At 34.5% G+C, this 57,671-nt stretch carries 50 protein-coding genes and 1 tRNA gene (2 of these 51 running past the window's edge); 15 read left to right on the top strand and 36 right to left on the bottom strand.

Annotated elements, in window-relative coordinates:
• The 7 genes from ACFWM3_RS08620 to ACFWM3_RS08590 all read right to left on the bottom strand — a co-directional run.
• A protein-coding gene (locus ACFWM3_RS08620; RefSeq protein WP_390311055.1) for a class I adenylate-forming enzyme family protein crosses the window boundary here: on the bottom strand, positions 1 to 318 show its 5' end (the start). It extends 1,215 nt beyond the left edge of the window; only the first 318 of its 1,533 coding nucleotides appear in the window; the start codon lies at positions 316 to 318; its stop codon lies beyond the left edge, outside the window.
• Between the two features lie 198 nt (positions 319 to 516).
• Positions 517 to 2,118 carry a long-chain-fatty-acid--CoA ligase gene (locus ACFWM3_RS08615; protein WP_390311054.1) on the bottom strand — a complete coding sequence of 534 codons (1,602 nt, stop codon included), beginning with the start codon at positions 2,116 to 2,118 and terminating at the stop codon, positions 517 to 519.
• Positions 2,119 to 2,264: 146 nt separating this feature from the next.
• Entirely contained in the window at positions 2,265 to 3,053 is a 789-nt protein-coding gene (locus ACFWM3_RS08610; protein WP_390311053.1) for an enoyl-CoA hydratase/isomerase family protein, read from the bottom strand.
• Positions 3,054 to 3,106: 53 nt separating this feature from the next.
• Positions 3,107 to 4,303, bottom strand: a complete 1,197-nt coding sequence (locus tag ACFWM3_RS08605; RefSeq protein ID WP_390311052.1) for an acyl-CoA dehydrogenase family protein — start codon at positions 4,301 to 4,303, stop codon at positions 3,107 to 3,109.
• Between the two features lie 101 nt (positions 4,304 to 4,404).
• Positions 4,405 to 5,583, bottom strand: a complete 1,179-nt coding sequence (locus ACFWM3_RS08600) for a lipid-transfer protein (protein ID WP_390311051.1) — start codon at positions 5,581 to 5,583, stop codon at positions 4,405 to 4,407.
• Between the two features lie 89 nt (positions 5,584 to 5,672).
• Positions 5,673 to 6,854 carry a CaiB/BaiF CoA transferase family protein gene (locus ACFWM3_RS08595; protein WP_390311050.1) on the bottom strand — a complete coding sequence of 394 codons (1,182 nt, stop codon included), beginning with the start codon at positions 6,852 to 6,854 and terminating at the stop codon, positions 5,673 to 5,675.
• Between the two features lie 72 nt (positions 6,855 to 6,926).
• Positions 6,927 to 7,697, bottom strand: coding sequence for a 3-hydroxyacyl-CoA dehydrogenase (locus ACFWM3_RS08590; RefSeq protein ID WP_390311049.1), 771 nt, complete (start codon positions 7,695 to 7,697; stop codon positions 6,927 to 6,929).
• A gap of 336 nt (positions 7,698 to 8,033) precedes the next feature.
• Here ACFWM3_RS08590 and ACFWM3_RS08585 point away from each other — a divergent pair, with 336 nt between their 5' ends.
• The 3 genes from ACFWM3_RS08585 to ACFWM3_RS08575 all read left to right on the top strand — a co-directional run bounded on the left by ACFWM3_RS08585 (position 8,034) and on the right by ACFWM3_RS08575 (position 12,400).
• Positions 8,034 to 8,984, top strand: a complete 951-nt coding sequence (locus tag ACFWM3_RS08585) for a LysR family transcriptional regulator (protein ID WP_390311048.1) — start codon at positions 8,034 to 8,036, stop codon at positions 8,982 to 8,984.
• A 118-nt stretch (positions 8,985 to 9,102) separates the two neighbouring features.
• Positions 9,103 to 10,551: a spore germination protein gene (locus tag ACFWM3_RS08580; RefSeq protein ID WP_390311047.1), complete on the top strand. Its 1,449-nt coding sequence runs from the start codon at positions 9,103 to 9,105 to the stop codon at positions 10,549 to 10,551.
• A 406-nt stretch (positions 10,552 to 10,957) separates the two neighbouring features.
• Positions 10,958 to 12,400 (top strand): DUF1254 domain-containing protein, encoded by a 1,443-nt coding sequence (locus ACFWM3_RS08575; protein WP_390311046.1) that lies wholly within the window; start codon positions 10,958 to 10,960, stop codon positions 12,398 to 12,400.
• Positions 12,401 to 13,022: 622 nt separating this feature from the next.
• Here the strand turns inward: ACFWM3_RS08575 and galT are convergent.
• The 13 genes from galT to ACFWM3_RS08510 all read right to left on the bottom strand — a co-directional run bounded on the left by galT (position 13,023) and on the right by ACFWM3_RS08510 (position 31,811).
• A complete protein-coding gene (galT, locus tag ACFWM3_RS08570; protein ID WP_390311045.1) occupies positions 13,023 to 14,528 on the bottom strand; it encodes a UDP-glucose--hexose-1-phosphate uridylyltransferase in 1,506 nt (501 codons plus the stop codon).
• Positions 14,525 to 15,529 (bottom strand): UDP-glucose 4-epimerase GalE, encoded by a 1,005-nt coding sequence (gene galE, locus ACFWM3_RS08565; RefSeq protein WP_390311044.1) that lies wholly within the window; start codon positions 15,527 to 15,529, stop codon positions 14,525 to 14,527. The genes galT and galE overlap by 4 nt, the downstream gene beginning before the upstream one ends.
• 427 nt (positions 15,530 to 15,956) lie before the next feature.
• Positions 15,957 to 20,345, bottom strand: a complete 4,389-nt coding sequence (locus tag ACFWM3_RS08560) for an endo-alpha-N-acetylgalactosaminidase family protein (protein ID WP_390311043.1) — start codon at positions 20,343 to 20,345, stop codon at positions 15,957 to 15,959.
• Between the two features lie 399 nt (positions 20,346 to 20,744).
• Positions 20,745 to 21,731, bottom strand: coding sequence for a tagatose-bisphosphate aldolase (gene lacD / locus ACFWM3_RS08555; RefSeq protein WP_390311042.1), 987 nt, complete (start codon positions 21,729 to 21,731; stop codon positions 20,745 to 20,747).
• A gap of 15 nt (positions 21,732 to 21,746) precedes the next feature.
• On the bottom strand, positions 21,747 to 22,682 hold the full coding sequence (gene lacC / locus ACFWM3_RS08550) for a tagatose-6-phosphate kinase (protein ID WP_390311088.1): 936 nt from the start codon (positions 22,680 to 22,682) through the stop codon (positions 21,747 to 21,749).
• A gap of 26 nt (positions 22,683 to 22,708) precedes the next feature.
• Complete coding sequence (nagA, locus tag ACFWM3_RS08545) at positions 22,709 to 23,857, bottom strand: N-acetylglucosamine-6-phosphate deacetylase (protein ID WP_390311041.1); 1,149 nt, start codon at positions 23,855 to 23,857, stop codon at positions 22,709 to 22,711.
• A 20-nt stretch (positions 23,858 to 23,877) separates the two neighbouring features.
• Positions 23,878 to 25,044 carry an SIS domain-containing protein gene (locus ACFWM3_RS08540; RefSeq protein ID WP_390311040.1) on the bottom strand — a complete coding sequence of 389 codons (1,167 nt, stop codon included), beginning with the start codon at positions 25,042 to 25,044 and terminating at the stop codon, positions 23,878 to 23,880.
• A 35-nt stretch (positions 25,045 to 25,079) separates the two neighbouring features.
• The gene (locus tag ACFWM3_RS08535) at positions 25,080 to 26,003 is read right to left on the bottom strand and encodes an ROK family protein (RefSeq protein ID WP_390311039.1); all 924 of its coding nucleotides are present in this window, start codon (positions 26,001 to 26,003) and stop codon (positions 25,080 to 25,082) included.
• A 98-nt stretch (positions 26,004 to 26,101) separates the two neighbouring features.
• Complete coding sequence (locus ACFWM3_RS08530; protein ID WP_390311038.1) at positions 26,102 to 26,269, bottom strand: DUF6903 family protein; 168 nt, start codon at positions 26,267 to 26,269, stop codon at positions 26,102 to 26,104.
• Positions 26,259 to 28,430, bottom strand: coding sequence for a 1,3-beta-galactosyl-N-acetylhexosamine phosphorylase (gene gnpA / locus ACFWM3_RS08525; protein WP_390311037.1), 2,172 nt, complete (start codon positions 28,428 to 28,430; stop codon positions 26,259 to 26,261). Before gnpA ends, ACFWM3_RS08530 begins: the two co-directional genes overlap by 11 nt.
• Before the next feature lie 12 nt (positions 28,431 to 28,442).
• Entirely contained in the window at positions 28,443 to 29,432 is a 990-nt protein-coding gene (locus tag ACFWM3_RS08520; RefSeq protein WP_390311087.1) for a carbohydrate ABC transporter permease, read from the bottom strand.
• Positions 29,433 to 29,501: 69 nt separating this feature from the next.
• Positions 29,502 to 30,392, bottom strand: coding sequence for a carbohydrate ABC transporter permease (locus ACFWM3_RS08515; protein ID WP_390311036.1), 891 nt, complete (start codon positions 30,390 to 30,392; stop codon positions 29,502 to 29,504).
• Between the two features lie 72 nt (positions 30,393 to 30,464).
• Positions 30,465 to 31,811 (bottom strand): carbohydrate ABC transporter substrate-binding protein, encoded by a 1,347-nt coding sequence (locus ACFWM3_RS08510; protein WP_390311035.1) that lies wholly within the window; start codon positions 31,809 to 31,811, stop codon positions 30,465 to 30,467.
• Between the two features lie 167 nt (positions 31,812 to 31,978).
• Between ACFWM3_RS08510 and ACFWM3_RS08505 the strand changes: the two genes are divergently transcribed.
• The gene (locus tag ACFWM3_RS08505; RefSeq protein ID WP_390311034.1) at positions 31,979 to 32,860 is read left to right on the top strand and encodes a helix-turn-helix domain-containing protein; all 882 of its coding nucleotides are present in this window, start codon (positions 31,979 to 31,981) and stop codon (positions 32,858 to 32,860) included.
• Positions 32,861 to 33,184: 324 nt separating this feature from the next.
• On the opposite strand, the gene ACFWM3_RS08500 is transcribed toward ACFWM3_RS08505, so the two are convergent.
• The 6 genes from ACFWM3_RS08500 to ACFWM3_RS08475 all read right to left on the bottom strand — a co-directional run bounded on the left by ACFWM3_RS08500 (position 33,185) and on the right by ACFWM3_RS08475 (position 38,266).
• Positions 33,185 to 33,257, bottom strand: a tRNA-Val gene (locus ACFWM3_RS08500).
• A 133-nt stretch (positions 33,258 to 33,390) separates the two neighbouring features.
• Positions 33,391 to 33,585: a hypothetical protein gene (locus ACFWM3_RS08495; RefSeq protein WP_056473683.1), complete on the bottom strand. Its 195-nt coding sequence runs from the start codon at positions 33,583 to 33,585 to the stop codon at positions 33,391 to 33,393.
• Positions 33,586 to 33,866: 281 nt separating this feature from the next.
• Positions 33,867 to 35,087: a DUF6944 family repetitive protein gene (locus ACFWM3_RS08490; protein WP_390311033.1), complete on the bottom strand. Its 1,221-nt coding sequence runs from the start codon at positions 35,085 to 35,087 to the stop codon at positions 33,867 to 33,869.
• A 99-nt stretch (positions 35,088 to 35,186) separates the two neighbouring features.
• The gene (locus ACFWM3_RS08485) at positions 35,187 to 35,843 is read right to left on the bottom strand and encodes a potassium channel family protein (RefSeq protein ID WP_387360714.1); all 657 of its coding nucleotides are present in this window, start codon (positions 35,841 to 35,843) and stop codon (positions 35,187 to 35,189) included.
• Between the two features lie 14 nt (positions 35,844 to 35,857).
• On the bottom strand, positions 35,858 to 37,174 hold the full coding sequence (locus tag ACFWM3_RS08480; RefSeq protein WP_390311032.1) for a TrkH family potassium uptake protein: 1,317 nt from the start codon (positions 37,172 to 37,174) through the stop codon (positions 35,858 to 35,860).
• Positions 37,175 to 37,351: 177 nt separating this feature from the next.
• The gene (locus ACFWM3_RS08475; RefSeq protein WP_390311031.1) at positions 37,352 to 38,266 is read right to left on the bottom strand and encodes a DMT family transporter; all 915 of its coding nucleotides are present in this window, start codon (positions 38,264 to 38,266) and stop codon (positions 37,352 to 37,354) included.
• A 117-nt stretch (positions 38,267 to 38,383) separates the two neighbouring features.
• Here ACFWM3_RS08475 and ACFWM3_RS08470 point away from each other — a divergent pair, with 117 nt between their 5' ends.
• From ACFWM3_RS08470 to ACFWM3_RS08455, 4 genes are all read left to right on the top strand, one after another.
• Positions 38,384 to 39,112 carry an alpha/beta hydrolase gene (locus ACFWM3_RS08470; RefSeq protein ID WP_056473676.1) on the top strand — a complete coding sequence of 243 codons (729 nt, stop codon included), beginning with the start codon at positions 38,384 to 38,386 and terminating at the stop codon, positions 39,110 to 39,112.
• Between the two features lie 113 nt (positions 39,113 to 39,225).
• Positions 39,226 to 39,741, top strand: coding sequence for a YjcG family protein (locus tag ACFWM3_RS08465; protein ID WP_056473673.1), 516 nt, complete (start codon positions 39,226 to 39,228; stop codon positions 39,739 to 39,741).
• A complete protein-coding gene (locus tag ACFWM3_RS08460; RefSeq protein WP_056473672.1) occupies positions 39,738 to 40,169 on the top strand; it encodes a GNAT family N-acetyltransferase in 432 nt (143 codons plus the stop codon). The genes ACFWM3_RS08465 and ACFWM3_RS08460 overlap by 4 nt, the downstream gene beginning before the upstream one ends.
• 210 nt (positions 40,170 to 40,379) lie before the next feature.
• Positions 40,380 to 42,674, top strand: coding sequence for an ATP-dependent helicase (locus ACFWM3_RS08455; protein WP_390311030.1), 2,295 nt, complete (start codon positions 40,380 to 40,382; stop codon positions 42,672 to 42,674).
• Between the two features lie 69 nt (positions 42,675 to 42,743).
• Here ACFWM3_RS08455 and ACFWM3_RS08450 read toward each other — a convergent pair whose 3' ends face one another.
• Together ACFWM3_RS08450 and ACFWM3_RS08445 are read right to left on the bottom strand one after the other, a co-directional pair.
• A complete protein-coding gene (locus ACFWM3_RS08450; RefSeq protein WP_390311029.1) occupies positions 42,744 to 42,935 on the bottom strand; it encodes a cytochrome C oxidase subunit III in 192 nt (63 codons plus the stop codon).
• Between the two features lie 68 nt (positions 42,936 to 43,003).
• Complete coding sequence (locus ACFWM3_RS08445; protein ID WP_056474236.1) at positions 43,004 to 43,354, bottom strand: DUF1360 domain-containing protein; 351 nt, start codon at positions 43,352 to 43,354, stop codon at positions 43,004 to 43,006.
• A gap of 293 nt (positions 43,355 to 43,647) precedes the next feature.
• Between ACFWM3_RS08445 and ACFWM3_RS08440 the strand changes: the two genes are divergently transcribed.
• Positions 43,648 to 44,193 (top strand): CotY/CotZ family spore coat protein, encoded by a 546-nt coding sequence (locus tag ACFWM3_RS08440; protein ID WP_390311028.1) that lies wholly within the window; start codon positions 43,648 to 43,650, stop codon positions 44,191 to 44,193.
• A gap of 61 nt (positions 44,194 to 44,254) precedes the next feature.
• Here the strand turns inward: ACFWM3_RS08440 and ACFWM3_RS08435 are convergent, their stop codons facing one another.
• The gene (locus ACFWM3_RS08435; RefSeq protein WP_390311027.1) at positions 44,255 to 44,773 is read right to left on the bottom strand and encodes a CotO family spore coat protein; all 519 of its coding nucleotides are present in this window, start codon (positions 44,771 to 44,773) and stop codon (positions 44,255 to 44,257) included.
• Positions 44,774 to 45,015: 242 nt separating this feature from the next.
• Here ACFWM3_RS08435 and ACFWM3_RS08430 point away from each other — a divergent pair, with 242 nt between their 5' ends.
• Together ACFWM3_RS08430 and ACFWM3_RS08425 are read left to right on the top strand one after the other, a co-directional pair.
• Positions 45,016 to 45,489 (top strand): spore coat protein, encoded by a 474-nt coding sequence (locus ACFWM3_RS08430; RefSeq protein ID WP_390311026.1) that lies wholly within the window; start codon positions 45,016 to 45,018, stop codon positions 45,487 to 45,489.
• A 379-nt stretch (positions 45,490 to 45,868) separates the two neighbouring features.
• Positions 45,869 to 46,534, top strand: a complete 666-nt coding sequence (locus ACFWM3_RS08425; RefSeq protein ID WP_056473661.1) for a hypothetical protein — start codon at positions 45,869 to 45,871, stop codon at positions 46,532 to 46,534.
• Positions 46,535 to 47,078: 544 nt separating this feature from the next.
• On the opposite strand, the gene fabI is transcribed toward ACFWM3_RS08425, so the two are convergent.
• Positions 47,079 to 47,849, bottom strand: a complete 771-nt coding sequence (gene fabI / locus ACFWM3_RS08420) for an enoyl-ACP reductase FabI (protein ID WP_390311025.1) — start codon at positions 47,847 to 47,849, stop codon at positions 47,079 to 47,081.
• Positions 47,850 to 48,228: 379 nt separating this feature from the next.
• Between fabI and ACFWM3_RS08415 the strand changes: the two genes are divergently transcribed.
• Together ACFWM3_RS08415 and prpE are read left to right on the top strand one after the other, a co-directional pair.
• Positions 48,229 to 49,389 (top strand): FtsW/RodA/SpoVE family cell cycle protein, encoded by a 1,161-nt coding sequence (locus ACFWM3_RS08415; protein ID WP_056473658.1) that lies wholly within the window; start codon positions 48,229 to 48,231, stop codon positions 49,387 to 49,389.
• Between the two features lie 165 nt (positions 49,390 to 49,554).
• Entirely contained in the window at positions 49,555 to 50,313 is a 759-nt protein-coding gene (prpE, locus tag ACFWM3_RS08410) for a bis(5'-nucleosyl)-tetraphosphatase PrpE (protein WP_390311024.1), read from the top strand.
• 228 nt (positions 50,314 to 50,541) lie between these two features.
• Here the strand turns inward: prpE and ACFWM3_RS08405 are convergent, their stop codons facing one another.
• The 4 genes from ACFWM3_RS08405 to ACFWM3_RS08390 are packed head-to-tail and all read right to left on the bottom strand — an operon-like array spanning position 50,542 to position 53,270.
• On the bottom strand, positions 50,542 to 51,429 hold the full coding sequence (locus ACFWM3_RS08405; protein ID WP_390311023.1) for an RluA family pseudouridine synthase: 888 nt from the start codon (positions 51,427 to 51,429) through the stop codon (positions 50,542 to 50,544).
• Positions 51,430 to 51,443: 14 nt separating this feature from the next.
• Positions 51,444 to 52,235 carry an NAD kinase gene (locus ACFWM3_RS08400; protein ID WP_390311022.1) on the bottom strand — a complete coding sequence of 264 codons (792 nt, stop codon included), beginning with the start codon at positions 52,233 to 52,235 and terminating at the stop codon, positions 51,444 to 51,446.
• A 15-nt stretch (positions 52,236 to 52,250) separates the two neighbouring features.
• On the bottom strand, positions 52,251 to 52,874 hold the full coding sequence (yjbM, locus tag ACFWM3_RS08395; RefSeq protein ID WP_056473653.1) for a GTP diphosphokinase: 624 nt from the start codon (positions 52,872 to 52,874) through the stop codon (positions 52,251 to 52,253).
• Between the two features lie 15 nt (positions 52,875 to 52,889).
• The gene (locus ACFWM3_RS08390) at positions 52,890 to 53,270 is read right to left on the bottom strand and encodes a UPF0738 family protein (protein ID WP_390311021.1); all 381 of its coding nucleotides are present in this window, start codon (positions 53,268 to 53,270) and stop codon (positions 52,890 to 52,892) included.
• 135 nt (positions 53,271 to 53,405) lie between these two features.
• Between ACFWM3_RS08390 and ACFWM3_RS08385 the strand changes: the two genes are divergently transcribed.
• Both ACFWM3_RS08385 and ACFWM3_RS08380 read left to right on the top strand, forming a co-directional pair.
• Complete coding sequence (locus ACFWM3_RS08385) at positions 53,406 to 53,996, top strand: CYTH domain-containing protein (protein ID WP_390311020.1); 591 nt, start codon at positions 53,406 to 53,408, stop codon at positions 53,994 to 53,996.
• A 390-nt stretch (positions 53,997 to 54,386) separates the two neighbouring features.
• Positions 54,387 to 55,259 carry a DsbA family protein gene (locus tag ACFWM3_RS08380; RefSeq protein WP_390311019.1) on the top strand — a complete coding sequence of 291 codons (873 nt, stop codon included), beginning with the start codon at positions 54,387 to 54,389 and terminating at the stop codon, positions 55,257 to 55,259.
• Between the two features lie 276 nt (positions 55,260 to 55,535).
• On the opposite strand, the gene pepF is transcribed toward ACFWM3_RS08380, so the two are convergent.
• Together pepF and ACFWM3_RS08370 are read right to left on the bottom strand one after the other, a co-directional pair.
• Positions 55,536 to 57,356 carry an oligoendopeptidase F gene (pepF, locus tag ACFWM3_RS08375; protein WP_056473646.1) on the bottom strand — a complete coding sequence of 607 codons (1,821 nt, stop codon included), beginning with the start codon at positions 57,354 to 57,356 and terminating at the stop codon, positions 55,536 to 55,538.
• A gap of 53 nt (positions 57,357 to 57,409) precedes the next feature.
• Positions 57,410 to 57,671 carry the final stretch of a competence protein CoiA gene (locus tag ACFWM3_RS08370; RefSeq protein ID WP_390311018.1) on the bottom strand. Its footprint extends 944 nt past the window's final position, so only the last 262 of its 1,206 coding nucleotides appear in the window; its start codon lies off the right edge, out of view; its stop codon occupies positions 57,410 to 57,412.

Here is a 57,671-nt window from a genome sequence, read left to right as displayed (position 1 = left end):
ATCGTCAAAGAATACGATTGAAGAATCCGAATCATTTAATATATAAGTGATTTCTCTTGTAGTAAGTCGGAAATTGACGGGAACGGCAACAGCGCCAACCTTCATAATGGCATAGTATACGAACATAAACATGTCTGAATTTTTCATCATTAGGGCAATCTTGTCACCTTTTTTCACACCTTCAACTATCAAACCATTTGCTATTCGATTTACTTCTCGATTAAAACGATCATAGGAATAGCTTTTATTCCTAAAATAAATTGCAATCTTTTCAGGAATACTGCGTGCATGTCTTTCTATTGTCGATCCAACATTCATACTTTTATATTCCTCCTTAAAAATCACGTTACGATTAGGTAATTACTTTAAAATTAATTGAATAGTTAATAGTTTGAATAGTTAATAGTTAAATGGAAGGAATCTTTGTAAAAATAGCTCGAAGTAAGTTTCACTCCGAACTATTTTGAATTTCCAGACTTAAAACGATGTTACTTTACTAATAGATGCCTAAAATTATTAAAGACCCAACAATTCCGATTTTTGAAGATCTTCATTCTTTAATTGCAGGCGCAATATTTTTCCTACAGGAGTTTTCGGAAGTGATTCTTTAAATTCAATAATGCGTGGGACTTTATAATTCGTTAACCTCTCTTTACACCACTCTCGAATTTCTTCTGATGTAAGTGTATATCCTTTTTTTAGAACAATCGCCAATTTGACTGTTTCGATTCGATAAGGATCAGGGATACCGTAAACACAAGCCTCCAACACTGCAGAATGTTTATAAATGACTTCTTCCACTTCAGCTGGATATACATTAAAGCCACCAGTAATAATCATTTCCTTCTTTCTACCGACGATATAGAAATATCCTTCATTATCCATCGTTGCCATATCTCCTGTGTGTAGCCAGCCATTACGGAGAGCATTATCTGATTCTTCTTGATTCTTCCAATATCCTTTCATGATTTGTGGACCTTTTACAATTAACTCTCCAGGTTCACCAGCTTGCATCTCCTTTGTACCTGTTGCGATATCAACAATTTTCACGTCCGTATTTGGCAATGGAATACCGATGCTACCTACTTTTCTTTTTCCATTTACTGGATTACGGGTAACCCCTATTGTTGCTTCTGATAAACCATACCCTTCAATGATTGGTACACCTGTTTTCTCTTCAAATCTATTCAATATTTCAACTGGAACAGGAGCAGCACCACAAACACATAATTTAAAGCATGATAAGTCATTTTCCAATAATTCAGGATGATTGAGCAACGCTATATACATCGTAGGAGAACCCATAAAAATCGTAGGTCGATATGTACGAATCAACGTTAAAATATAGTCTAAATCAAACTTTTTAACCATTACAAAGCTTGCACCTATAAAAACCGATTGAACTAATGTGAAAAGCCCAAGCCCATGATATAGTGGAGCAATACCCATTTGGGAATGTCCCTCTTCATTTAAAATAGGCTTGCTACATTCACTTCCTTGATAAAGCGCTGCTGCCATATTGGAATGTGTAATCATTACCCCTTTTGGAAATCCAGTCGTTCCACCTGTATATAGGATAATTGCTACATCATTTGGTTGCAGATCCATACTAGGTAGTTCAGTCGTCTCATTATCAATCCAAAGGTGTATATTATTCTCTTCTTTGACCACTTCATCTGCAGTAATAAACTTTACTTTGTCAAACATTCCAATTTTGTCCAGTTTTTCTTTTACTTCTCGAAAAGCAATCAAACCTACAGCTTCCGAATTATTTAATAGATGTTTCAATTCTTCTGGTTTAAAATATGGATTGATTTGAACAACTACACCACCTAAACGTTGTACCGCGAAAAAAGCAATTGCATATTCAAGGCAATTTGATAACATGATCGCAATCCGGTCTCCTTTGCGAAAACCTCTTTTATATAGACCGTACGCCACACGTTCACAAGCTTCTTTCAATTGTAAATAGGTGATTTTTCGATCACCATCAATAATGCCAATTTTAGAAGGGTTTTCTTTCGCTGCTAGATCAAGAACTTCTAATATTGTTAGTGATGGAATGTCAATTTTATAAGAAACTTCTTCAGGATAATTTGCTAGCCAAGGTTTATTCAAGTTCCCCTCTCCACTTCTTTGAATTTAATGATTCTTAGTTCTTTTAAAACTTTTACTAATCAATTTTCTATTCAATTTCTACTAAATCGGAGTTTTACAAGTGACTAACTGTATTAACTAGAATAATTTTTATATAGTTTAGGCTATTATTGGTTGCTAATCGATTTTGAAAAATTTGGTCGTCTTTTCTCTAAAAATGCTTGTACTCCTTCTTTTACATCATCCTTAAGGAAGAGCTCTTGAAACAATTCTGCCTCTCTTTCAAGTGCTAAATGAATAGATAATTCTAGCCCTTCATCGACTGCTTTTTTAATATTTCTTAAAGCAGCAGGAGAGTTATTGCATATTTTAGCTGCTAGTTTCATAGCTGCTTCTATTCCTTCTCCGGATGGAACTACCTTATTAACTAAGCCAATTCGAAGCGCATCCTCAGCAGAAATATGATCACCTGTAAATAATAGTTCCTTTGCCTTTGCTTCTCCTACAAGTCTAGGTAGCCTTTGTGTTCCACCAGCACCAGGTAATAGCCCTAACTTAACTTCTGGAACACCAATGAGAGCATGTTCTTCGGCGATTCTAAGATCACAGGTTAATGCAAGTTCACACCCTCCACCAAGTGCAAACCCATTAATAACAGCAATCGTTGGTTTAGGAGAAAAGTCAATACAATTAAAGAACTCATGATTATCCATAAATTCCGGCATTAGGCTTGGATTACCAATTTTTTCTGGTAATTCTCTTATGTCTGCACCTGCCATAAAAGCCCTTTGACCAGCACCTGTTAAGATGACCACCAACACATTGTCATCTGAATTAAGCTCATTGAATGTCTTACTTAATTCACCTTTTACTGCTGTACTAAATGTATTCATAGGCGGATTATCAATTGTAACAACAGCTACCTGTCCTTTTCTTTCAACTGTAACTAAACTCATTCATTTCACCTCATTAAACGATTATTTTTCAAAAATACCAATTTAATCGAATACTATAATCCTAGGTTTTTTGCGATAATATTTTTCATAATTTCATTCGTACCTGCATAAATCGGCATAACTGCAACATCTCTATATTGACGAGCTATATCATATTCTTCCATATACCCATAACCACCATGAAGCTGTAAACAACGAGCAGACATCTTTCTAGCTTTATCTGTCATCCACCATTTCGCCATTGAAGCTTGGGTTGTTATATCTTCTCCATTCATATGCCTTACTGCCAGATCGTCAATGAATGCTCCTGCGATCGATAATTCAGTTGCCATTTCAGCAATTTCAAATTGTGTATTTTGGAAAGAGCTAATAGGTACACCAAACGCATGTCTTTCTTTAACATATCTAATCGTAGACTCTAACATTTCTTGTCCAAGTGCGAATGCAGAGCTTGCACAAATAATTCTCTCTTGTTGCAATTTATCCATTAAAATATAGAAACCTTCTCCTTCTTTTCCAAGGAGATTAGAAACTGGAACTCGAGCATCCTCAAAAATTAGTTCAACTGTATCTTGTGAATGTCCACCCATTTTTTTCAACTTACGTCCACAAATAAATCCAGGCGTATCTTTTTCAACCATAATGATACTAATACCCTTGCGTGCTGGAACTGCTTTAGGGTCTGTTTTCACAACTACGAAAATTAAATCTGCATTCAAACCATTTGTAATAAAAGTTTTTTGTCCTTTAATGACATAGTAGTCTCCATCTCGTACAGCTGTTGTATTAACACTTGCTAAGTCTGAGCCCGTACCTGGTTCAGTCATTGCAACCGCTGTAAAAATATCTCCAGTCACACATCCATTCAAATATTTTAGCTTTTGTACTTCTGTACCATATTTTTCGATATATGGTACTGTAATTGAACTATGAAGACTTGCCCCACCGATGCCTCCACCAATGCGAGAAGTTTCTTCTGCAAGAACTAAATTAAATCCAAAATCTAATCCTAATCCGCCGTAAGCTGGATCCACCTGAGGACTAAGAAATCCATGCTCGCCCATTTTTTTGTAAAGTTCCCTAGGCGTGTAACCATTTTCTTCCCATTCATGAAGATACGGTTTTACTTCTTTTTCAATGAATTTTTGTAATGATGTACGGTACATCTCATGTTCATCAGTAGAATATGCTCTTTTTGTAGAAAACAAATCAAAAGTAGGTGCTTTTGTTGTAGAACTTGTTTTAGACATCATTATTCCTCCAATTTTTAAATGGTTATTAGATTATGAAATACATAGTTTTATACTTTGAGAAAACCTGAAACTAAGTATCGATTACAATCTTGTTTTTATTAGTTGATCTTGTACATTGAAACGACAACAGCTCCACCTAGACCTAAGTTATGTTGTAATGCAACTCTTGCATTTTCAACTTGTCTTTTTTCTGCTTGACCGCGTAATTGCCAAACAAGTTCTGTGCATTGTGCTAATCCAGTAGCTCCAAGTGGATGACCTTTTGACATTAAACCACCTGAAGGGTTAACAACATATTTACCACCATACGTATTATCGCCATTGTTAATAAAAGTCTCTGCTTCTCCTTCACCACATAAACCAAGTCCTTCGTATGTAATAACTTCGTTTGGTGTAAAGCAGTCATGTAATTCAACAACATCCACATCCTCAGGCCCAATCCCTGCTTTTTCGTATAATTCTTTTGCGGCTCTTTGAGTCATTTCAGCACCAACTACATTTAATACATTTTCATATGTTGCCTCTGTATCTGTTGCCAAAACTTGTGAAACAATCTCTACCGCATTCTTAATTCCATGTTTTTTGGCAAATTCTTCAGTACAAACAATTGCAGCCGCAGCACCACATGACGGTGGGCATGCCATGAATCTCGTTAAATAAGGTGGACAAATAACTTGTGAGTTTAAAACTTCCTCTACAGTTAAAGGCTTATCGAAAATTGAATAATGGTTATTAATTGCATGATTACGAGTTTTTACAGCAACTTTTGCAAAAATATCAGGATTTGCACCATATTTTTCAATATAAGCAGTAGCTGCCTCTCCAAAAAACTTAATTGCCCCATTTGGTACATTGCTATTTGTTAGCTCATCTAATCGATCATTAAATGTTTTCAGAGGAGAAGTTCGATCATTCCATACCTCTGATAATGCACCTGGTTGCATCTCTTCAAATCCAAATGCAAGTGCACAGTCAATCGCACCAGACTCCACAGCTTGTCGTGCTAGATATAGTGCAGTCGAACCTGAAGAACAGTTATTATTTACGTTAATTACCGGAATTCCTGTCATCCCAACTTTATAAAGTGCTGCTTGGCCACAAGTACTATCCCCATATACATAGCCTGCAAACGCCTGTTTAATTTCTCTATAATCAATACCTGCATCTTGAATTGCACTTCGAATTGCTTTAGAGGCCATTATTTCATAAGGTTCATTTTTTCCTGGCTTCATGAACTTGACCATTCCAACACCGATAATTTTCGCTTTTTTGCTCATGTTTACTCCATTCCCCTTTCATTTAAGTGCCTTTCCCAAATAAGGAAACGCTTTCATTTACTTTTAATAAACCATTGAACAATTTTAATTTACCTAATTACTCTTTTATTTCTTAACTCTTTAATTTTTTCTGTTGAATACCCATGTTCTGCTAAAATACAATTTGTATGTTGGCCAGATTTTGGTGCTAGTTCCCGAATAGTTCCAGGCGTTTCTGACATCTTAATAGGTGGTGAGATAAGCTTTACTTCACCTAGCTCTGGATCATTGAATGATTGAAACAATTCTCTTTCAATAATTTGTGGATCACTTTCTAAATCTTCAAATGAATTCAAAGGTGAAACGCATGCTTCAACATTTGAAAATACTTCGACCCATTCCTTTTGAGTCTTGGTTGAGATAATTGCTTGAATCTCAAGTTTCATTTGATCCTGAATTTGAATAGGAGCATACTGTTTTTGTATCAAATCTTCTCTTTCAATCACTCTACAAAATTCTTTCCAAAACTTAGGTTCAACCGCTCCAACGGAAAGAAAACGCCCATCTTTTGTTTCATACACTTCGTAAAATGCATTTTTACCAGATAGTTGAAGTTCACCGCGTTTTGTTGGTATATTTGCGGTTAAATAATCTGGCAAATTAAGTTGTAGCCATGAAAGAGCACCATCCATCATTGAGATGTCAATAAATTGGCCTTTCCCAGATCGTTCTCTCTCAAAAAGAGCCATTAAAATCCCAACAGTAGCTAATAACGCACCGCCTCCAAGATCAGCAATTGGCACGGGTGGAACAGTCGGTTTTCTATTTCGTTCACCAAAAAGTTCAAGTAATCCCGCGTAACTAATATAATTCAGATCATGACCTGGCTGCTTAGCATATGGACCAGTTTGACCATACCCTGTTACTGCACAATAAATAAGTGATGGGTTAATTTTCTTTAATTCTTCATAACCAACTCCTAGCTTATCCATTACCCCTGGTCGAAATGATTCAACAACAACGTCTGATTTTTCAACTAATTTCAAAAATATAGCCTTACCTTGTTCACTTTTTAAATCTAAACAAATACTTTTTTTGTTACGATTAAGTGAATGAAAAAACGCGCTATCCTCACCTACTTTAGGTTCACCCGCTCTTGCATAATCACCTAAATTCGTATCTTCTATTTTTATTACTTCAGCCCCATGGTCAGCTAAAAGCATCGTGCAATATGGACCAGGTAATAAACGCGTTAAGTCTAATACTCGTAGAGAATTTAATGCTGAAGACATTCTATTTCCTCCAACTTTGCAAATTATTGATACTACAACATGAGACGTTTATCTATCTAACTACTAAAAAATTTATTTAGGTTGCATACGGATAGCACCGTCTAGACGTATTACTTCACCATTTAACATAGGGTTTTCAATGATAGACTGAGTTAATTTTGCAAATTCACTTGGTTGACCTAGTCGTTTTGGGAATGGAACCATTTCTCCCAGTGCAATTCTTACATGTTCAGGAGCTGTTTCAAGAAGTGGTGTATCAAACAATCCAGGAGCAATTGTCATCACACGAATTCCGTGATTAGCTAAATCTCGTGCAATTGGTAGAGTCATTCCAGCGATCGCGGCTTTAGAAGCACTATATGCTGCCTGGCCCATTTGACCTTCAAAAGCTGCAACCGAAGCTGTATTGATAATAACGCCTCTTTCTCCATCCTTATTTATTTCGTTTTGTGCCATTTTTTCAGCAGCTAAACGAATTACATTAAACGTACCAATTAAATTAACCTGAATAACCTTTGTAAAAGCTGCTAATGGAAACGGACCATATTTACTTATTGTTTTAATTGCATTACCTATTCCTGCGCAGTTTACCAAAGCGTTAACTTTACCAAATTGTTCAACAGCTTTATTTAAAGCCTCTTGTACTTCTGACTCATCCGTTACATTTGTCTTAACAAAAAGTACATTTTCTTCTCCAAGTGATTGAACAAGCTTATTACCTAACTCTTCATTAAGATCAATGATGACAGCTTTCCCACCATTTTCGATTATATTTTTTACAGTAGCCTCTCCAAGTCCAGATGCTCCACCAGTAACAACCACAACACTGTTCTTTAAATCCATTTTTCATCTCTCCTTCACTAATCATCAATGTAAAAATGTTTATAGGATAAAGCACTAATAAAAGTGTACTTACCTACTAATTAAATGGTAAATTTTAATTTAGATACTATTCAAAAATCGTATTCTATTAAATAATAGAAAGTGATTGGTAGAATAAACGAATTCACTCAATCAGTCTCTCGATTAATTATCAGAATACTTTTAATTATCGTAACTTTAAGTTATTCTATAGTAAATTAATGGTTTTGAATGGTACTTTAAGCTAGAGTTAATTAACGAAAATATCCGGTATTTATAATAGACATTTCTACATAAATTTCTACTAGAGGTGAAACCATGCGGATCGAACAATTACAATATATTGTCGAAATAGCAAAAACTGGCTCAATCACAAATACTTCTGAACAACTACACCTATCAGCCCCAGGTATAAGTCAATCAATTAAAGGATTAGAAGAGGAACTTGGTGTAAAAGTATTTGATCGTTCAAGAACTGGATTACTTCCAACTGAAATAGGAAAAGAAATTATTACATTGGCTCAAGAAGTATTAAACAAAATGGAGGAAATGAAAGAAGTTGCCAATCATCATATAGCCTCTATAGAAGGTAATCTATCTATTGCAGTAATTAATACACTATGTAGAAGCATTGTTCCACAGACGCTTGCTAGCTTTAAAAATAAGTATCCTGGAATAAATGTGAAAATAAATGAATTTTCTGCGAACAGTCTCGCAAAGAAAAGCGTTTTAAATGGAGATGCAGATATTGGCTTACTAGCTCTTCCCCCGAAATTTAATGAAGAAAATAAACTATTAATGACCAAACATGTTTTAGATAGCCCGTTGCAAGTTTGTTTTAGTAATAATTCCGAGCTTGCAAAACGAACAACCGTCAATATTAAAGACATTGTCCATTTACCAATCGCTGCATATAGCAATAATTCAGAGACAATTGATTACTTTAATTCATTTTCAAAGTTTGGAAAACTTAATATTTTGTTTCAATCAAATAGTCCTGAGACAAGAAATTATTTTATATCACAGGGCCTAGCAATTGGTTTTGACTGTGCTTTAGCTACTAGATTTGATTATAGTGTTAAAAATGGTAATATTTTAGCGGTCCCTTTAAGTGGACTTGAGTCGGACGTTTCAAAGCTTTCCTTTTATTGTATTCACTTAAAAAGCCAGCACCTCTCTTTTGCTGCAAAAGAGTTTTTAAAAGAGGTCCAAAATCAATCAAACAATCTTGAAGAAGATTCAATCAATAAAAGCCTGATCAAAAAATAATTTTTGATCAGGCTTTTATTTTATTTTTTGAGGTTATCAATCCAATTAGTTTGTTTATTTTTTTGTGGTTAGGTAATAACTGTTTTTATACTTTTTATGGGGAATTAGGAGAGATTATATGGACCAACTTCAGTCATCCACTTTATCTATTAGCTTACATAAAAATATCAAGCTGATTAAAGATAGTTTTCATCAAACATCTGATCTAAAAATCCGATCATTTACAATGAATGATGAAGTTTTAAGAAACGCTGCGATACTGTATATTGACGGAATTACAGACACGAAAAACTTGCAAGAATATATACTAACTCCTCTGTTGAATATTCATCACATAGATAGTATTGAAGCCGTTGTTACACGTAATATATCTATTATCGATGTAAACGTTGTGACTGACTGTGATGAAATCAAAGTAGGTCTATCGAAGGGTAAAGCTCTTGTTTTAATGGATGGCTTTTCGGAAGGAATTTTAGCGGATTCAGCCGATTGGAAAATGCGATCACTTACTGAACCCGATACTCAACGATCATCTCTTGGACCGCTAGTCGGATTTAACGAACAACTAACCGTAAATGTGAATCTTCTTCGGAATATCATACAAACTCCTGATTTTACTGTAGAAACTTTTACAATTGGAAAAAAGTCGAAAACGAATGTTTCAATTATGTATATCGATGAATTTGTTGATCAGAATGTTCTTGAAGAAACCCGTAAAAAAATAAGTTCAATTAATGTTACCTATCTACTAGAAGCCCGTGTAATAGAAGATGCGCTTGAAGAAAAGAAAGTTCTATTTCCTCTTGTATTTACATCTGAGAGACCTGATGTTACAGTTTCTGCTTTATATGAGGGGCGAGTAGCAATCATGGTTAACGGTGTACCGTACGCGTTAATTGTTCCTACTTTATTTATTCATTATTTTCAGCAACCAGATGATTATCACACAAAAGCCAATCGATTTATGATCAGATTTTTTAGACTTTTCACATGGCTAATATCTACTTGTTTGACTGGACTCTATGTTACAGTCGTTCGTTATCATCACGATTGGTTTCCTAGTCATTTTAGTAAAGATCTTTTAACACAATCTGACACATTACTACCCATTCTTTTAGAAATTATGTTCCTCCACTTTCTATTTGATTTACTTTCAGAAACTACTTTTAGAGTACCTAAATCAACGGTCCTTCTCATATCCTTAATTGGTGCAATTGTAGTCGGTCAAACATCTGTTGAAGCCAAAATCGTTCATTCTTTAAGTTTAATTATTGTAGGAGTTACCTTTTTGGCTAGTATGGCGATTACAGCAGGAGGGTTATGGGGTACTATGCGTGTACTTCGGATTTTCTTGCTTTTGCTCGCATACTTTTGGGGACTAACTGGTATGGGAATTGGATTAGTCATAATAATTGTCTATATGGCGTCGCTTAAATCGGTTGGAGTACCATATTTGGCTCCATTTATTCCATTCCGATTTAACGAGATGAAAGATGTATTATTTAGAGGTAATTTACAGAGATTAATCAATAGTAAACATACCTATCCTAAAAAATATAAGAAATAACTACATATTAAGAGTAAAGAAAAAAGAGCTTGTTAAGAGCTCTTTTCTATTTTTAATTATCCCATCATTAACTCTCGCATACTCTTTATAACAGCACCCTACAAAATATTGTTATACAACAAAAAAATCTCTTGATATACACATAGCAGGAGTTGAAATAGAAAAGAAAAGCTCAAACCTTTGATATAAAAGAGTTTGAGCTTTTTCATTCATTTGATTCTAGACTACTGTGCCATTTTAAAAAAATCTTTAGACTAGTTGAATTAGTTGTTACAACATGAATTTTAAAGCTTCATATCAATAAATTAACGAATACTTAAAGTACCATCCAAATTTATTAATCATCTAATAGTTTAAATATTGCTAATATTATAATTATTATCAGTTACACATTGGAGGTATTATGATGAGAAAAAATTTTTTATCACCAATAGCAATTGGATTAATGACATCAATGGCAATCGTCACAAGTAGTGGAGTATTTGCTGATACGTCAACACAGAAGCAAAATTATAGCAGTTCATCACAAATTACTGCACAGGCAGCACTACCCCAACTGCCATTTCGTTCAAATTTAGCATACAGTACAGGGGTGAGCGCTTATATTTATGGTTATACACTTGTAGAAATGGCAAGAACTATGCAAAAATTTGAGCAAACAAATGAACTAAACACATTTAAACATGATCGAAATTTAGCAGATGATAAGTTTAGAGATTTTGTTAAGCCAAACAATGACACATTATATTCACAATCTTGGTTGGATTTATCAAAAGGGCCACAAGTATTAAGTTTCCCTAAGATTAATAGATATTTTACATTCCAGTTTATGGATGCGTATTCTAACTCATTTAAATACATTGGTGGCTCAAACAAAAAAGAGTATAAAGGCGGAAAATATATTATTGTTGGACCAGACTGGAAGGGTAAGTTTCCAAAAGGTGTCAATGTAATTAAATCACCTACAAATATGACTTGGGTCTTAGGAAGAACATTAGTAGATGGCGAGAAAGATTTGACTGAAGTACATAAAATTCAAGATTCATACAAATTAGCACCGTTAAATAGAAACCAAGCAAAGGGTTCAATTAATATACCAACAATTCAAACAAATGACTATGATGATCCAATTAAGTTTTTTAACCTAATGGCACAATTAATGAAATTAAATCCTGCCCCTCAAAGGGATGAAGCATTATTAAGCCAGCTTGAATTTATTGACCTAGATCCTGTGACTGGATTATTTACTGGAACAGCAGATCCTGTTGTTTTAGATGGATTAACTAGCGCTGTAAAAGACGGAAAGGAAGCTATTCAAAAGTCACTTCTTGTCCTTCAAAAGCCAAATAACGGTAATTGGACAGTAAACTATGACCGTGTAGGTACTTATGGTGTCTACTATTTAAACAGAGCCATGATTGCTATGAATGCTCTTGGAGCGAATATTCCTAAAGAAGCAGTATATGCGATAACACGAAAAGATAGTGATGGAAATACATTAAGTGGACAAAGTAAATATGTTATTCACTTCGATAAAAATAATTTACCACCTGTCAATGATTTCTGGTCAATCTGTATTTACGATTCTACGAATTACTTTATAGCAAATCCGATTAACCGTTTCTCTATTGGTGACCGAACAGAAGGATTAAAATATAATATTGATGGTTCATTAGATATTTATGTTCAAAGCACAGCACCTGTAGGGCATGAATCAAACTGGTTACCTTCACCTTCATCAACAACAAATACTGGCTTTGCATTATTGTTAAGAATGTACACTCCTAAAGAATCTGTACAAAATAATTCGTATATAATTCCATCCGTAAAAATATCATCTGAACAATAGTTTATTAAAAAAAGGAACTTTACATAGAGGTACACAATGCAGCTGGCAAAAGACATTTCGAATAAGTTATTCGGGTGACTTTTGTCATTTTTATATTCTTTATCCGAGGTTTTCAAAATTAGACATTCTCCCTGTGCCCTTAGATAACTATTTTCTTCCTCAATAGAGCTAAATCTAGTCTTAGGACGAACGATAAATGGATCTGTAGTTTTACTCGATTTTCCTCTTTGCTCGTCAAATAACTCTACATTTCCTACGAATAACTCTCCTGTAAGAATTGTATCTTGATGTGAATGCTAAAATTAGCTGCCCTGTTGCTATCTTTTGCACCTATTTCGGTAAAAAGTGAACTTTCTAGTTTTTTAATGAAATTTTATTAATTAATTGAATGTCGCGCTTGATTTTGTCAAAGCTCAAATCCAAAGCACTATCTACAACCTCTTTACTTTATACTTACAGGATAGAGATATAAAGCTTAAAAAAACCGGTAACGTCATAATGAAGCGTCACCGATTCTTGTTATCAATTAAAACATCTAGGAGCATTTATAATTTTCAGATGTAATGTCATTCCTACCAGTTGCTGTACCTGTTCTAGTTATGGTGCTGATTTCTCCATACTCCTATCCTTCTGTCCATTTGGAATTTAAAGTCAGAATAAATCGTTTAAACGCACCTACGCCTTCTTCGTTCCGTTTAAAAACACCAGCATTTTCAAGCATTTGTAAAAATTTCTGTCCAACTTCTTCTCTTACAATATGCTGTACATTTTGTTTATTTACCCGATTGTCATACTGGGCTTTTAATTGTTTTGCCCACGGTATATGATATGATCGAATATCACTTGACATATTAAGCAAGAACTTTTCTACTTCCTGAAGTTCTGTTTTTAAGCGAGCAGGTAGTACAGCTAATCCCATTACCTCTATCAATCCCATATTTTCTTTCTTAATATGATGTACATTCTCATGAGGGTGGAATATACCCAATGGATGCTCTTCACTTGTACGATTATTTCGCAATACAAGATCCATTTCAAATATCCCATTCCGATGGCGTACAATCGGCGTAATTGTATTATGTGGGGTTCCATTTGTAAAAGCACATATATTAACAGAAGAATCACTATATCCCTTCCACTTCTCTAATACGTATTCACCTGCATTTACTAATCTTTCTATGTCCCCACTTTTTAAGCGAATAACTGACATTGGCCATTTAATAATAGAACATTGGATTTCTGGAAAGTCAGTTAGTTCAAAAATAAAGTCGTTTTGTGCTTTTGCCATAGCAAATTCAAAGTTTCCGCCTTGATAATGGTCATGAGTTAAAATAGATCCTCCAACAATTGGCAAATCTGCATTGGAACCAAGGAAATAATGTGGAAATCTTTCTACAAATTTTAATAAACGCAAAAATGTTTGGCGGTCTATTTTCATATCTCGGTGTTCTGCGGACAATACAATACAGTGTTCATTGTAGTATATATACGGTGAATACTGTAGAAACCATTTTTCATCTGTAAGATTCAAATGGATCATACGGTGGTTCGAGCGTGCAGGATGTCCAATTCTACCAGCATATCCCTCATTCTCAATACAGAGTAGACATTTTGGATAATTCGTACTTTTCAACGCTTTTTCTCTCGCAATTTGTTTTGGATCTTTTTCGGGCTTCGATAAGTTAATTGTTATATCGATGGCACCATATTCCGTATTTACTATATAATTTATGTTTTTTGTAATTTGCCTCATTTGGATATAGTTACTGTTCTTACTTAATTTATAGAAGTAATCTGTCGCATTCTTTGGATTTTGTTCATATTTTTCATAAAATAACGCATTAACAGTCGAAGGCCTGGTGATAAAGACATCCATAATTTTGCTTGCTAAAATCTCCTTTTCATCCAGTACGTTCTCAATAACTTCATGTGTACAAGCATATTCAATTAATTCTTCCAATAATTCTGGAATTTCTTTCTTAAAAAACTCTGACTCTTCCACTACAAAGTCATCTAAGCGAAGCAAGGAAAGAATTTTATTCCTTACATATACTACATCTTCTTGTTCAACCAATCGAGCTCCAATAGCACAATCAATTAACTGTTGGATAGATTGATAAATCGTCATCGTTTTACTCCTCGGCCCTCATAGCCGTGTGGATTGTTGCAATGCCAGTTCCATGCATCTTTTATAATTTTATGTATAGATGTACGGGTTGGCTGCCATCCTAATGTACGCTTTGCTTTCTCCGAAGAAGCTATTAACATGCTTGGGTCGCCTGCTCGTCTTTCACCAATCTTTACGGGAAGCGATTGATTGGTAACTTCCCTGGCCGTATCTACGATTTCTATTACCGAGAAGCCTTGGTTACTCCCGAGGTTGAAAATCTCACTGTTTCCCCCATCCATTAAATAACGAAGTGCTAAAATATGCGCATCAATTAAATCCTCTACATGGATATAATCACGAATACAAGTGCCGTCTGGCGTATCGTAATCGTCACCAAAAATCGTAATTTGTTCTCTATGCCCTAAAGCTGTTTGAAGTACAATCGGAATTAAATGTGTTTCAGGGGAATGATCCTCACCGATATCGCCGTTTTCTCTTGCCCCTGCAACGTTGAAGTAGCGGAGAGAGACATATTTAATTCCATAAGCAACATCGCACCATTTCATCATTTTCTCCATTACCAATTTCGTTTCTCCGTACGTGCTAGTCACATTATTTTGCATATTTTCTGTTATCGGAACTTGACCTGGCTCACCGTATGTAGCCGCAGTGGAGGAAAATACTATTTGCTTGACCTGAAATTCATTCATTATTTCTAATAAAACCTGCGTACCATACACGTTATTATCAAAGTATTCAATCGGCTTCGTCATAGATTCGCCTACCAAGGAATTTGCGGCAAAATGCATCACAGCATCAATATTCTCCTCTCGGAACACATCTCGTAAAAACCATTTATTCCGAATATCACCTTTATAAAATTTTGCTTTTGGATGAACAGCTTGTTCGTGACCCGTTTGCAAATTATCTACAACTACTACTTCATATTTCTTATCAATTAGTTGATAAACCGCATGAGATCCGATGTAGCCGGCACCACCTAACACTAAAATGCTCATTATATTACCTCCCCCGTAAATTATCTTGCTCTATCTTCACTAAATTTGGCTGATTCACTTTCTCTTCTGAATCCACTAATGCATAGAATTGGATAGCTCTCTTCTTTTATTAGTGTTCGTAATAAAGATTTTATTGCCGTACACACCTAAGTGGGGCGTTCGTTTTTAAGTCTTTTGTTAAAGTATACGAATGTAAAAATACATCCACAATAAACATCTTGTCGTGTTTTTTAGATATCTTGCTTTTCACTTGTAAAAACTCACTAATAAACTACAAAGAGAAAGTGATTTTCTAGGAGGGATTTCCTACGATTCGATAAACACAATAAAGCCTACCTCCTTAGAGATAGGCCTTAATTCATGTTAATGTTATGACACTAAATACCAAACAGCCTTCATTTTTAATGTAGTTCTACACTTCTAGCACTCAATGCGTCATTCCCCCTGGAGCCAACCTTTCAATACGTAGATTATCTAAAATAAACGTACCTGCTCCAGTATCGTCATTTATATTAGTTCCATCACTGAAAATTCCAACAAAAGTTTGACCGTTCTCGGAACCTGTTACAGTAAACTCAGCTGTTTTTGTGTCAGTAGATGAAGTAAGAGTTTTATTAACATTCAATTCCTTCGCATCAGCAATGTCTCCAACATCAATTTCTTGATCCCCTGCAATAAAACGATAGGAATTGGCCGTAGTTTGATAGTCAAAGGATACTTTATAGGTTACCCCTGGTTCAAAGTGGAAGTGCTGCGGAATAGTGCGATACACTAAGCCTTTGTTTCCAGTATTTACTTTAACGGACCAATTTCCTTTAATGACATCATCTACTAATTTTTTACCCGCCCATCCTTTTTGTGTATACGGAGCATGCAATTCAGATAAATGAATTCTATTGTCTTCTACACCTTCCGTATTACCTATTACAAATGGGTAAATTCCTTGGACAACCGATTCAAAATCTTGTTCAAATACATTTGTTGATACTTCATTTTTTAAGGATTTTTGTACGACTCGGATATCATCAAACTTGGTAGTTCCTATTCCGCCTTCACGGCTAAGAATTAATTTAGCCTTTTTAGATGTAGCCGTAAAGCTTACTTGCATTCTTTGCATTTTACTATCGTATCCATCATTAGAAGCATGTGAGTCTGCTTTTACATAGTTCCTTTGCAGGCTTCGTAGCGTGTAATTGCTTACATCTTTTACTCCGCCCGTTACTTTAATCCCGGCTTTTACATCACTATTGTTTTCCACATAGACCTCGGCTACATAATCTTTACCCGGTTCCAAATCAGTAAGGGTACGAGAAACTGTTGTTTCTTTTGACGGACTATCAATATTCAAGTAGTAATCTCCACTGCTTAAATTGCTGTCGCTTCCAGTTTGATTCGTTCTACCAACGCTTACAGCTTTGTTATCACCATGAACAGTTGTATGTGCATTTACTGTTCCTGAATTGAATCCAGTGTCATATACATGAGAACCTTTGCTCCAGTCATGGATTTGTAAACCATTATCTTTTTGTGGTACAACAACATAAGGAGTTGCTGCATCTGCTTTTAAAGTTACTTTATTATTTACGACCTTGACTTCCTTCATATCTTTTCTACCGCTATCTGTCAATTTGTATACATAAACTCTAGATACACCATTATATTCATCTGGAAGTGTCCAAGTAGTTGTACCGCCTTCCAAATTCCAGTGGTACAGTTTTTCAGAATCTGGAGTCGGATTTTTAAAGTCTTGCTCAACCCAAGGAATTAAATAAGCATGTTCATCAAGGATGATATTTCCATTAAGTGTAATAGTCCGTTCTCTTGAGTTGTCTTTTCTAGTTACAACGACAACATCGCCGTTGCTTGGATCTTTCAATTTAATTTCTTTTTCCAGGTTGGTCTTTTGCTTATCGCCATCTACATTTGTCCAATCGTTGACATAATACTTTTGTAAAAATTTAGTTGGTAGATTTGTATCAAATGTCATCCGGATAAAATTGTCAAAGTTCTTATCAGACTGCCATCCCTCAAAACCAGCTAATTCAAATCCACCTAACAACGGATGATCCGCCGTTCCACCTTTTTCAGGCCAATTCAACACCCAAGAATCTTTTTGATGATTACTAATAAAACGAAGGACCTCAGAGTTGATTCCTTTATTGGCTGGTCCACCATAGTCCTTATCCGTAGCCCAATGCTGCCATGTAGAATAATTGGCTATAGACGTACCAAACTCCGTTGCTACTCTCCAGCCTCGATCATGAAATTGCTCTGCAATTCGATCAGATTCCCATTGATCTTGATACCAAACGTCCAAGTATACGAAGTCAAGATTTGGTGCAACTTCTTTTAATTCGTCAAGCCTTTTCGCACGCGTTCCTGAGTACAAGTCCTTTAATTTATTGATAGTATAAGATTGATCTAACCAACCCCAACCTCTTGAATTAGGACCATCAATAAAATCTTCATTGAAAGCTTTAGCTTCAGGATATGTTTCCTGAGCATTGATATGGACACCAAAATCAGAATTGTACTTATGCCCTTCACTAATTAGTGTTTTTAAATCGTCAGCTCCGCCAATTCGTTCGCCGACATTGCCATAATCCGGGTGCGCACTGTCATGACCTTCATTTCCATATCCTTTTAATAGGACAGACTGCCCCAATCCATCTGTAGCGAGAGCCACCTTCTTAACATTATCCAATGTTTTTAAGAATGGCTGTTGTGCTTGTGAGCCAAAATTCATAGCAATTCGTTGGCCTACCAGATTGTTTACATCGTTCGAACCGGGAATGTCCTGCATGATCTCACGGTAAGCAATCGCACCGTCCTGCCAGTCAATTTCATTATCCTGATTTAAATCGTCCGCAATTACAATTTTCACGGTAGGTTTTTTTATTTGTGGTTTCGGCATAAATTCTCTTTGATAATAAAGCAAACTAGAACCGATACCGATAGCTTTCGTACCATCTTTATTTTGATAACGACTTGCAACTAGATTACGGTAGCCATTGACTTCTGAACTGGACCATACACCTGCACTCAATTTGTCAGTGGACAGGAAAGCAGTATAATATTTTTCTGAAGTTCCAATGCCTCCTAAAGTTGAATCGACAGGAACATCGACATCCCCAGGTTTGGTCACATCACCGCTAAGGTTTGTTAATTTGGCTTTAGCATTTGTTTGAGCTGAATTAACTGAGATAAAATTCAGATCGGCCAATTCAACCGTTTCAATTTTTGCACTGCCCGCATTGGTGATTTCTTCAAAGGTATAGATCACTTTATTTTTTTTGACTTTTAAAGAAACTTTAAATACAGCATCAAGTTTTTCAAATTCATCTTTTACCTTTAAGGTATATAGTGCCTCACTTTCGCTTAGCTTTTCAAAGCTTACTTCAGGATAGTACAGAGTGCCGTTCACTTTTAATCCGTAAACAGGAGTTTTTTGTCCATCCATTACCTTGTCTGCAACCCGGTATTCGATGACACGCGGGAAAACTTGGTCAATCACGACATCCATATAGTCTGAGGTTAGGTGATCCTTTACTGGTGGTGTATTTGGTGCTTTTGGAGGAACATTTTCTTTGATTTTGATGTTTGAAATCGTAATGTCAGTAGCACCACGGCTTTTTTCAAATCCAAGTAAACCTGCTTGATCAACACCGCCTGACAATGTAAAGGTATTTACCTTTTTATCATTAATGTATAAAGTAGCTGAATCATCCGTAAATTTTATACTTAGATGATAGGTTTTATTAGCTTCTAATGGCATATCTGAGGTCATCGACGACCAACTGTTAGCAGGGCCAAAGATTTCTCCAAAATAAAGATTGTTCTGATCTCCCGTTCCCACATACGTATAGGCAGATGGATTCTGAACACGATAGATGAGGCCAAAACGGTTCATGGCGCTAGTTCCTGGCGTAATATCAGCTTCAAAAATACCATTCTTAATTGGTTTCATTTTATTGTAGACAATTCGATTCTTTTGGGTAGATGTAACATGAAAAGTTGCTGAACCATCGTCATTATATGTAACTTTTCCGTCTCCTGAGATAATTTTAAAGTCGCCATCTTCTAGTTGGTTATCCGAAATGTCGACAAGTTCTTGATCTCCGGGCTCTGTTCCTCCGTTATCTGGATCTGTACCTCCATCCCCAGGAGCATCTCCTAGTTCAATGAGTACTTGGCTGTTTTTGCCGCCAAATGCCCCTAGTTTAACCGCTTCCTTACCTGAAAGAAGATTATTCACTTCATTTGATAAAGTAACCGATCCAAATAAATCTTTTCCATCTAATGTAACCTTCAAAGCGGTTCCGTTATAATCAATTTTAATGGAATGTGCGGTCCCAACCTCTGGAAGTGGTATATTAGGTCTAGTTTTTAACCAATCACCTTTTCCCTGATATTTGTATTCATAGAACCATCCGAGTGAGTCATAGCCTACAAAAACAAAGTTATTATAATCAATATAATGAGGATAGAAACCAAATCTAGTATCTTCTCCCTTTGTTTCTGGAATAAAGTTATATTCCATCACTCCTGATTCTTTAGCGACTTTATTTTGCTCTTGAAAAATTGCAGCACTTGTTCCATTATCGTTTCCAGAACCTGCTCCAAGTCTTGCATAGGATTTCTCATTTTGTTCTACTAGTTCATTGATTTCGTTTCCTCCAGATGAAAATGTTACCCATGGATTAGACACATTTGCTTCTACACGTATTGTCGGAATCATGTTCACTAAAAATGTTGGTAAAATCAGCATAAGTGCAAGAATGGTATTAAAAGTTTTCTTGAAATGCTTACGTTCCAATTCGTTTCCCCCTTTGAAATCAAAATTTTGGATAAAGTCGATACCAACACCTAATATACAAAAACTTCAATGGCACCGTCTTCACTTAATGTTAAGGATATTTTTTTTGAAGCGCTTACACAATAAAGATATTGTTTCATTTTTTAGGTATATTGTCTTTTTTTAGAATTTTATAATAATTAAATAAATTCAATAAGTCAGGGCAATTATTACTTAACAATTCCTTCAGATATAAAGTCACCATGCAAAGCTATAGTTACTGTAGATTTGAAAAATAAAGATTGATCAAAAACACCTTACAATTCCAAATTTTACGATAAATAAAAAGAATCCATTTTGGAAAAAGATTGATCAAAATGGATTCTTTTCTAGCAAATTTAAATTTATTAGTATTGATATTTATTCCACTTTAGCGAACCATGAGTTGGCTGTCTCTTTCAACACGAAACTCAGTTCTTCAGTATTCCTTTTACCAGTTTCTTTTAACCAATCACGGCCTGCTTGTTCCCCGTTTATAGCAAAAGGTGCCACACCGTCTTTCCAGGTTGCCCGACCACATAACACTCCGTTAAAGGTAGAACCGGAGTCTTTTGCAAATTTTAATGTTTCTTGGAATAGTTTTGCGCTTACTCCCGCACTCAGGAAAATAAATGGAAGATGAGTTGCTTTACTTTGTTCTTTGAAAAAGAAAGCTGCTTCTTCTTTACTGAAAACGAATTCGCCTTCCGAATACACATCCACAAAATTCATATCTACCGGAACTTCTACTTTTAAAACATCTACTTTGTATTGGGGTTTCGAGAACTCCTTCATAGCCTCAATTACTTTATGGGGTTTTACTTTTGCGTACGCTTTACTTTTTACATCATCATTTTTAGCATCGTAAGTAACAATCTCCAAGAAAAATGGAAGGTCTTCAGCTGCACACTCGGATCCGACACGTTCCATATAGACATGTTTATATTTATTAATCTTTTCATCTTCATCACAATCATAGTAGAGTAAGAATTTAATAGCATCGGCACCTACTTCCTTTAATCGTTTCACTGACCATTCCGTTAATAAATCAGGCAAACGACCTACTTCAGACGCATCGTAGCCAGTTTTTTCATACGCTACTATTAATCCGGAGTCTTTATTGCGGGCCTTTGCCGCTGGTAGACCATATTCCGGGTCCAAAAGAATCGCTGTTGAATATGGTGTTAATTCCTCAGAAACCAATTCTTTGAAACGGATAATGCCCTCATCTCCAACATGACTTGTACCGCCAGACGTAATCATTTTTTTCAATGAACCTCGTTGATCAATGGCCAACGCGCCAATTATTCCATTTTCATCTGATAAACGTTTTAGAGCTTCCAATTTATTTTTTGTTAGTTCTAACATCATTAATCTCCTCTATCAATCTATTCTTTCAACTTTAACGAAATCAAAGTATTGTCTAAACTTATTCACATTAATATAACCCGTTCTAGCCTCCATTGTATTTAACATTCCTGTAGTCATCGCCGTTTTAATGACATTCTCGACCGACTGATTTTGATGTAGAGCCACAGCGAACCCTGCAACTGTCGCATCACCAGAACCAACAGGATTGACCACTTCTATTTTGGGAATCGTAACTCTGTAATAGTCCTCGCCATGCTGAACAAAGGCACCTTCTCCACCCATGGACACGATGATCCACTTGATTCCAGTAAATAGTTCATGGTTTAATGCTTGCTTTAAATCCATGATTCCTGCTTCCATTTTAATGCCCAGCAACTGAGATAATTCCGTTATATTTGGTTTGATGGCAAATGGTTTTTCTTCATACAACAAAGCTTGTTTAAAAGATTCCCCTGAAGAATCCATAATCACCGGAATTCCATTTTTGTGACAGATTTCTAACATTTGATGATAAAAGTTAGTCGGTAATCCTTTTGGTAAACTGCCCGAAATTGTCACAAGTGTAGCTTTTGTAAGCAGACATTCAAATTTCTCTAAAAAAAATATCCCTTCTTCTTTGGACAATGTCGGCCCAGATTCTAAAATCTCTGTTTGCATCCCTTCATGAAGAACGGCAATACAATTTCTTGATTCTTTTTTGATTTTTAAAAAGTCATTTGGAATATTGCATTTATTTAATTCTTGAATAATGAATTCGCCAATCATACCACCAAGCACGCCTGTCGCTAGGACAACTTCTTCCATTTGAGCGACCACACGCGCAACATTCAATCCTTTTCCACCAGCAGTTTTACGAACTGTTTCCACACGGTTAACAGCATCCAACTTTAGTTCATGAATCGGATAGGAAATATCGACTGATGGATTCATGGTGACAGATAAAATCATTGGTAATCCCTCTTTCAAAAAATTATTTAAACTTGAAAACGACATATACCGTCAAGAAAAGTTGCAGTTAAATCCATCGTAGGTGTCAGCACAATAAAGTCTGCGGCATAACCCTTGGCAATCTTCCCACATTCGCTATCAAGCTGAATACTTTTAGCAGGTGCCGTACTCGCCATATAAATTGCTTCCTCAGGTGTGGCAATCCCCCACTTAACGACATTTTTGACAGCATCTTTTAACTGCAAGATACTACCTGCTAAACTTCCGCTTTCTAAACGGGCCATCCCATCTTTTACTTTCACTGGAAATTCTCCTAGCTGATAAGTTCCTTCAGGCATACCTCCGGCCATCATACAATCGGACACCATAACGATTTTTTCTCTACCGCGGACTTGCATTAAAATATTTGCGGCAACGGGATGAACATGATGTCCATCACATATGATTTCAGCAAAAGCATCCTTTAGATTCATAGCCGCTCCGACCATCCCCGGTTCACGATGGTGCAGCGGACTCATTCCATTGAAAGTATGAACAAAAATCGAAGCCCCTTTTTCAATCGCTAGTTTTGCTTCTTCATAAGTTGCGTTACTGTGTGCCAATGCCACTACAATATTTTCCCTCACAGCATATTCAATAAATTCCACCGCACCATTTCTTTCAGGTGCAATCGCAATTTTTTTAATAGAATCATTTGATAATTTCTGCCAAACTTTCAACATATCAACTGATGGGTCACAAAAATATTTCGTGTTTTGCGCCCCTTTATGCTTTTCAGTAAAAAACGGCCCTTCTAAAAAGATCCCTTTAATTTTTGCGCCTTGCACTTTCGTGTAATTGGCACCAATCATTTCAACGACGTTATTCAACAATTTTGTTGAGGAAGTCAAAGTTGTTGGTAAAAAGGATGTAACTCCACAAGAAAGGAGCCCTACCGAAATTTGATTTAGTCCTTCAAAATTACTGTCCATTATGTCGTGATTTCTAAATCCATGAATATGCGTATCTACTAGACCAGGAGCAATCCAATGTCCTGCATAATCAATGATTTCTGCTGATTTTTCTGGCCTACTTTCTGAGAATTTACCGAATTTTCCGTCTTTTATTCCCAAAAAACCTGGCCCTGCAACCTTCCCCTCAAGAAAAAACTTATCTGCAAAAATAAAAATAGACATACATTTTTCCCCTACGCTAGTTACTCATATTCATAGATGGTAACACCTTTAACGACACGATTCACCGTTCCTGTCGGTGAAGGTGTATCCGGTGTATTGCCTACTTTCACGGAAGCTAGCAGTGAGACTGTTTGCCCAATCATGACAAAAGGTAATGCTAAGTAAGCATCTGGTACGGATTGAGCCTCGCTGCCGAACACAAACCTGGTCCCAGTATAATTTGTTTCACCATCAACATCGATGGCACAGATATAGCTGGCAATGTTGTCCTGCTGCATTTCTTTTAACATATCTAAATCATATTGACGTGTATAAGGATGGTTGGAAACAAACACGAAAACTAATGATTTTTCGTTCACAAATGATTTTGGACCATGTCTGAATCCCAGCGGTGAATCAAATGATGTAACAACTTTTCCAGCTGTCAACTCTAATATTTTTAATTGTGCTTCTCTCGCTAAGCCTTCTAAACTACCCGAGCCTATATAAATAATTCGGTCAAAATCAAAGTCGATCATCTCTTTGATGATGTCTTCCCTTTGAATGACACTTTCACCCATTTGACGAATTGTTTTCACTATCTTCAATTTTTCTTCAGTCGATAAAGAATCAAAAACGAGTAAAGCCGTTAACGCCATGCAAGTATAGCTTCCTGTCATTGCAAATCCTTGATCATTTGATTTTTCAGGCATCAAGAGCAATAAATTATTTTCATTCCCTACTGCCCGTTTGGCTAATTTACCATCTTTAGCACAAGTAATCGTTATCTGATACAAATCGGTTACTATTTGCTCAGCTAATTGTACGGCAGCAATACTTTCCGGGCTGTTCCCGCTTCTAGCAAATGAAACAAATAAGGTTGGTAAATCCTTTTTTAAAAATTGGTAAGGATTTGAAACCAAAGTGGTTGTAGGAATACTCAGCATTTCCCACTGTTGTTCATCAACCTTTTCTATTAGATAAGGGGTGACTGTATCACCGACATATGCAGACGTTCCAGCTCCTGTAAAAATGACACGAACCCGGCTATGTTTCTTTAATAATTTTTGAAAAAACTTTTCAATTTCCTTACTTTTCTCCATATACAATTCAAAGGTTTCAGCCCATAAATCAGGCTGCTGTTTTATTTCCGCCGTTGTTATCGATGCACCTAACGAAACTAATTTTTCTTCATTTAATGTAAACATATAATCTCTCCTCTACCTATTTACAATCATTTCGATCATGAATGTGTGTCGGCAATGCTTTCATACATACCTTCAAATATTCGTAATCCAGCACCAACAACTCCATTATTCTGCGCCAATTTACTGATGCTCATCTCCTCTAAAAGATGTTGTTGCTCAAGAAGCTGATAGTTTTTTAGCTTTACTTTAATCAACTGCAGTAGAAAAGGATTTTTCACAATGACACTGCCACCGAAAACTATTTTGTGCGGATCCAATAAGCAGGAAATCGTATAAATCCCTTGAGCTAAATAGTCGGTTATCTCGTTAATGATAGCCTGATATTCCTGTACCCCGTTTATATAACCAGCAAATACATCCTCAGTTGAAATAGTATCTACCTGTAATTCTCTTTCGGCTATTCTCTGGATTCCTGGCCCGGCAGCGATTTTTTCCAATCGATCATTAGTCCCTTTCCAGCGTGCTGGAATCAACCCCAGTTCCCCGGCAAATCCAGCCCCCCTGAAAAATGAACCTTTATGAATGATAGAACAGGAGATTCCCGTACTTATAGTCACGTAGACAAAGGTCTCATCCCTTTTCACCTGCGATGCTTTCCATTCGGCAAACGCTGCCATATAGACATCATTGTCAATGGTAATCCTCTCGATGCCAAATTGCTCCTGTAAACGGACTGTAATGGGAAACTGTTTCCACGGTAAATTGTTTTGAAAAACAGCGACACCCTTCTCATAATCAACTTTTCCTGGTACGCCAACACCAATACCCTCGATATCAGCGATTGTAATCCTTGATTTTCGAAGAACTTGTTCCACAGCTTCTACGACTCTATCAAACATTAATTCCCGATCTGATGGGTCACTTTTTACTTCAGTACGTTCAAGCAGTTCGCCGGTATCCGATATGATTCCCGCTGCAATCTTCGTACCTCCAATATCAATACCGATTGCCCTTTTCATGTGTTCGCACTCCTAAGTATGTATTTGAACCTTTATGTCATTTTCTATGATTGTCAACATATCTGCGAAGCCTTTAATTAATCTTCTACCTGTTTGGTTTAAATGTATTTTCGATTGTAAACATAAACTAGTCCTAATAGACCAGCTAATCCGATTAACATCATACCCAGTTCGTGTTTACCTGCCGTCTTTTGGTAGATGATAATCAAGGACACGCATGTGATAAACATAACAAATTTAATAATGAATAAAGCATTAGCCTTCATTTAAAAAATCCTCCCATCGGATTTCACTAGGTGCCAACGTCACTTCTTTCCTATTGCCTTGTCCGTCGTAGAAAGTCGTCGTTTGTTCGATCATTGAATTGTTGACAATCGCCATTTTTTGAATGGATGGATACGCATGGACTTCACAATAAATGTTGCTGGCATGAAATTTTTGGAATTCTCCGTCTTTATGGGCAGCATAGTATAACGCGCGCATTAGCAGACGCGTATTTTCTTCGCTGTATGGCAGTCCAGCTATATAGACAGCTCTGCCATCTCCAAACGGATGACTGGAAAGGTGGACTTCCCCATCAGAATAATCAATAATTTCAGTTTCCTCTGATAGCGCATAAATATTTTTCATACCTTCACCAAAATCGAATTGGGTGCTGTCCGCAGAAATAAAATGCTCTTCGACAGGAGTGACAAAATATTTATCTGTTGATAAGCTGAATCCTAGTTCTTTGTCAACACCTAAGACGTTCGCCAATTGAAAATAATGGCCTTCGTGCTGAAAAGCTGTCGGTTCGCCAATACCTACAAACCCTCCGCCATTATATATCCAGGCCCTGATTGTAGTGACTAACTTTTCATTAGTCCATTGAGCCCCGCCTGAAAAAGCTGTACCCGCATCCCCGGCATTAATGATGACATCAACACCCTCAGGAATCCCATTGTTGATGATATCATCAAAACTTATGAACTGGACTTCCACCGCAGCTCCACTCAAGGATTCCAAAACACCTAAATAGGAATAAATTTGTTTATACCATAGGGCATGGGCAACCATATGTGTTTGCCAGGTTCTCAACTTACCCCAAGAATTCAAAATTGCAACTCTAAGACCGCAATATGGCTGAATACCGTTGATCGTTTCATATATTTCACGAAATTCCTCGGTGACTTTTTCAATATAGGAGACAAATTTCGGAAACTGATAGGCCAGGCTTAAATAACCACCATAACCAATTCGGTCAATGGGTTTTCGTAGTAATGCTCTCCTAGCCGTTAGCCAGTTTTCATTTGCTTCAATCAACGGGTTGTTACCTTCGTAAAATGTATCTGGGAAGAAATAAGGTAAGAATCGCCCTTCTGTATAACGAACATGAGGGATATCGGCAATCATTCGTAGCGTTGCTCCGCCTCCAACACTCCCTACCACTGCATCCAATCCGATATTTTCAAAGTATTTTCCATACGGTTCTGTACCAATCCAGTTATCTCCAAGGAACATCATCGCTTCTTTGCCACTTTTATGGACAATATCCACAAGTTTTTTTGCTTCATCGGTAACAAACTTATGTACAAAATCAATATAATCTAGATAGGCTGGAGTTGGGATTCGAAACGTAGTATTGTAGTAGCCTTGATCAACTATATCTTCCGGTCTTAAACGATAGCCTTTTTCTTGTTCAAAATCATCTAATGCAGCCACTGAAACACTTGCTCCATAACCGAACCAATCGACAAATTTTTCTTTGCCAAGATTATTGAACACAAGGGTAAAATGATAGAAAAACGTTGTGAATCTGACCACGTCTGTATCTGGATTTTTTGCCAGCCATTGTTTTAAATAGGATCTCATAAATTCATTGGAGTGTGGCTGCCTAACATCAAAAGGAATGTCATGCGGTTTATCACCCCAATTGTTTGTAATATGATTGTACATTTGGGTTGGATCCCAAATTGCATATACTAAGAATGACACCGTGTATTCATGCCAAGGAATTGCATTTGTAATCAAAATACGATTTTGCTCTTCATTTACTTTCCAATCATTAACATCAACAACTTCTCCAGTTGTCCGGTCGATGACCTCCCAATATTTCTTAGGATTGTGAAGATAATCCGGCTTAAGTTGTTCCTCAAAATAACCTTTCATAAAATCAATTTCAAGTGTGTCAGTGATTGCAGTATTAAACAAACTCATCAAATAAAGTTGCTGGCATTCTTCCATATGGTTCTCTGCGAACTCATTGTTACCTCTAGCAACAAAATAAGTAGTATAAATTTTTGCATCTAATTGTTTAATATCATCATCTAATTTTGTTCCATCACTATCGCGAATCGCATCTGCACCCCAACGTTCCATCAATTCTTTTGTTTCCTTAAGAAAGTTTTCTTCACTTGGTAAAGTAACGCGGCCTTTTTTCTTTTCCATATAAATCCTCCTTTAGTCCTTTAAACCGCCAAGGGTCATCCCTTGTGTTAATTTTTTTTGAACAATGATATATAAAATTAAGGTTGGTAGCATGACGAGTACCATTCCTGCATACATTTGACCGTAATTCGCAGCAGATTTTTGGGCTGCCATCAAGTTCATTAGCCCAACAGGTAACGTTTTATTTGATCCTGGCAATAATGTTAGGGCAATAATGTATTCGTTCCAAAAGGAAAGAAAGTTAAATAAAATGACGGCAATGATACTTGGACGAGCCATCGGAATCATAATTAAAATCATTGTTTTGAAATATCCGGCACCATCGACCAACGCTGCTTCCTCATACGTGGATGGAAGAGATTGAAAAAAACTAGACAACAAGTAAACAGTAAATGGCAACGCAGTCGTCGCATACACCAAAGCTAAAATAAATAAATTGTCTAGTAGGAATCCCTCCCCAAATTGTCCCCTTAAAAAGTTATCCCCGTCCAATAACATTAAGAAAATTGGAACAATAATGTAGTTCACATTGATGAATAATCCAGCTTTAAAAAAAGCATTTATTAATTTACTTCCTCTAAAGGTGTATCTTGCCAGCACATAGGCTGCTGGCAAGGCCACAATCAATAATATAAGAAGAGCCAATGCAGTCACCATGACTGTATTCAACATATATGTACCCATGTTTGCCTTTTGGAAAGCATCGATGAAGTTTTGAAAATAGAAACTTTTCGGCATGGCCCAAGGACTTCCATAAAATTCCGAGTTTTTCTTCACTGAAGCTAAGAAGACCCATGCTACAGGAATAATAATAGAGATTGCTAATGTAATTAGTGCAACGTACATAAAATAGCGATAAGCTGTTTCTGCAGTCATTCCTATTTGGATTTTCATTTTTTTTGGACTTCTATAAGATGTTTCCGCAGTCATTCCTTTTTGTGTCTCCATCTTTTTTGGACCTGTATAAGATGTTTCTGCAGTCATTCCTTTTTGTGTTTTCATTCTTTTTGGACCTCTATAAGATGTTTCTGCAGTCATTTTTTTTTGTGTTTCCATCGTTTTTGGACCTCCTTAATACTCCAACACTTCCCTTTTGGTGACGTAGCTAATAATTGCAGATAATGCAAATGAGAATAGGAAAACAACTACCCCAATAGCCATACCGTAACCATAAGATGAATTGGTGTAAGCCTGCTTATACATGTAGCTTAAAAATACCTCCGTCGATCCATCAGGGCCGCCACCAGTCATCGCTTGGACGAGAAGAAAACTTAAATTAATTGTACTGATAACGAAAAAAGTTAACGTTGTACGAATGTTATTCCAAATCAACGGTAATGTAATACTGAAAAATTGTCTGACCCGTCCAGCACCTTCCAAAGAAGATGCTTCATAAAAGCTTTCCGGGATACTCGCCATCCCTGCCATATACATGACCATATAGTAACCAACGGCTTGCCAAATGAGTGCCCCTCCTATGCTATAAATGGCAATTTTTTGATCACCAAGCCACATCTTTTGAAGGTTCTCAAGGTTAAATAAAGCTAGTAGATTATTCAACAAACCTGTGGTTGGGTCATAAACTGCAGAAAATATCCCCGAGATAACCACAACGGATAAGATATTCGGGATATAGAAAATAATTCGGAAAAAACTATTACCTTTCATCTTTTCTCTTGTTAACACAGAAGCAAACAAGATCGCCAGCACCATAGTGATAAGTGTGACGAGAACAATTAATACAATACTGTTTTGGAGAGAGCGAAAGAAGTTCATATCATTCCATAAGATTTTGAAATTATCGAGCCCAACAAATACTTTATTATTAGAAAATCCTCCCCACTTATATAAGGACATCCTGAATACCTCTATCGTAGGAAAAATCATAAAAATGGCTAACAGGATTAGTGCGGGTACCGTACTAACAAGGATAAAAATCCTTTTTTCTCTTTTCTTATTCATGTCATCACCTCATTTAATAAATCTAACGGTGAGAAAAGTCACCGTTAGATTTAATGAAAACTATAAATTTATTTATTTTAATGCGGAGTGTAATTGGTCACTAACTTTCTCAACAGATTTTTGCCAATCTTTCACATTTTTATCACCAGACATAATACTGTCGATTGATCCAAATAATGTATCTGCCATGCTAACACCTTCCACGGCTTTCGTTGCGGCAAATCCGCCCATACCTGCTTTAACTCCATTATCATAAATACTATAGAATAATTTATTGTCACCTGTCAGTTTACTAGAAATGCCTTTGATAGGCTGAATCGCACCTGATCCAGAAAAAATTTCAGCTGCTTTATCTGAATAAACAAACGTTAAGAAATCTTTAGCTGCCTGTTTATTTTTAGCTGCAGAAGGAATCCACATTTGTTCAAAGAAAGTAAACGCATAACGGTCTTTGCTAGCATCAGTGGCTGGTATAGCCGTCATGCCCCATTCAAAGCCTTTTGATCGAGGCGCATCTTTCATTTCACCAACAACCCACGTACCATTTGGCATGAACAATGCTTTGTTATCGAGAATCAATTGTTGATTTTTCTTGTAGTCTTTGCCATTAGCATTTGCAACGGTTGTTGGTTCTGTGTATTTCGCTAATTTTCGGATAATCCCAAATACTTTCGTTGCTTCAGGAGTTTCCCAAATACCTTTTTCATATTTCATCGCTTTATTGTAGAAATCCGGTCCACCTATCGATAATAGTAATGAATAGAAGAATGAATCAAAGTAACCAGTGGTAGGATACGTAAATAAATAAATCCCTTCTGCCTTCGCTTTATCGCCCAAAGCCCACATCTCGTCCCAAGTCTTTGGAACTTCCCAACCTTTTTCCTTCAATAAACCAGCATTATAAAATAATCCGGTTGGACTATAAAACATCGGTGCCATATAAGTTTTGCCGTCATTATAAGGATTAGTGGCAAGTGTAGCAGTAAATCCTGGTACTAACTTATCTTTAACTTTCACGTCTTCACCATAAACGTTCCTATCCAAAACATCTGTAATGTCTTCTAAAGCTTTATCTTTAATTAATGTTTCTGTAAGTGCCAGTTTTCTACCAGTTGCCAATAACACCACATCCGGATAGTTACCTGCCTTCATATTCGAACCGATAACATCCTCAAGATTTTTATCCACCGTTAATTCAACATCAACATTTGGATTAGCATCTTCATATGCGTCAATCACATTAGTCCACATATCTTTACCATATGCCGATTCAAGTGCAGCCACATGAATGGTTTGTTTTTTACTAGTTTCTGTACCTCCGCCATTAGAGTTATCAACTTTTGTAGTATTACTCTGACAGGCTACTAAACTTAGAGATAATAAAACTGTCATTCCAGATACTAAAAACTTCTTTTTCATCTTACCCCTCCTCTTTATTTTTCTTTCTCTCTTGAGTAAAGAATACAAAACAGGTAGCGCTTTCACAACAAACATCTTGTCCAGTTTTTTAGGTATCTTGCTTTTTGTTTAATATTTCGGTAAAAATTGTTATAATATGGAGAAAATTCTAAAAAGGAGTGATTCGTTTGTCCAATGAAGTGTACGAAGTCCCGAAATCTCGACGAGGCCATCTTCCGGTAAAACTACTTTATGTAACAAAATCAAAATTCAATAAAAATTGGCATAGCACCCATCATGCCCATCACTTTACAGAGCTAATGTATATTACCGAGGGCAAAGGAACTTTTATCTTTTACAAAGAAGAAATCCCTGTCAAAGAACATGATTTCATTATCATCAATCCGAATGTCGATCACACGGAAAAATCTGATATCGATCACCCTCTCGAATACATTGTACTTGGTATCCAAGGTCTTTCCTTTTCATCTACAGAATATCCAGGGCAGGTCACTCTTTACAATTGTAAAGAGGAACAAAAAACATATCTTTTTTACCTTGAGCAATTGATCAAGGAAGCAAAAAACCATCAGGAAGATTCTGAGTTGATCATGCAAAACATTTTAGAAATTTTGTTACTTAAAATGATGAGAAAAAAAACTTTCAACGTAGAGCAAACCTCTACTAAAAAAATCAGTAAAGATATTGAATTTATTAAAAATTATATTAAGCAGCATTTTCGCGAAGATATCAGTTTGGATACCTTAGCAAATGTAAGTCATATCAATAAATATTATCTAGCCCATTCCTTTAGGAAATATCTCGGTGTCTCACCTATTGAATACTTAATTCAAACTCGTATTAGAGAAAGCAAAATATTATTGGAAACCACCAATTATCCGATTTCCAGTATTTCAACCATTACGGGCTTTTCCTCCCAATCGTTCTTTGCACAATCATTTAAACGAGAGATGAATATATCTCCTTCAAAATACAGAAATGATAAAAATGCTAATAAAAATAAAACGAAAGTTAAAAGTAATAAAGGGAAAATAAAGTCACCTACCTAGATTAACTCCCAACCTATCACGCCACACTAATGCGGAAATTTTACTGCAAATGGATGAGATGAGAATCCAAAAATATTATGTGAGCGTTTAAGTCATTCAAGAGTTGAAACTATGCTCGGTATTTACTCAAAATCAAATGAAGAAATGCAGAAGAATACAGCTGATCGATTTGATCAAAAATTTGGTTTAAATTAAGATGCTCGTGAAATATCTGTGCAGTATTTGTGCAATAAACAAAATTCAACACAAAAAATGAAAATAACCGAAAAACAAAAAAAAAGCCCAAACCCTTGATACACTTAGGTTTGAGCTTTCTCATTTCAATGATCCCAACTGGACTTGAACCAGCGACCCCTACCCTGTCAAGGTAGTGCTCTCCCAGCTGAGCTATGGAATCGTAATATATGTTAGAAATCATTCTCACTAATTAAGTCTATTATACTGTTTTGTCTAAAACTCTTCAACCAATATTTAACAAAAAATTTAGAAAATAAGTCCACTAGTTTGTAGTTTTCCATTTTGAAAAATACTTATTTATTCGACCTTGCTTCGATTTCACCAATTGTATGCATTAAATCTTTCCATCTCAAATCTTTGTCTTTCGGTATATTGCTTAATAGAATACTACCAATCACAATTGTTAAGAACAATAGCAAAACACCCACACCAAATACAAATGTCTGAACTTTATAGTTTTTAACGATTTTTATCATTCTACTTTTCATAGGCGATCTCTCCAATAGTTAAAAATTAATATTCCCATATTCCTTAACTAAACATGGTGAAGGTATACCCTCTTTACTATTAATATTTTCCTGTTTGCCTATTATGTAATCAAAAATTCTGAAATCATTTTCGATTGAGTGTTTTGTTTCCTGCAACCACTACTAATTTATATCTTAAATTCTTACTATTTCTACAAGAATATTTTAAGTAAATTTGCGGAATGGCTTTATTCTATGATCTATGTATCTAGAACTAACATCCACACTATAGCTTATTTTTGTTAGCTCTTTTTCTTTATCTCTGTATATTCCGAGGTCATGCTTTTCTTCTGATTTTGTTCTATATTATTCTCCGTTGATTTTTTCTGTCTATTTTTTCCTTTAGAATTTTTCTTCTTTTCTAATGTCTTCTCCTCTTTGTCATCTTGATCAGAATTCCGCTTTAATAACTCTTTTTGTTCAGCGTATACGGATATGATTGAACCACCAGCTTGAATCCAACTTCCACTATATTTTAATAGTAATGCTAGTTCTTCGTATTCCTTCACTAATGGGTTTGTTTCAGTTTCTGAATCATATTGTTGGAGTACATCAAAAATGACGCCGTCTGATAGATCACTAGGCACGTCTTGTTCACTAGAAATTGATTCACTCTGTTGAGTTGGCATCGTTTCATATTGTTCATCAATTGGTTCGTAGTCTGGTAATCTACCAAAAAGATATTCTATTTCATTCAATATTTCTTCATTAGAAGATTCGCTTAATAGTTCTGGTACTTTTTCATTATGATCTTCAATTTCAATTTCATTTGTAAGTTCAACAGTTTCATCTTCTGGCAATCTTCCCGTATATTCTTGTACTTCATCAAAAATAATTCCATCCGATAGTTCACTAGCCTCAGACACTGGCGCACTGCCATGGTATTCTTGCAGTACGTCAAATATGACTACATCTGATAAATCGCTAGGTTGTTCTACTTGCCCGGTTTCTTCTAAATAGTCTTTTAAATCCTCAATTTCTAGCTCTACGAAACCAGCTAATGATTGTAATGTGTTTCCAATCGCTTGTAAAAAATTCCCCATAAAACCAGATACATCAAAATCTTCTGAACTTACTTCGTCTAAAGCTGCGATTAATCCACCGAAAGCTTGTTGAGCATTCCCTGTTATATTTAATTTTATCGCTCGATCTGGGTTTTTTTCTTCTTCTTCTTTTTCTTCCTCTGCTTCTGCAGCTAATAAACTAAATAATACAGTGACATTACCTGAAGCTTGGATAATTTCACCTGCATCTTCTAATACACTAGGTTCTCCTAAATAAGCTTCTATTATATTTCCGATTGCTTGAAAGGCATTACCGCCAAAATCCAGATGAAAACTTAGTTCTTCCCACCCTTTTCGGTCTTCTCCTTTTAACCCTCTCATAGGTGTACTACTAATTGCTGAACTGACCGTTCCTAACGCATTTATCCAGGATCCAATAACTTCCATAACTTGGCTCATACAAGAACACCAATCCTTGATTAGTCATTTAGGATTAGTATATTCAACCATGACGTTTAAACGTTCCAAATAGGTAAATATAATTAAGCCCTAATTGATTTACCCAACTTTTTTCTTAAACAATTCAATTTTTGATTTTTCCCCTACAATAAAAATTAAATCACCACTTTGAAAAACTACGTCTCCAATTTGTGATACCATTGGTTCACCGTCACGGATGATTAGGACAACCGTAATACCATATTTCATTGAAAAACTCATTTCTCTTAATGTTTTGCCAACCAATTTTTCAGGTATGACCGTTTCAACTCCTGCAACGTTCTTTGTAATTTCAATGTATTCAATTATCCCACTCATCGCTTCCATACGTGCTGCTTTATGTCCAGCTTCCTCTTCTGGATAGATTACTAAATCCGCTCCAATGCTTTCTAAAATCCCACCAACTTCACGATTATTTGCTTTACAAATTATTCTTTTTACTTTTCTCTCTTTCAATCTTCTCGTTATTAAGATAGAGGCTAAAGAATCCGTTCCAATCGCTACAAATACTGCATCAAATTGACTTACATTTAAATCCTCTAGAATAGACTCTTCACGCAAATCGCCAATTACTGCATACTCTGTGTACTCTTCTAATTGGTCTAATGTCTTTTTATCTTTATCACAAACAACAACTTCATGACCTAACCGATCAAATTCTTTTACAATTCCTCTCCCAAAACGTCCAGCACCTATTACCAAATATTGTTTTGGCATATATAATTTCCTCCTTACCCAACTGCTAAGTCTTTTTCAACATATTTTAATTTTTGATTATCTACTCGAAGTACGAAATAAATTAACGTGAAAATCCCAATTCTTCCAATAAACATTAATAAAATTAAGACTATTTTTGACACGCTATGAATATTTGTTGTAATCCCTAATGATAATCCAGTATTTGTGATGGCCGAAATGACTTCTAGTAATATTAAATCTAACTGAAATGGTTCAAAAATCGAAATAAAAATTGTTGCAGATGTGATTAAAATGATAAAGCTCATCGCAATAACAAATGCACGGTCAACTACTTCTTTCTTTACGCTTGTTCTAAAAATAATTGTATCTTCCTGTGACTTAATAACGGAAAACATCTTTGCAGCTAATACCGAAACGGTTGTTAAACGAATCCCACCTGCTGCACTCGACGAAGCTCCACCGATATACATCAGCACTAAAAGTATTAAGATTGCGGGCAATGTTAGTTCTGCAATATCAAGCGGTGCATACCCACCATTTCGACTCGTAACTGATAAAAAAAATGAATTTGTTAGTTGATCAAAAAAATTTAAATGTTTAAACGCATGTCGTCTTTCTAAAAGCCAAAAAACAATTGTCCCAATAATCATAAACGAAAAATGCAGGCGCATATTAATTCTTGTAAATAAGGATTTTTTCTTATTGTATTTATAGATATATTCCATAATAGTCGGATAGCCTAATCCACCTATAAAAATTAGCGCTGCTGTTACAATTAAAACTACATTATTTTTTTGAAATGAAATTAAACTATTTCCAAATAAATCAAAACCGGTATTTGTAAAGCTTGCAACGGAATGAAAAGCAGTAACTAATAAAGTTTCTAATGCAGTATCATACTTCCCTCTAAATTGACTATAAAAAAAGAGTCCACCTATAAATTGAAAAAATAATGATGTATATAAAACTGATAAACTTAATCTTTTAATTGTCTTAAAGCTACTTTGATTTTGATCCTTCGATATGACTAGTAAATTTGAAATTGTCATCCGAATACCGAGTAGCATAAAACCATAACTAATAAATACAACAATTCCAATTGCACCAATTTCCATTTGGATCATTAATAGTATTTTCCCCCATACATTAAATGTCTCAACTAAGTTTACTGTTGTTAGTCCAGTCACACTAATCGCACTCGTTGAAACAAATAAACTGTCTATATAACTTATATTCGAAATTCGCGTAAATGGGAGATAGTATAAGAATGAAAATAAAAATGTAATGATTATATAAGAAATAAAGATGTAATGGAGAGGATTCTTGGCCTTTTTCTTCTTTTTCTTCATAAGTAGCTCTTTTCTCCTTTTATTTGCTAGATAAAAGTTTATGGAATATTTTTCTAATCGCTATTATCTATTCTACCTATTTTTAGTTAAAAAACAAAAAAACTTTCAATCTAAAGATAGATTTGAAAGTTTTTTGAAGTAATTTTTAAATTTAATTTAATAACTTTTCGTGATTCTCTAAGCTGATGAAGAATTATCTGTTTTGACTTGTATTGATGAAACTTCTTTTTGCTGTTGATATAGGTACAAGAATACACTCACAATTACAATTGTGCCTCCAATTAGCTGAAATGATGATAACATTTCGTGAAGAAGGAAAACTGCTAAAATCGATGCACCAACTGGTTCCCCAAGTATACTCATTGATATTGTCGTAGCATTTACGTAATTTAATAAATAGTTATTTATAATATGTGCTAATGAAGGAATGATGGCAGATGCAATAAATATGATCCAATCTTTTGATTGGTAATCAAAGAAATTATCCATCGTTACGATATTATAGATTGTTAAAAACGCTGCTGAAAATGCGAATACCCAAAAACTATACACCCAATGAGATGTATTTTTTACGGTTGTTTGTCCAACCATTAAATAGAGCACTGCAGCAATTACACTTAAAAATGAAAGAATATCACCTTTAAACGCTGACATACTTAAGCCTATATCACCGAATCCTATTAGACATACGCCAATAATAGCGATAATCATACATATTTTAGATTGCATAGACGTTCGCTCTTTAAATACAAAGTATCCAAGAATCATTGCCACTAATGGCTGAAGAGCTAATATGATAGTTGAGCTTGCCACTGAAGTGAAAACTAATGAACCATACCATAATATAAAATGGATAGCTAACATTAACCCACCTAAAGCGAATGATTTATAATGTGATTTTTTTAAAGCTTTTAATTCAATTTTTCGTTTCAATACAAATGGTAGCATCCATATACATGTAAACCAGAGGCGATACATGCTTAAAACAGAAGGAGAAGCATTCGTCCATTTAGCTAATATAGCTGAAGTTGAAATCGCAACAATGGACAAAATTAATAAAGACATCATTGCATTAGGTTGTTTTTTACTCATGTTTCACCTCTTTTTAGACTTATTTTGTAAGCGTTTAATACATTTTGCTTTTCTAAATTTTTTGTATGAAGTAACATCTAATTATATCATCCTAGGGAAAAGAAGAGGAGACATTTTATGATTCAAACAAATGGTACTAGAGAAGAACATACATTATATAGTGAGCATATTAAAAAAGAGATAACATTTACAATATACTATTCAAGCATGCACACTCCGTTAATAAAACATCACTTATTAATTGCCCAAGATGGACAAGATTATTTTAATTTAGGAAAAGTTCATCGAGTAATTGAAAAATTAACAAAAGAAGGTTCAATTCAGCCTACAATTATAGTGGGTATACCATATTCTTCACCAGATGAGCGCTTTAAACTATACCACCCTTCTCAACCTGGTCAAAAAAACTATATTCGTTTTTTAGCTGAAGAATTACTTCCATATTTAGATGATCATTTACCTTTACTTGGATTAGCCCATAGCAGAACATTAATCGGCGATTCATTAGGTGGTACTGTTTCATTACAAGCTGCATTTACATATCCTAATACATTTGGACAAGTCATTATGCAATCACCATTTGTGAACGATGATGTCATAGAATTTTTAAAGAATACAAAATTAAATTCGATTCTTTCTATTGTTCAAACTGTTGGAAAACAAGAAGATAATGTTTTCACACCAAGTAAGCAATGGGTTAATTTTGTCAAAGGTGGTTTACAGTTAAAGGAATATTTAGCAAATTTCCCTGTAGAATTACATTACTCAGAATATGAAGGGGACCATACTTGGACAAACTGGGAAAAGCAACTTGAAGATGTATTAAAAATTAGTTTAGCAAAATAATTCGTGAAACTTAGCGATTTTCAAAAAATTTGGTATAATTAAAATTAGTTATTTTTATTTTGTTAATTTTTTCAAATTAAAATATAAAGTATTGCAAACAGGAGGTAATTTTTATGAAATGTGGCGTTGTTATTTTCCCATCTAATTTCGTTCAAGAAAAGGCTAATGAGTATAGAAAACGTTTTGATCCAGCTTATACGTTAATCTCTCCTCATGTAACATTAAGAAGTGGATTCGAATTAAACGAAGAGCAACTTCCAAATATTATTTCACAATTAAATGAAATTGCGAGTCAAATTGAACCATTTGAATTGGAAATTAATAAAGTAAGTTCTTTTGCACCAGTTAATAATGTCATCTATTTAAAAGTTACACCTGTTGAAGCATTAAAAGAGCTTCATGAAAAAATGCACACTGGCGCTTTCCCAGAAATAAAAGATTATGCTTTCATACCGCATATTACAATCGGTCAGCAATTACAAGATGCTGAATTTGCTGATATTCTAGGCCAGTTACGTATGATTCAATTTAGTTACAATGAAGTAGTAGATAACTTTAAATTAGTTTACCAATTAGAAAACGGTGCTTGGGAAGTGTATGAAACATTTAAATTAGGAGCAAAAAAATGAGCATTCGCACAATCGTCGCAGCAACAGACTCAAGTATACAAGACGCTCTTAAAGTACGAGTAGAAGTTTTTGTAGAGGAACAACAAATTTCAAGAGAATTAGAGTTTGATGGCCTTGACGAAGAATGTATACATTTTGTTTCATACGATGGAGAACAGCCGATTGCTGCAGGTCGACTTAGATTAATCGAATCGACTGGAAAAGTTCAGCGAATTTGCGTTTTAAGTAACTATCGAGGAAAAAAAATTGGGAATGAAATTATGTACTTAATTCATAAAACTGCAAAGGAAAAAGGCTTAAATCAATTAGTCCTACACGCACAAGAATCTGCCATTCCTTTTTATGAAAAATTAGGTTATGCAATCTCTTCCGAAATATTTTTTGAAGCTGGTATTCCACATGCCGAAATGAAACTAAAATTAAATTAAACACACTTAAAACTATGATTCAATTGAATCATAGTTTTTTCATGGAAAAAAAAAAACTATACTCGAGGCTATGTGACAAATAACGATCATACTAATGTATTTAGTTCTATCCAGATGAAAAGATACTTTTTTCCCATTAAAATTCACTTTTCGTACACAAATCTTTTTGGTAACATAGATGAGTCTGCTTTAATTTTAAGGGGGAAAATAATGAAAATTGCAAACTATCAAAATCAATCAATCTATTTACCAGAATTCCCTCGATCAAGATATGAGGAAATATATCAAGCCAGTATTCGCGGGGAAGTTAAATGTGTTAATTGCCATCAAAAATTAAGCTTCACATTAACTATTTATGATATTCCTCATTTTTATCATATAAACAAAGAGCAAAATCTAGCATGTATAAATCATATCGTAGAGTTGGAGCAAGAAATTGTTGCTAGATTTGAACATAATAATTCTACTACCGAAAATACTAACGATCGTATTATTAAACTACCTACTAAGCGTTCGATTTCAAATACAGCTACAATCGAAAAAATAGATGAAAATCAATTTATTAACAGACTACCTTTTTACAATATTCCACCATATAAAAAAAATGAACAAAAAACGGATGAATTTGTAATCAATCAAATTTCATTAGATTCACAACAATGGAATGCTGTTACACATATCGGTTCGCCATTACTTGTACTTGCTGGAGCCGGAAGTGGTAAAACACGAGTCATTACAACACGAGCAATGCACTTAATGAATAGCGGTATACTCCCGCATGAAATGATGCTCGTAACATTCACGTCAAAAGCATCTGCAGAAATGAAAGAACGAATGAAAGGTCTAGGTTACCCTATTCAACAAATGGAAATTGGTACCTTTCATAGTATTTTTTATAAAATGCTTTTACGGTTTGATCGTGCAAAATGGGATTCAAGTCGATTAATTAAATCGGATTTTCAAAAGGAGATCATGTTAAAGCAAATTGGTCGACGACTTGAAATTGATGAAAAATCATTTGCATACGACCAAGCTATTCAACAAATCGGCTTATGGAAGAACTCTTGTGTTTATCCACATGAGATTAGATCAAAAGATGCTTGGGAAGAACAAGTCGCTTCTCTTTATGAAGGCTATGAATCATTAAAAAAGCAAAACGGACAATTTGATTTTGACGATATGTTACTCGGTTGCTTTGAAATGTTAAATGAAAATAATGAATTACTTTTACATTATCAAAATCGATTTAAATGTTTATTAGTGGATGAGTTTCAAGATATTAATAAAATCCAATTCAATATTCTAAAAATCCTATTTCAACATACAGAAAACATTACAGCTGTTGGTGATGATGATCAGTCAATATATGCGTTTAGAGGAAGTGACCCTAGGTTTATCTTAGACTTTAAAGAGCATTTCCAAGGATCTACAATTTATCATTTAAGTGAAAATTATCGTTCCACCCACGGGATTGTATCATTAGCAAACGAAGTTATTAAGCCTAATAAAAACCGCTTTGTCAAATCAATGCATGCTCAATATGACTACGATCAAGTACCTTCTTTCTTCTTTCCATACGATGAAGAAGAAGAAGCAACGATGATTATTAATGATATGAAAGAAAAAATTAATAACGGTGCAAATCCAGGACAATTTGCAATTTTGTATCGCACTAATACTGCATCAAGGGCTGTTTTTGAACGATTAATTGGAACAAGCTTACCGTTTACAATCGATCAAGATGGTGACTCATTTTATGATCGACCGATTATTCGAAAAATGATCTCTTTCCTACTATTAATAGGAGATGAGGATCACCAAGCAGCATTGAAGGAAATATTACCTGTCTTTTTTCTAAAACAACAAGCATTTCAAGATGCAAAAATGAATAGTGTAATGCAAAATCTATCTTTCTTAGAAGCATTCACTACTATTAAAAGTGCAGCACCATTTCAAATTAAAAAAATTGAGAACCTGATAAAGATTTTACGTTATTTAAGACATGCATCTCCTTTAGATGCAATTGAGCGAATTGAAGAAAGTCCAGCATTTATGGACTATATTAAAAAACGTGGAAATGAGTCTAATAAAATCGAACGACCTTCTGATGATTTAAGAGATTTAAAAGTCGTAAGCAAAAATTTCAAATCAATTAGAGAGTTTATTGATCACGCATTTCATATCTCTGCTAAATTTAAAGAATATAAGCAGAAAAAAAATCAGTCATCACAAGGTAATATTTCGCTTTTAACAGCTCACCGTTCAAAAGGATTAGAGTATGATTATGTTTATATTCTAGGTGTTGTAGACGGCGGATTCCCTCATGATTATGCTTTAGAATCTTTAAAAAATGGTAACTTAGATCAACTAGAAGAAGAACGTCGCCTTCTTTATGTGGCATGTACAAGAGCTAGAAAGCTATTATACTTATCCATCCTTCAAAAAAGAAGAGGCAAAAAAGCTAATTCTTCAAGATTAATTCGACGTTTTATTAATAAAAAATGAGATTGAACAAACTAATTTTAAATATTGGACAAAAATAAAGGTGAGCAAATATGCTCACCTTTTTATAATTTATCGTCTAGTTGTTCTACTGCCACAGCCACAACCTGATTTTTTCACATAGCCGGCCGGAGCGCCTTGGTAATATGGGTTATAGTTCGCTTGATTCATTTGTTGTTGCATTATTTGTTGTTGCATTTGGTACTGTTGTTGTTGTTGTTGCCATTGATAAGGAGTCATTTGACCTTGACCTTGATTATACATATCTTCCCTCCTATATAAGTCTATTCATAATAGTATATGAAAGGAATTTTCAATCGTTCTACCTAAAATTACGAATTCAGTCTATTAACAATCGTTTCTATTACGCCTGCTGCCCCTGCAATAGCTAATAAAATGATGATGAACTCTCCCACATGTGGGAAGAACACATATATTAATAGTAAAAACGCTGTACACCAAATTCCACTACACCAAGTACAACTTAATAACTCACCAAAAAAGTATTGAATTCCACTTCCTTTAATCTTTGTATAAGTAACTGGCATCCCATTTTCTTCAAGAGTTATTTCATCAATAAAAGGTCTTCTTAGAAAAGCTGTTATTTTATCGTGAACAACTAAACGAGTCAATCGAAAGCTTGCCAAAATTAAGATGAATAGCAACAACCAACTTATATCCATGTTAAGTACGAAGGACATGGGATATGGATGCAAGGGCTAAATAATCTCACTTCCTTACCCTACGTTTATGCTCCTCTAATCCCTTCCAACCCTTCTCCTCCCCTTCTCTTTTTTACTCTCCCTATTCCCCTTTTACAGATCTAAGCTCTGCTTTGTCCTTCTAGCTTTAACTGTACTACTCTGCTCCTAAGCCCATTTATCTAAAAAAGCAATAATCTTCAGTAACCGTTTTTCGCCTGCTTAATATCATAGTTAATGTAATATCCATCTAAAAGTGATAAGGAGTGAAAAAGATGAGTTGCAAAGACAACCACGACAAAAAAAGAAACCACTGTGTATGTGACGTTGTAAAATTCATAAACGATCTACAAGATTGCGCAACACACACTTGCCCAACAGGTTGTGACGTTCCATTCTTAGGTGCTAACCCAAATGTACCACTTGCAAATACTCGCCCTTTCCTATTGTATTTAGCAAACGGTGAATTATTTAGAGTACCAGCATTTAATAATAATATGATGGCAGTTATGGCTCAACAAGCTAATAATCAAAATCAAGACGGCAACCAAAACAACAAAAACGCTCAAGTCAACAATTGCCAAGATACAGTTGTTTTCCGTGTTGAAAGTGTAGATGATGATTGCTGTGCGGTGTTAAGAGCATTAGTTCCTGTTAAAACTGGTGACGGCAAAGACAACAACAAAAATAACAACCAAAACACTTTCTGTGAACTACTAGACGGTGAAATGTTTGTTGCTTCAAACACTTGTGTAACTGTTGACTTAGATTGCTTCTGTGCAATCCAATGCTTACGTGACGTACACGTTTCAAATCTGTAAGTTTAATGTAAACTAAAAAACTATGGGTGGTAGATCATGTATCTACCACCTTTTTAACGCCTTAAATACCTACCATTTGAATACTTACAATACTTTGAATATCCAATTCGACGTCATTAATTTTTGAAGAAACCTTAATTGAAACCTTTCCTTCGTTGTAACCCATAATATAGCCAATATATAAATCTTTTTCTGTTCGAATTCGGCACTCAACCTTTGGAATATAATGAGGCTTATTGATCATAAATAAAATTTTTTCTTCATTCGTCATAGCTTTAAATGGTTTTTTCATCCAAGCATTGTCTGGTTCGACTTGATCTTCTTGTTGATCTTCTTGTTGATCTTCTTGTTGATTTTCTTGTTGATCTAAATTCACAACAACTTCTAATTCCTCTACTTCTTCTAGATCTTCAACTTCTTCGTATTTAGGAGCTACATATTTTTTATCCTTTTGTTTTTGATCCTGATTATTTACTTTGACCACATAAGAGTGTTGTACGTTCAACTTGGCTTCTTGAAAATCCGGCTGCGCAATATATAATAATGGCTTTACACCTTCTTTAGACTCTTTTCTTGCCATTGTTGTTCCTCCCTCGTAAGTGTGCTCTCATAAATTATATGAACAGACAATATTTATCATGTTACTTTTTTCTCAAACAAGTAACCTACAAATTTGATAGAAATACGATATATTCGCCTATCAACACTTGACTAATTTTATACATATTCATATAAATTGGACAAATATCCTAGTACAAACAATTGACAGGGCACATATAAATACATTGTAACCGCACAGAAAAAACAAGGAGCGATGAAAAAGTGAATAAAGAGTTATTCTCAGTATTCGTAGGTAAAGGAGTTAGAATTGGTCGAGGAGGTCATGAATCTAAAGAAGGTTTATTAATTGGTGCATTTGGAACACATATTGCTCTTTTTACAGAGGCTGAAGGTGTAATCTACTTCCCTTATACTCATATTAAAAGCGTAACTTCATTTGCTAAAGGTAAATTATCTTTTGATGAAATGTACAATAAGATTGAATTATTACCAAACGAGAGTTTTGTAGACTTATTAAATTCTCAAGTTAGACAATGGGTAAAAATTAATCGCGGTGGCCACGACAAAGTTGAAGGCATTCTTCTTGATGCAAACCATGATTATGTAGAAATTTCTTTTAACGATGAACTAGTGTATATTGCTACTTATCATGTAAAAAGTGTAAGTTTCGGAGAAAAATTTGAAGTTTACGAAAGAAGTAATACGACAAGCCAAACATTAAGAAGAAGAAAATAATGTTTAGAAAGGTCGTTTTATGAAATAAAACGACCCTTTTTTATAAAACTTTGACCCTCGATGCCATTCTAATTATGTAAAACCATTATAAAGTAATTTGAAACTATACTTAATTTTGAGTGGTAATCAATAGATCATTGGAAGTATGCTGTTATGAAATAACTGATCCATCTATAAAATTTTCAAACTTAATAATCTTTTTTCATTCATATAAGACAGGCACTATCTACCTTGCCAACCTTTAGATGAAATGATTGATTTTATTTAGACAAACTATCATCCTAATTGATATGTCCATATTAATAAAATTGAAAATCCTTTTTCAGAAATGAACATGTCTGAATCATAATGATTTATCTTTTTAAGAAAGGAGAAAATCATGGCAAGTTTCAAAAATTTTCTCAACAAACAAGTTACAATTGAAATATCTGGTAACAGTAATGTTGATGGAATCTTAATTGAAGTTGGAAATGATTTATTAGTTGTTTTCAATGGTGAAAATTTCCTTTATATTCCACTACTTCATATTCATAATCTTAGTGAAAGTACACTCGAAGAATCCTTTGGTGTTGTCCCTTCCCTACAAGAATTAGAACACGAAAAAGATGAGTTATCTTTACGTAAAGTATTAACTGCTGCCAAAGGGATTTTTGTAGAAATTAATCTATCAAATAATCGTTCTTTTCATGGCTTTATTACAACCATCATGAATAATTACTTCGTATTCTATTCACCGATTTATAAAATCATGTATATATCCCTACAGCATTTAAAGTGGTTAACCCCGTATCTCACTGAAAAAACCCCTTATATGTTAAGTCATAATTTATTACCTGTTAATCCTTCTAATATCCCTTTAGCACGCACGTTAGACGTTCAATTAAATAAGTTGATTGGTGAATTAGTCGTAATGAACAGTGGAGAAAATTACGAATATATAGGTAAGTTGAGTTCCATTGACTCAAATTTCATAGAGTTGACTACATCTAGAGGAGAAAGCAAATTAGTAGGTCTTCGTCACTTAAAATCAATTTTTATTCCGTAAGAATTAATTAAAATTAAAATGCCACTTTTAAAATAGATAAGTGCCTATTTATGACCATCATAAGAAGGCACTTTTTTTATTTGACTAATATGTCAGGTTAATTTCCCTAAACGAATGTTTACCTATATAAGGAAAAGGAAGGACGCTTATTTCCACTGCAGGATGTACGCTTTAAATAGGAGCATGAGCTGAGCTATTTCGTTCCAAAGGGATCTTTAGCCTTCCCTCATCTCCAATTTGAGATGAGCAACATCCGTTCTAATCTGATGAGTTAGTTACTTTCTGCTTCTCGCTGTTGTACTTACTCATGAACACCTTGTGAGTATGTTATTTTCGTCTTCTCGCTCTCTTACTTACTCGTGAACACCTTATGAGTATGTTATTTTCGTCTTCTCGCTCTCTTACTTACTCATGAACACCTTATGAGTATGTTATTTTCGTCTTCTCGCTCTCTTACTTACTCAAGAACCTTAGTTAAAGTATGTTCATTAAAAACACGAAAAAAAATAGAAGCCATTAAAGACTTCTATTTTTCTTGCTCTTCTTATCCCATTATATGGTATCCAGAATCAACATGAATGTTTTCTCCAGTAATACCTCTTGCTAAGTCACTAAATAAGAATAAGGCAGAATCTCCTACTTCTTCTTGTGTTACGTTTCTACGTAATGGAGCTTTTTCTTCGATCTCTTTTAAGATTGTATTAAAGTCGCCAACACCTTTTGCAGAAAGCGTACGGATTGGCCCTGCAGAGATTGAGTTTACGCGAATATTGTCTTTCCCTAAATCGTTTGCTAAATAGCGTACAGAAGCTTCTAGAGCTGCTTTAGATACACCCATTAGGTTATAGTTTTGCATTACACGCTCTCCACCTAAGTATGTTAGCGTAACAATGCTTCCACCTTCAACCATTAATGGTTTTGCTTCACGAGCTACTCCTACTAAAGAGTAAGCACTAATGTTTTGTGATAGTAAGTACCCATCACGGCTTGTGTCTACAAAATCACCTTTTAAATCTTCTTTATTAGCAAAAGCGATACAGTGTGCTACACCATGAATTGTGCCTACTTGCTCTTTAATTGATGCAAAACATTTTGCTAAATCCTCATCACTAGTTACATCACATTGAACTAAAAGATTGTTTGGATTTTCTAATGAGTCAGATAATTCACGAACACCTTTTTCTAATCTTTCAGTTGCGTATGTAAAAATTAAATTTGCTCCCGCGCTATGTAATGATTGTGCAATACCCCAAGCGATACTACGGAAGTTTGCAACACCCATAACAACAAAAGTTTTGCCTTGCAATGAAATCATATTATTCATCTCCTTTATTATTAGTTATTAGTACTAGATACTAAAATAGTAGCACAAATACGATGAATTGAAAATAGTAAAGTTATATCTAGCTTTATCCACATAAAGAAAACTCGTCGACTGACGAGCTTTTTAGGCGAAGTCAGAGGCGTAGTTGCACTTATACTTTGTTCCTAGAATTGGCTACCACGTCGAGTACTATTCCTAGCTGCCGATTTATATTTTAAAGTGAAAAATATAAATATAATAGTTTATTTAAAAAGAGTTTATAGTTTTGAATTCCTTTAAGGACGAAAATAAATTATAATGATGATTGTCGTACATTAAATGTGCCTATTTAAAAGCATACTAATAATACTTATTATAGAGAGGTGAGGACATGAAGGAAGACCGTACATCTCCCTTTCAAATTGATTTCAAATTACTTTTTATCCTTTTTTGTATTGCCGCTGTAAGTTACCTTGCAATTACTAGTGCAATGCCAAGCCTTCCTGCAAATCTAAGAAACATCAATTTCGCTGGACAACAAATTAAATGGTATATCATTGGACTTGTTGGTATTGCTTTAATTATGATTATTGATTTTGATCGATATAAAAATGTTATTTGGTATATGTATGGAATTGGACTACTCCTGCTACTTGGATTAGAACTGCATATCCCAGGTGCTAAAACTATCAAAGGTGCAACGGCGTGGTACACATTACCTGGTATCGGTAACTTCCAACCATCTGAATTAATGAAAATTTTTATGATCATTATTTTAGGAACGATTATTTCAAGACATAATGAAACGTACGCTGTTCGTGGAAAAAGAGAAGATATTTTACTATTAGGTAAAATATTCGGTATTTCATTACCTCCTTTACTACTAATTGCGAAAGAGCCTGACTTAGGAAATACAATGGTTATGTGCGCAATTATCGCAACAATGATTTTAGTTTCTGGAATTCGTTGGCGCTATATTCTTGGACTAGTTGTATTAACGATTTGTCTTGGTGCTTTCATGGTTTATCTATACTTTTATCATTTTGAATTTTTCACTTCGCATATACTTGAGGAATACCAGTTAAATCGTTTTTACGGTTGGTTAGCACCGTATGAATATCCTTCTCAAGGATATCAGCTTACTCAAGCATTAATGGCAGCTGGTTCTGGTTTACTTACTGGTAAAGGGTTCCATCACGGTGAAGCATACTTCCCTGAACCACATACAGATTTTATTTTCACAGTAATCTGTGAACAATACGGGTTCATAGGAGCAAGTATAGTAATTTCATTATTCTTCTTATTAATTTATCGCATGATTCATATTGCTTTAGAAAGTAACGACAAATTTGGTAGTTATCTTTGTGCTGGTGTAGTCGGAATGTTTACTTTCCAGATTTTCCAAAATATTGGTATGACGATCGGTCTACTACCGATTACAGGTATTACTCTACCATTCGTAAGTTATGGAGGAAGTTCTCTAGCAACTAACTTACTTGCAATAGGATTCATCCTTAATGTGAGATCTAGAACAAATAAGTATATGTTCTGATAGAGTAGAAAATTAAAAAAGACAGGGGTAAAGATCTAATGAAGATCTTTACCCCTTCTTTTTTTATTTAGCAATATCGTTACTTGAAAAGTTCTTTGACGCTGCTTTTTTGGGGCATACTACGAATATTACTTGTTGAAATAACAGACTAAAAGGATTGATAGAATGAAATACGATATTATAGGTGATATTCATGGTTGTTATAATGAATTTGTTGAATTAACTAAAAAACTTGGTTATTCGTGGGAGAATAATATTCCTGTTCACCCTGAAAATCGAAAGTTAGTTTTTGTTGGTGATTTAACGGATCGAGGACCTAATTCGCTTGCAGTAATAAAAGTAGTATATGAACTTGTGATGAAGCATAAGAAAGCACATTATTCACCAGGGAATCATTGTAATAAACTTTATCGATATTTTCTTGGTCGCAACGTAAAAATTCAACATGGACTTGAAACAACAGTTGCTGAATTAGAGTCAGTTAGTGATAAGGAGAGGAGCCATTATCAAACATCGTTTATAAAACTTTATGAAGGTTCTCCACTTTATAATGTTTTATACAATGGAAAATTAGTTGTTAGTCATGCTGGTATACGTGAGGACATGATTGGTAAGCATTCAAATAATGTTAAAACATTCGTTTTATATGGAGATATTAACGGTGAAGTGCTTCCAAATGGAATGCCCGTAAGAAAAGATTGGGCTAAAGAGTATAAAGGTAAAGCATTAATTGTATATGGTCATACTCCTATTAAGGAGCCAAGAGAATTAAATAATACAATTAATATTGATACTGGCGCTGTCTTTGGTGGTAAACTAACAGCATTTTCGTATCCAGAACGTACATATACTCAAGTACAATCTTCAATGCCATACATTGAAGAAAAATTTAGTTTTTACGCAGAAAAAGAAAGCAGAGTTTAGGAAAGTCATGCTGACCCTTTAATAGAATATTTTAGCTTAAATAGATACAAAAAAAGTAGGTTTCTAATCGGAACCTACTTTTTTGCTGATAATGTAAGCGCTCACTTATCAGCTTAATATATTAGTCTCTTCCATCCCCATGGAGAAACACTACATACTAAAAATAATCTATATTTCATAAATTGTCAATAATTTATACAAAATTTAGACAAATTTATTACTTGACATTCACGATTCCAATAAGCTCTTTAAATCAACAGGTAAAGCGATTTCAAAGTTTTTTTCCGTATGATCAATCGGATGAATAAATGACAATTGATAACTATGTAACGCCTGTCTTTTTAATAGATCAGTATTACCTCCATATAAGTCATCCCCGACTAATGGATGTCCAATCGAAGCCATATGTACGCGGATTTGATGTGTTCGACCTGTTTCCAATTCTAATTCAACAACTGAGCTGTCTCTATTTACGACAAGGACATTAAAATGTGTGATTGCTTCTTGCCCCTCTTCAGAAACAATTCTCTCGATAATACTATCACTTTTCCTAGCAATCTTTGCTCGTATTACCCCTTCTGTATCATTCATTTGTCCATGAACAATTGCTAAATATTTTCTTTGTACATTTTTTAATTCATTTTTCGAAAACAAATAATGAATATAACGATTTTTAGCAATTAACATTAATCCCGAAGTATCTTTATCTAATCGAGTTACAATATGAATGGTAGATTGGAGCCCAATTGTTTGATAATAAAATAATAATCCATTTGCAAGGGTTCCACTAGGATGCTCTCTAGAAGGTATACTTGGTATTCCAAAAGGTTTATTTATGACTAATACAGCATCATCTTCATAAACAATTTCAAAAGGAATATCTTCAGCTATAAGTTCCTCACTTGGTTTCTCGATTGGAAAATAGATCTGTACAAGATCTAATTCTTTTAAAATTGTACGGACAGTTTTTTCCTCACCGTTTACGGTAATTTTTCCACCTTGAAATTTTATATCTGTGAGAGCACGTTTAGAGAGCTCCTTTAATTTAAGAAACTCTCTAAGTAAAATTCCATTATGCTCTGTTTTTACTTCCCATGATAAATTAAATTGCTTCATATTCTTCACCATTTTTATTTAACAAAAGAATCAACGACACGCTTCCAAAATGGAAAAGGTCTAAAACGTGCAAAACGGACTTTTTCATGAGCTACTCGACATTGAATCGATTTAACATCTTGATGCACTATTGTTTTATGATCTAATGTAATTTGAAAATTTGCGTTTCTTACAGGCTTCAGTAAGCATGTATGATGTTTCGGTAAAACAAGAGGTGAACCAATTGTACGAAAAACTCGATTATTAATTGATGCCATCTCAGCAATTTGAATCGCTTCAATTGATGGATGAATAATTGCTCCACCAAGTGCTTTATTATACGCTGTACTACCTGAAGGTGTAGAAATACAAAGACCGTCACCTCTAAATGTCTCAAAATGCTGACCTTTTATTTCAACATCAATCACTAATGTACCTTCAAGACCTTTTATCGTACATTCATTTAAAGCTAATGTTTGCATTTCTTTTCTTCCATCCTTATAACGGATGATCACTTCCAATAAAGGATATTCAACTACTTGAAATGGAGTCTTCGCAATTGCAATAACAAGCTTTTCTACCTCACTTGGTACCCAATCTGCGTAAAACCCTAAATGCCCAGTATGAACCCCTACGAAAGAAACTTTATCGAGAAGATGAGTGTAATGATGAAAAGCATGAAGTAAAGTCCCATCGCCACCTACAGATATGACGATTTCAGGCTCTTCTTCATCAAATTTAAAATTAAAACTCTCTAAATAATCTCTCATTCGTTTCATCAGTTCATTGGACTCTTTATCGCCCTTAGACATAATTACGAATTTCATTTTCTCGTCCTTTCCTTACTGGTCGTTTTTTTTCGAAAACTCTGCTTGCGCCTCTTGAATTTCTCCTCTAATAAGAGACATTTCTTCATCTAATAGAAACGCTGCTTCAGCCGCTCTTTGTAATCGTTCATGAATATTTTCAGGGTATTTCCCTTTGTACTTATAATTTAAAGAATGCTCTATTGTTGCCCAAAAATTCATCGCAAGTGTTCTTATTTGAATTTCAACTAAAACTTTTCGTTCACCTTCAATTGTTTGAACTGGATATTCAACAACTACATGATAAGAACGATATCCGCTATCCTTTTTATTTGTAATATAATCACGCTCTTCTACAATTGTAAAATCTTTCCGTTTGCGAAGTAGCTCAACTACATTTTTAATATCTTCAACAAATTGGCACATCATTCTCAGACCGGCAATATCCTGTAATTCAGTTTCTAAATTCGCTAATGGAATACCTTTTCTAATCGTCTTATTAACAATGCTATGAATAGGCTTAACTCTCCCAGTTACAAACTCAATTGGGGAATGCTGATTAGTTTCTTCAAACTGTTTTCTAATCCCTTTTAACTTTACTTTCAATTCACTTACTGCTTGTTCATAAGGTGCTAAAAAACTTTCCCATTGACCATTCATCCAATCACCACCAACTTACTTCTCTTCTAAAAATGCGCTTTGAACTTGCTTAACAAATTCTTCTCCATAGTTAAAATTCCCTTCAACATTTTGGATTAAATAAGTTAACTCATCATTCCAATTATTTAGTGAAAGACTCTTTTCACCGACCTTTAAAAATACGTTTAACTTTTGATCATTTGCTTTTTTCAAGTCCGACCAATACTCAGAAGGAACTGTAACATATACAAATTCTTCATTTTCTTCTAATATATACAATAGTGAACTTTGATCTGAGTCTGCAATCATTGTTCCTACTTCATGACACTGTTCTAAATTCATTTTTGTATCGTCGATTAATAGAAATAAACCATCTTCATTTATATTTATTCCATTTATTTCAAGCATTTTTCTCATCACTGAAACCTCAACCTTTTTAATGTATGTATTTTATTTAATTTTGACCATTTCTATTGTAACATATCAAATAGAAAATAGACGACGACTAGCACATTCAATAACAAAAATAATACTAAATAGAAGGAGTTAATTATGGCTAAAGAAATTGAAATTGAATTTAAGAACTTATTAACAAAAGAGGAATTTGAACAGCTAAAATCCTATTTCCAAATTAACGAGTCGAGTTTCCAATCACAAACTAATTATTATTTTGAGACACCTGATTTTGCAATTAAAGAACATGGTGGAGCGTTAAGAATCCGCAAAAAGTCCCTAACTTCATTTACATTAACTTTAAAAATAAAACAAGCAGTCGGACATTTAGAAATTAATCAAAAAATTAGTGAAACTGAAGCATCAACTATGCTAAAAACATACGTTCTTCCAGAGGGAGAAGTAAAAGAATATATTAACGAAGTAAAATTAAACTTAAATTCCCTAGTATTAATAGGTGACTTAACAACAAACAGAGCAGAATTTCCATACGAAAACGGACTATTAGTTTTAGACCACAGTACATATTTAAATCATGAGGATTTTGAGTTAGAATTCGAAGTTTCGGATGAAAACAATGGTAAACAACAGTTTATCAATCTGTTAAAAAATCTTCAAATTCCTAGGCGTAAAACATTAAATAAAATTAGACGCTTTTTTAATGTACAACAAGGAAATCAGACTAACTGACATCTGAGTACCATTTTAATTTAAATAGCACAACGTAATTAGTTACTTTTAAACGTCGAAAAAACCAAAAGGGTATATTTCGGCGTTTTTTTAGTATGAGCAATTTAGAAAAACTCCTTACTTGTAAACCAGACTACATTTTCAGTTTTTAATATCCATTTCAATAATTGATTTTGAAATCGATCAGGCTTTTGGGACTGCCCCTTTTTACCACCTTACTTAAATGAATTAAGGAAATATTAATAGATTAATGAAAAATAGTGCATCATATTTGAAATATTAACTATCCGTTGCTACAATACCATTAGAGAACAAACGTGTTATATCTTACAAATTAATTTTCAAGTCTGTTATAGTACGGACGAATGAATTGCATTAAGGGTGAAATATATGAATGACAAACAATATAAAAATGAATCAATCACGCTTCCCGAGCAGAATTGTACAAAAAAATCGATTGAATTGTATGTATTCATAGATCCACTTTGTAGAAATTGTTGGGATTTTAGTACAATTTTAAAAAAGTTTCACTTAGAATATGGTCAATATTTTTCATCTACTTATATTCCAGTTAGTCGATATTACACAACTAAAAAACTATTAGAAAAACGACCTTCTCAGCTTGCATTCGTGTGGGAGAAGACAGCTAGCAGATCGGATATCCTTTGCGACGATCACTTATGGATTGATAATAAAGAACTTTACCCATACTACTCTGCAATTGCATTAAAAGCAGCTGAGCTTCAAGGTAGAGTAGCTGGCGTTAGCTACTTAAAAAAGTTACAAGAATATTATTTCTTGAAGGATTTAGACATTACAGATCAAGATGTTCTTATCGAATGTGCTAAAGATATAAATATTGATGTAAAAGAGTTTATGGAAGATTTACACAGTACACACTCAATTAAAGCTTTGCAATGTGATATTAAAGTTACGAAAGAAATGCATGTAACTGAAATTCCAAGCGTTGTATTTTTTAATGAAAATATTGAAGAAGAAGGCTTGAAAGTTTCTGGATTTGAAAGCTATCAGACTTATGTAAAAATATTAGAACTAATGACTAATAAAAAGTTAGAAAAACGAGAACTACCTGATTTAGCTGAATTTATTAAATTTCAACCATTTGTTACGATTAAAGAATTATGTATGATTTACGAACAATCCACTCAATGTATGGAGTTAGAATTAAAAAAATTAATCCTACGTAGAAAAGTTAAGAAAATTGTCCAAAAAGATCAAATTTATTATCAGTATATTGTTTAAGAAATAAAAAAAAGACCTAGCTTTCGCTAGGTCATTTTTTTGATGTAATATTTTACATCAAGGGGATGGGAGAAATTTTCACGTTCAACAAAGGGGTATTTGTGTTTGTGAAGTAATTCACACCCTTATAATACAATTTATTTTAGAGTTTGGCAACCATTTGAGAAATATTTCACATTTTAGACACAAAATAGTAGGTATAAAGATATAGAAAAAGTTAGGTTAAAAAAAACAAACACATATAGGTTTGATGCTACATGTGTTTGTTTAAGTAAGTTATTTGTTAAATAGAAGTTCTTCCATTTCGTTTAACATTTCTTCAAACACTTTCAATGCTTCTACGATTGGTTGTGAAGAGGTCATATCCACACCAGCTTTTTTCAATACTTCAATTGGATAATCCGAGCTTCCTGCTTTTAAGAAGCCAAGGTATCTCTCAACTGCTGGTTCGCCTTCTTCTAGAATTTGTTTTGAAAGTGCTGTTGCTGCACTGAATCCTGTTGCATATTGGTAAACATAGTAATTGTAATAGAAATGCGGAATTCTACTCCACTCTAAACCAATTAACTCATCGATTACGATCTCGTCACCAAAATATTTTTTATTAAGCTCGTAATATGTTTTTGTTAATAAATCTGGTGTTAATGCCTCACCATTTTGAGCTAAAACGTGGATTTGATGTTCAAACTCTGCAAACATCGTTTGACGGAATACAGTTCCTCTAAAAGTCTCTAAATAGTGGTTTAGTAAATAAAGTCTTTGTTTAGGATCTTCCGTATTTTTTAGTAAATAATCATTTAAAATAGCTTCATTACAAGTAGAAGCAACTTCAGCTACGAAGATTGAGTAATCACCGTAAACATAAGGTTGATTTTTACGAGTATGATAACTATGCACTGAATGACCAAATTCATGTGCTAATGTAAATAAATTATTTACATTGTCCTGCCAGTTCATTAAGATATATGGGTTCGTACCATACGCACCAGAAGAGTATGCTCCGCTTCGTTTTCCTTTGTTTTCTACAACATCTACCCAACGGCTTTCATATGCCTCTTTTAGAATTTCAACATATTCATCACCTAATGGTTTTAATGCCTTTAATAAAATTTCTTTTGCTTCATCATACTTAACTTCCATTTTTACTTCTTCTACTAATGGAGTAAATAAGTCATACATATGAATTTCATCAAGCTTTAACGCTTTTTTACGAATAGCAATATAACGATGTAATAAATTTAAATGCTCATTTACTGTAGAAACTAATTGATCATAAACAACTTCAGGAATTTCGTTATTACTTAATGCTGCATGACGAGCATTATCATATTTTCTAACTTTTGCTTTGAAATTATCTTTCTTTACAGCACCACTTAAAGTACTTGCAAAAGTATTTTTATACGCATCATACGTATGATAAACCGCTTCAAAAGCTTCTTTACGAACGCGACGATCTGCACTTTCTAAATAGTGAATATAACGACCATGTGTGATTTCTACTTCTTCACCATTCTCGTCTTCAATCGTCGGGAATTTTAAATCCGCATTATTTAACATTCCAAACGTATTGCTAGAAGAAGATAACACTTCAGATGCTTGTGCCATAATTTCCTCTTCAGCTGCTGAAAGAACATGTGGTTTTTGCTTTAAAATTTCTTCTAAAGAGTGCTCGTACAATTTCAGTTCATCATTTTCTTTAATAAACTTTTTCAATGTATCTTCTGAAATTGTTAATAATTCAGGCACGAAGTATGACATTGCACTTCCAGCCTTAGTGTATAGATTTTTCGCACGATCATCTAAAGCTTGGTATGTAGAATTTGTTGTGTCTTGATCGTAACGCATATGAGAGTATGTATACAATTTACCTAATAAAAACGAAATTTCATCCTGTTTTTTTAATGCATTTAAAAGTGTTTGTGATGACTCACCTAATTTACCTTTAAACTCTGAAAACGATGGGATTAATTCAAGTACTTTTTTATACTCTGCTTCCCATTTTGCATCTGTTTCATAAATATCTTCCAACTTCCAAGTTAATTCTTCTTGAACTTCACTTCTAGTTGGTAATTTTTTAACAGCTTTTTGTTCTAGCATGTCTGATCCCCCTAAAATTATTATTAGTATTAATAACATTCCAGCGTCTGATATTAATAATCATTTGAATCAGTTCTTGCATTAAACAACAAATCAAATGCTGTATTAGCGCTCAGACAGTCTTCATCCAATGCTTGTTGGAATGATGTTGGAATAATAGCATTAGCTATCTTCATTATTTTACCATTTTTAATACGTTTTACGATTCTAATTTTTACTAAAAAGTCAATATACTTTTCTACACATTTCTCCAAATTATCAATTTCATTATCTTGAAATTGATTAACTCTCCAATTACCATACTGTACTTCCATT

It is taken from the genome of Gottfriedia sp. NPDC058432, from assembly GCF_042721555.1.
Taxonomy (GTDB): domain Bacteria; phylum Bacillota; class Bacilli; order Bacillales; family Bacillaceae_G; genus Gottfriedia.
This window is presented reverse-complemented; position numbering and strand designations above follow the sequence as displayed.

Excerpts from the sequence above, each read along its gene's own strand:
- pepF (WP_056473646.1), bottom strand. The coding sequence starts at position 57,356 with ATGCTAGAACAAAAAGCTGTTAAAAAATTACCAACTAGAAGTGAAGTT.
- lacC (WP_390311088.1), bottom strand. The coding sequence starts at position 22,682 with ATGATTTTATCTGTCACCATGAATCCATCAGTCGATATTTCCTATCCG.
- lacD (WP_390311042.1), bottom strand. The coding sequence starts at position 21,731 with ATGTTAGAACTAACAAAAAATAAATTGGAAGCTCTAAAACGTTTATCA.
- galE (WP_390311044.1), bottom strand. The coding sequence starts at position 15,529 with ATGAGCATTTTAGTGTTAGGTGGTGCCGGCTACATCGGATCTCATGCG.
- ACFWM3_RS08480 (WP_390311032.1), bottom strand. The coding sequence starts at position 37,174 with ATGAAGAAAAAGAAGAAAAAGGCCAAGAATCCTCTCCATTACATCTTT.
- ACFWM3_RS08535 (WP_390311039.1), bottom strand. The coding sequence starts at position 26,003 with ATGAAAAGGGCAATCGGTATTGATATTGGAGGTACGAAGATTGCAGCG.
- ACFWM3_RS08580 (WP_390311047.1), top strand. The coding sequence starts at position 9,103 with ATGGACCAACTTCAGTCATCCACTTTATCTATTAGCTTACATAAAAAT.
- ACFWM3_RS08445 (WP_056474236.1), bottom strand. The coding sequence starts at position 43,354 with ATGGATATAAGTTGGTTGTTGCTATTCATCTTAATTTTGGCAAGCTTT.
- ACFWM3_RS08590 (WP_390311049.1), bottom strand. The coding sequence starts at position 7,697 with ATGGATTTAAAGAACAGTGTTGTGGTTGTTACTGGTGGAGCATCTGGA.
- ACFWM3_RS08475 (WP_390311031.1), bottom strand. The coding sequence starts at position 38,266 with ATGAGTAAAAAACAACCTAATGCAATGATGTCTTTATTAATTTTGTCC.
- yjbM (WP_056473653.1), bottom strand. The coding sequence starts at position 52,874 with ATGAATGGTCAATGGGAAAGTTTTTTAGCACCTTATGAACAAGCAGTA.
- ACFWM3_RS08455 (WP_390311030.1), top strand. The coding sequence starts at position 40,380 with ATGAAAATTGCAAACTATCAAAATCAATCAATCTATTTACCAGAATTC.
- ACFWM3_RS08380 (WP_390311019.1), top strand. The coding sequence starts at position 54,387 with ATGAATGACAAACAATATAAAAATGAATCAATCACGCTTCCCGAGCAG.
- ACFWM3_RS08440 (WP_390311028.1), top strand. The coding sequence starts at position 43,648 with ATGAGTTGCAAAGACAACCACGACAAAAAAAGAAACCACTGTGTATGT.
- galT (WP_390311045.1), bottom strand. The coding sequence starts at position 14,528 with ATGACGATTTATCAATCTATCCAACAGTTAATTGATTGTGCTATTGGA.
- ACFWM3_RS08585 (WP_390311048.1), top strand. The coding sequence starts at position 8,034 with ATGCGGATCGAACAATTACAATATATTGTCGAAATAGCAAAAACTGGC.
- ACFWM3_RS08465 (WP_056473673.1), top strand. The coding sequence starts at position 39,226 with ATGAAATGTGGCGTTGTTATTTTCCCATCTAATTTCGTTCAAGAAAAG.
- ACFWM3_RS08385 (WP_390311020.1), top strand. The coding sequence starts at position 53,406 with ATGGCTAAAGAAATTGAAATTGAATTTAAGAACTTATTAACAAAAGAG.
- ACFWM3_RS08510 (WP_390311035.1), bottom strand. The coding sequence starts at position 31,811 with ATGAAAAAGAAGTTTTTAGTATCTGGAATGACAGTTTTATTATCTCTA.
- ACFWM3_RS08600 (WP_390311051.1), bottom strand. The coding sequence starts at position 5,583 with ATGAGCAAAAAAGCGAAAATTATCGGTGTTGGAATGGTCAAGTTCATG.
- ACFWM3_RS08605 (WP_390311052.1), bottom strand. The coding sequence starts at position 4,303 with ATGTCTAAAACAAGTTCTACAACAAAAGCACCTACTTTTGATTTGTTT.
- ACFWM3_RS08490 (WP_390311033.1), bottom strand. The coding sequence starts at position 35,087 with ATGAGCCAAGTTATGGAAGTTATTGGATCCTGGATAAATGCGTTAGGA.
- ACFWM3_RS08485 (WP_387360714.1), bottom strand. The coding sequence starts at position 35,843 with ATGCCAAAACAATATTTGGTAATAGGTGCTGGACGTTTTGGGAGAGGA.
- ACFWM3_RS08400 (WP_390311022.1), bottom strand. The coding sequence starts at position 52,235 with ATGAAATTCGTAATTATGTCTAAGGGCGATAAAGAGTCCAATGAACTG.
- ACFWM3_RS08540 (WP_390311040.1), bottom strand. The coding sequence starts at position 25,044 with ATGTTTACATTAAATGAAGAAAAATTAGTTTCGTTAGGTGCATCGATA.
- ACFWM3_RS08460 (WP_056473672.1), top strand. The coding sequence starts at position 39,738 with ATGAGCATTCGCACAATCGTCGCAGCAACAGACTCAAGTATACAAGAC.
- ACFWM3_RS08520 (WP_390311087.1), bottom strand. The coding sequence starts at position 29,432 with ATGAAAACACAAAAAGGAATGACTGCAGAAACATCTTATACAGGTCCA.
- prpE (WP_390311024.1), top strand. The coding sequence starts at position 49,555 with ATGAAATACGATATTATAGGTGATATTCATGGTTGTTATAATGAATTT.
- ACFWM3_RS08515 (WP_390311036.1), bottom strand. The coding sequence starts at position 30,392 with ATGAATAAGAAAAGAGAAAAAAGGATTTTTATCCTTGTTAGTACGGTA.
- ACFWM3_RS08415 (WP_056473658.1), top strand. The coding sequence starts at position 48,229 with ATGAAGGAAGACCGTACATCTCCCTTTCAAATTGATTTCAAATTACTT.
- ACFWM3_RS08405 (WP_390311023.1), bottom strand. The coding sequence starts at position 51,429 with ATGAAGCAATTTAATTTATCATGGGAAGTAAAAACAGAGCATAATGGA.
- fabI (WP_390311025.1), bottom strand. The coding sequence starts at position 47,849 with ATGATTTCATTGCAAGGCAAAACTTTTGTTGTTATGGGTGTTGCAAAC.
- ACFWM3_RS08595 (WP_390311050.1), bottom strand. The coding sequence starts at position 6,854 with ATGTCTTCAGCATTAAATTCTCTACGAGTATTAGACTTAACGCGTTTA.
- ACFWM3_RS08425 (WP_056473661.1), top strand. The coding sequence starts at position 45,869 with ATGGCAAGTTTCAAAAATTTTCTCAACAAACAAGTTACAATTGAAATA.
- ACFWM3_RS08470 (WP_056473676.1), top strand. The coding sequence starts at position 38,384 with ATGATTCAAACAAATGGTACTAGAGAAGAACATACATTATATAGTGAG.
- ACFWM3_RS08435 (WP_390311027.1), bottom strand. The coding sequence starts at position 44,773 with ATGGCAAGAAAAGAGTCTAAAGAAGGTGTAAAGCCATTATTATATATT.
- ACFWM3_RS08530 (WP_390311038.1), bottom strand. The coding sequence starts at position 26,269 with ATGAAGGCTAATGCTTTATTCATTATTAAATTTGTTATGTTTATCACA.
- ACFWM3_RS08495 (WP_056473683.1), bottom strand. The coding sequence starts at position 33,585 with ATGAAAAGTAGAATGATAAAAATCGTTAAAAACTATAAAGTTCAGACA.
- ACFWM3_RS08575 (WP_390311046.1), top strand. The coding sequence starts at position 10,958 with ATGAGAAAAAATTTTTTATCACCAATAGCAATTGGATTAATGACATCA.
- gnpA (WP_390311037.1), bottom strand. The coding sequence starts at position 28,430 with ATGGAAAAGAAAAAAGGCCGCGTTACTTTACCAAGTGAAGAAAACTTT.
- ACFWM3_RS08390 (WP_390311021.1), bottom strand. The coding sequence starts at position 53,270 with ATGAGAAAAATGCTTGAAATAAATGGAATAAATATAAATGAAGATGGT.
- ACFWM3_RS08610 (WP_390311053.1), bottom strand. The coding sequence starts at position 3,053 with ATGAGTTTAGTTACAGTTGAAAGAAAAGGACAGGTAGCTGTTGTTACA.
- ACFWM3_RS08450 (WP_390311029.1), bottom strand. The coding sequence starts at position 42,935 with ATGTATAATCAAGGTCAAGGTCAAATGACTCCTTATCAATGGCAACAA.
- nagA (WP_390311041.1), bottom strand. The coding sequence starts at position 23,857 with ATGTCTATTTTTATTTTTGCAGATAAGTTTTTTCTTGAGGGGAAGGTT.